General features: G+C 62.5%; 49 protein-coding genes, 1 other RNA gene and 1 pseudogene (2 of these 51 cut by a window edge). 16 read left to right on the top strand and 35 right to left on the bottom strand.

The genetic code is table 11. From position 1 onward, the window contains the following. The 7 genes from nlpI to queA form a co-directional block, all read right to left on the bottom strand. On the bottom strand, nucleotides 1–572 hold the 5' portion of the coding sequence (gene nlpI, locus ACNPAA_RS04010) for a lipoprotein NlpI (RefSeq protein ID WP_280520777.1). 361 nt of this gene lie to the left of the window's left edge; 572 of the gene's 933 nt are visible here — the first part of the coding sequence; the start codon lies at nucleotides 570–572; the stop codon falls past the left edge of the window. A gap of 90 nt (nucleotides 573–662) precedes the next feature. Then, complete coding sequence (locus tag ACNPAA_RS04005; RefSeq protein WP_039038735.1) at nucleotides 663–1031, bottom strand: rhodanese-like domain-containing protein; 369 nt, start codon at nucleotides 1029–1031, stop codon at nucleotides 663–665. A 100-nt stretch (nucleotides 1032–1131) separates the two neighbouring features. Next, complete coding sequence (secF, locus tag ACNPAA_RS04000; protein ID WP_103242989.1) at nucleotides 1132–2079, bottom strand: protein translocase subunit SecF; 948 nt, start codon at nucleotides 2077–2079, stop codon at nucleotides 1132–1134. Between the two features lie 9 nt (nucleotides 2080–2088). After that, on the bottom strand, nucleotides 2089–3942 hold the full coding sequence (gene secD / locus ACNPAA_RS03995) for a protein translocase subunit SecD (protein ID WP_103242988.1): 1854 nt from the start codon (nucleotides 3940–3942) through the stop codon (nucleotides 2089–2091). Between the two features lie 18 nt (nucleotides 3943–3960). Continuing rightward, nucleotides 3961–4296, bottom strand: coding sequence for a preprotein translocase subunit YajC (gene yajC / locus ACNPAA_RS03990; RefSeq protein WP_010675070.1), 336 nt, complete (start codon nucleotides 4294–4296; stop codon nucleotides 3961–3963). A gap of 50 nt (nucleotides 4297–4346) precedes the next feature. After that, on the bottom strand, nucleotides 4347–5483 hold the full coding sequence (gene tgt / locus ACNPAA_RS03985) for a tRNA guanosine(34) transglycosylase Tgt (protein WP_010675071.1): 1137 nt from the start codon (nucleotides 5481–5483) through the stop codon (nucleotides 4347–4349). A 118-nt stretch (nucleotides 5484–5601) separates the two neighbouring features. Next, the gene (gene queA / locus ACNPAA_RS03980; protein ID WP_010675072.1) at nucleotides 5602–6669 is read right to left on the bottom strand and encodes a tRNA preQ1(34) S-adenosylmethionine ribosyltransferase-isomerase QueA; all 1068 of its coding nucleotides are present in this window, start codon (nucleotides 6667–6669) and stop codon (nucleotides 5602–5604) included. A gap of 211 nt (nucleotides 6670–6880) precedes the next feature. Between queA and ACNPAA_RS03975 the strand changes: the two genes are divergently transcribed. From ACNPAA_RS03975 to ahpF, 3 genes are all read left to right on the top strand, one after another. Further along, entirely contained in the window at nucleotides 6881–7327 is a 447-nt protein-coding gene (locus ACNPAA_RS03975) for a CBS domain-containing protein (RefSeq protein ID WP_010675073.1), read from the top strand. Between the two features lie 629 nt (nucleotides 7328–7956). Beyond that, the gene (gene ahpC / locus ACNPAA_RS03970; RefSeq protein ID WP_010675074.1) at nucleotides 7957–8523 is read left to right on the top strand and encodes an alkyl hydroperoxide reductase subunit C; all 567 of its coding nucleotides are present in this window, start codon (nucleotides 7957–7959) and stop codon (nucleotides 8521–8523) included. Between the two features lie 142 nt (nucleotides 8524–8665). Then, nucleotides 8666–10252: an alkyl hydroperoxide reductase subunit F gene (ahpF, locus tag ACNPAA_RS03965; protein WP_045524414.1), complete on the top strand. Its 1587-nt coding sequence runs from the start codon at nucleotides 8666–8668 to the stop codon at nucleotides 10250–10252. A gap of 116 nt (nucleotides 10253–10368) precedes the next feature. Here the strand turns inward: ahpF and ACNPAA_RS03960 are convergent, their stop codons facing one another. Then, nucleotides 10369–11640, bottom strand: coding sequence for an MFS transporter (locus ACNPAA_RS03960; RefSeq protein WP_417891602.1), 1272 nt, complete (start codon nucleotides 11638–11640; stop codon nucleotides 10369–10371). A gap of 116 nt (nucleotides 11641–11756) precedes the next feature. Between ACNPAA_RS03960 and ACNPAA_RS03955 the strand changes: the two genes are divergently transcribed. Next, a complete protein-coding gene (locus tag ACNPAA_RS03955; RefSeq protein ID WP_041201636.1) occupies nucleotides 11757–12002 on the top strand; it encodes a hypothetical protein in 246 nt (81 codons plus the stop codon). Nucleotides 12003–12126: 124 nt separating this feature from the next. Here ACNPAA_RS03955 and ACNPAA_RS03950 read toward each other — a convergent pair whose 3' ends face one another. Beyond that, entirely contained in the window at nucleotides 12127–12876 is a 750-nt protein-coding gene (locus tag ACNPAA_RS03950) for a class I SAM-dependent methyltransferase (RefSeq protein ID WP_201955898.1), read from the bottom strand. Nucleotides 12877–13104: 228 nt separating this feature from the next. On the opposite strand from ACNPAA_RS03950, the gene ACNPAA_RS03945 reads away from it, so the two are divergent. Then, nucleotides 13105–13590, top strand: a complete 486-nt coding sequence (locus ACNPAA_RS03945) for a VOC family protein (protein WP_201955901.1) — start codon at nucleotides 13105–13107, stop codon at nucleotides 13588–13590. An 84-nt stretch (nucleotides 13591–13674) separates the two neighbouring features. Here ACNPAA_RS03945 and gcvP read toward each other — a convergent pair whose 3' ends face one another. The 6 genes from gcvP to ACNPAA_RS03915 form a co-directional block, all read right to left on the bottom strand. Further along, the gene (gene gcvP / locus ACNPAA_RS03940; protein ID WP_171865244.1) at nucleotides 13675–16551 is read right to left on the bottom strand and encodes an aminomethyl-transferring glycine dehydrogenase; all 2877 of its coding nucleotides are present in this window, start codon (nucleotides 16549–16551) and stop codon (nucleotides 13675–13677) included. Between the two features lie 232 nt (nucleotides 16552–16783). After that, a complete protein-coding gene (gene gcvH / locus ACNPAA_RS03935) occupies nucleotides 16784–17173 on the bottom strand; it encodes a glycine cleavage system protein GcvH (RefSeq protein WP_010675081.1) in 390 nt (129 codons plus the stop codon). A 76-nt stretch (nucleotides 17174–17249) separates the two neighbouring features. Next, nucleotides 17250–18347, bottom strand: coding sequence for a glycine cleavage system aminomethyltransferase GcvT (gene gcvT / locus ACNPAA_RS03930; protein ID WP_010675082.1), 1098 nt, complete (start codon nucleotides 18345–18347; stop codon nucleotides 17250–17252). Between the two features lie 381 nt (nucleotides 18348–18728). Continuing rightward, nucleotides 18729–19949 carry an FAD-dependent 2-octaprenylphenol hydroxylase gene (locus ACNPAA_RS03925; protein WP_171865242.1) on the bottom strand — a complete coding sequence of 407 codons (1221 nt, stop codon included), beginning with the start codon at nucleotides 19947–19949 and terminating at the stop codon, nucleotides 18729–18731. A 100-nt stretch (nucleotides 19950–20049) separates the two neighbouring features. Further along, nucleotides 20050–21273 (bottom strand): 2-octaprenyl-6-methoxyphenyl hydroxylase, encoded by a 1224-nt coding sequence (gene ubiH / locus ACNPAA_RS03920; RefSeq protein ID WP_171865240.1) that lies wholly within the window; start codon nucleotides 21271–21273, stop codon nucleotides 20050–20052. 187 nt (nucleotides 21274–21460) lie between these two features. After that, entirely contained in the window at nucleotides 21461–22030 is a 570-nt protein-coding gene (locus ACNPAA_RS03915; RefSeq protein ID WP_042864005.1) for a UPF0149 family protein, read from the bottom strand. A gap of 173 nt (nucleotides 22031–22203) precedes the next feature. On the opposite strand from ACNPAA_RS03915, the gene zapA reads away from it, so the two are divergent. Both zapA and ssrS read left to right on the top strand, forming a co-directional pair. Further along, nucleotides 22204–22536 (top strand): cell division protein ZapA, encoded by a 333-nt coding sequence (gene zapA / locus ACNPAA_RS03910; protein WP_010675086.1) that lies wholly within the window; start codon nucleotides 22204–22206, stop codon nucleotides 22534–22536. Between the two features lie 16 nt (nucleotides 22537–22552). Then, nucleotides 22553–22735: non-coding RNA, 6S RNA (gene ssrS / locus ACNPAA_RS03905), on the top strand. A gap of 133 nt (nucleotides 22736–22868) precedes the next feature. On the opposite strand, the gene emrD is transcribed toward ssrS, so the two are convergent. From emrD to ACNPAA_RS03865, 8 genes are all read right to left on the bottom strand, one after another. Then, entirely contained in the window at nucleotides 22869–24068 is a 1200-nt protein-coding gene (emrD, locus tag ACNPAA_RS03900) for a multidrug efflux MFS transporter EmrD (RefSeq protein ID WP_039038746.1), read from the bottom strand. Between the two features lie 270 nt (nucleotides 24069–24338). Then, the gene (locus tag ACNPAA_RS03895; RefSeq protein ID WP_103242979.1) at nucleotides 24339–25769 is read right to left on the bottom strand and encodes an ABC transporter ATP-binding protein; all 1431 of its coding nucleotides are present in this window, start codon (nucleotides 25767–25769) and stop codon (nucleotides 24339–24341) included. Next, entirely contained in the window at nucleotides 25766–26572 is an 807-nt protein-coding gene (locus ACNPAA_RS03890; RefSeq protein WP_010675089.1) for an ABC transporter permease, read from the bottom strand. Before ACNPAA_RS03890 ends, ACNPAA_RS03895 begins: the two co-directional genes overlap by 4 nt. A gap of 2 nt (nucleotides 26573–26574) precedes the next feature. After that, nucleotides 26575–27537, bottom strand: a complete 963-nt coding sequence (locus tag ACNPAA_RS03885; protein WP_417891601.1) for an ABC transporter permease — start codon at nucleotides 27535–27537, stop codon at nucleotides 26575–26577. Then, nucleotides 27534–29060, bottom strand: coding sequence for an ABC transporter substrate-binding protein (locus tag ACNPAA_RS03880; RefSeq protein ID WP_417891600.1), 1527 nt, complete (start codon nucleotides 29058–29060; stop codon nucleotides 27534–27536). The genes ACNPAA_RS03885 and ACNPAA_RS03880 overlap by 4 nt, the downstream gene beginning before the upstream one ends. 195 nt (nucleotides 29061–29255) lie before the next feature. After that, nucleotides 29256–29918, bottom strand: a complete 663-nt coding sequence (locus ACNPAA_RS03875) for a glutathione S-transferase family protein (protein WP_039038751.1) — start codon at nucleotides 29916–29918, stop codon at nucleotides 29256–29258. A 31-nt stretch (nucleotides 29919–29949) separates the two neighbouring features. Continuing rightward, complete coding sequence (locus tag ACNPAA_RS03870; RefSeq protein ID WP_226044089.1) at nucleotides 29950–30558, bottom strand: glutathione S-transferase family protein; 609 nt, start codon at nucleotides 30556–30558, stop codon at nucleotides 29950–29952. A 120-nt stretch (nucleotides 30559–30678) separates the two neighbouring features. After that, nucleotides 30679–31134: a hypothetical protein gene (locus tag ACNPAA_RS03865; RefSeq protein WP_183149834.1), complete on the bottom strand. Its 456-nt coding sequence runs from the start codon at nucleotides 31132–31134 to the stop codon at nucleotides 30679–30681. Nucleotides 31135–31334: 200 nt separating this feature from the next. Between ACNPAA_RS03865 and suhB the strand changes: the two genes are divergently transcribed. Continuing rightward, entirely contained in the window at nucleotides 31335–32138 is an 804-nt protein-coding gene (gene suhB / locus ACNPAA_RS03860; protein WP_039038754.1) for an inositol-1-monophosphatase, read from the top strand. A 100-nt stretch (nucleotides 32139–32238) separates the two neighbouring features. Here suhB and ACNPAA_RS03855 read toward each other — a convergent pair whose 3' ends face one another. Then, nucleotides 32239–33114, bottom strand: coding sequence for a flagellar protein MotY (locus ACNPAA_RS03855; RefSeq protein WP_039038755.1), 876 nt, complete (start codon nucleotides 33112–33114; stop codon nucleotides 32239–32241). 68 nt (nucleotides 33115–33182) lie between these two features. Beyond that, complete coding sequence (locus ACNPAA_RS03850) at nucleotides 33183–35156, bottom strand: methyl-accepting chemotaxis protein (RefSeq protein ID WP_223930462.1); 1974 nt, start codon at nucleotides 35154–35156, stop codon at nucleotides 33183–33185. Nucleotides 35157–35301: 145 nt separating this feature from the next. Between ACNPAA_RS03850 and rnt the strand changes: the two genes are divergently transcribed. Then, nucleotides 35302–35964 carry a ribonuclease T gene (gene rnt / locus ACNPAA_RS03845; protein WP_010675098.1) on the top strand — a complete coding sequence of 221 codons (663 nt, stop codon included), beginning with the start codon at nucleotides 35302–35304 and terminating at the stop codon, nucleotides 35962–35964. Nucleotides 35965–36190: 226 nt separating this feature from the next. Beyond that, nucleotides 36191–37513: a Na+/H+ antiporter family protein gene (locus tag ACNPAA_RS03840; RefSeq protein WP_039038758.1), complete on the top strand. Its 1323-nt coding sequence runs from the start codon at nucleotides 36191–36193 to the stop codon at nucleotides 37511–37513. 63 nt (nucleotides 37514–37576) lie between these two features. Here ACNPAA_RS03840 and ACNPAA_RS03835 read toward each other — a convergent pair whose 3' ends face one another. From ACNPAA_RS03835 to ACNPAA_RS03800, 8 genes are all read right to left on the bottom strand, one after another. Next, nucleotides 37577–38770 carry an MFS transporter gene (locus ACNPAA_RS03835; RefSeq protein ID WP_171865226.1) on the bottom strand — a complete coding sequence of 398 codons (1194 nt, stop codon included), beginning with the start codon at nucleotides 38768–38770 and terminating at the stop codon, nucleotides 37577–37579. Nucleotides 38771–38874: 104 nt separating this feature from the next. Beyond that, nucleotides 38875–39780 (bottom strand): LysR family transcriptional regulator, encoded by a 906-nt coding sequence (locus ACNPAA_RS03830; protein ID WP_042882841.1) that lies wholly within the window; start codon nucleotides 39778–39780, stop codon nucleotides 38875–38877. Nucleotides 39781–39988: 208 nt separating this feature from the next. Then, the gene (locus ACNPAA_RS03825; protein WP_171865224.1) at nucleotides 39989–41905 is read right to left on the bottom strand and encodes a putative bifunctional diguanylate cyclase/phosphodiesterase; all 1917 of its coding nucleotides are present in this window, start codon (nucleotides 41903–41905) and stop codon (nucleotides 39989–39991) included. 1 nt (nucleotide 41906) lies between these two features. Beyond that, nucleotides 41907–42389 carry a molybdopterin-binding oxidoreductase gene (locus ACNPAA_RS03820; RefSeq protein WP_104453053.1) on the bottom strand — a complete coding sequence of 161 codons (483 nt, stop codon included), beginning with the start codon at nucleotides 42387–42389 and terminating at the stop codon, nucleotides 41907–41909. Between the two features lie 330 nt (nucleotides 42390–42719). Beyond that, nucleotides 42720–44615: a DEAD/DEAH box helicase gene (locus tag ACNPAA_RS03815; RefSeq protein WP_016351112.1), complete on the bottom strand. Its 1896-nt coding sequence runs from the start codon at nucleotides 44613–44615 to the stop codon at nucleotides 42720–42722. Nucleotides 44616–44795: 180 nt separating this feature from the next. Continuing rightward, nucleotides 44796–45257: a hotdog fold thioesterase gene (locus ACNPAA_RS03810; protein WP_104453054.1), complete on the bottom strand. Its 462-nt coding sequence runs from the start codon at nucleotides 45255–45257 to the stop codon at nucleotides 44796–44798. 126 nt (nucleotides 45258–45383) lie between these two features. Continuing rightward, the gene (locus tag ACNPAA_RS03805; RefSeq protein ID WP_017408064.1) at nucleotides 45384–45872 is read right to left on the bottom strand and encodes a hypothetical protein; all 489 of its coding nucleotides are present in this window, start codon (nucleotides 45870–45872) and stop codon (nucleotides 45384–45386) included. Then, entirely contained in the window at nucleotides 45872–48931 is a 3060-nt protein-coding gene (locus tag ACNPAA_RS03800; protein ID WP_171865222.1) for an FAD-binding and (Fe-S)-binding domain-containing protein, read from the bottom strand. The genes ACNPAA_RS03805 and ACNPAA_RS03800 overlap by 1 nt, the downstream gene beginning before the upstream one ends. A 169-nt stretch (nucleotides 48932–49100) precedes the next feature. Here ACNPAA_RS03800 and ACNPAA_RS03795 point away from each other — a divergent pair, with 169 nt between their 5' ends. Further along, complete coding sequence (locus tag ACNPAA_RS03795) at nucleotides 49101–50027, top strand: cation diffusion facilitator family transporter (protein WP_171865220.1); 927 nt, start codon at nucleotides 49101–49103, stop codon at nucleotides 50025–50027. 96 nt (nucleotides 50028–50123) lie between these two features. On the opposite strand, the pseudogene ACNPAA_RS03790 reads toward ACNPAA_RS03795, so the two are convergent. After that, nucleotides 50124–51085, bottom strand: a pseudogene (locus ACNPAA_RS03790) (IS1595 family transposase). Between the two features lie 280 nt (nucleotides 51086–51365). Between ACNPAA_RS03790 and ACNPAA_RS03785 the strand changes: the two are divergent. From ACNPAA_RS03785 to ACNPAA_RS03775, 3 genes are all read left to right on the top strand, one after another. Next, a complete protein-coding gene (locus tag ACNPAA_RS03785; protein WP_171865218.1) occupies nucleotides 51366–52907 on the top strand; it encodes a TerC family protein in 1542 nt (513 codons plus the stop codon). A 175-nt stretch (nucleotides 52908–53082) separates the two neighbouring features. After that, a complete protein-coding gene (locus tag ACNPAA_RS03780) occupies nucleotides 53083–54192 on the top strand; it encodes an alkene reductase (RefSeq protein ID WP_171865216.1) in 1110 nt (369 codons plus the stop codon). A gap of 140 nt (nucleotides 54193–54332) precedes the next feature. Continuing rightward, a complete protein-coding gene (locus ACNPAA_RS03775) occupies nucleotides 54333–55319 on the top strand; it encodes a zinc-binding dehydrogenase (protein WP_417891599.1) in 987 nt (328 codons plus the stop codon). Between the two features lie 74 nt (nucleotides 55320–55393). On the opposite strand, the gene ACNPAA_RS03770 is transcribed toward ACNPAA_RS03775, so the two are convergent. Beyond that, entirely contained in the window at nucleotides 55394–56413 is a 1020-nt protein-coding gene (locus ACNPAA_RS03770) for an adenosine deaminase (RefSeq protein ID WP_323938374.1), read from the bottom strand. 201 nt (nucleotides 56414–56614) lie between these two features. Between ACNPAA_RS03770 and ACNPAA_RS03765 the strand changes: the two genes are divergently transcribed. Both ACNPAA_RS03765 and ACNPAA_RS03760 read left to right on the top strand, forming a co-directional pair. Then, the gene (locus ACNPAA_RS03765) at nucleotides 56615–57364 is read left to right on the top strand and encodes an HAD-IIA family hydrolase (RefSeq protein ID WP_010675115.1); all 750 of its coding nucleotides are present in this window, start codon (nucleotides 56615–56617) and stop codon (nucleotides 57362–57364) included. A 141-nt stretch (nucleotides 57365–57505) separates the two neighbouring features. Next, nucleotides 57506–57671, top strand: partial view of a cupin domain-containing protein gene (locus ACNPAA_RS03760; RefSeq protein ID WP_161469638.1) — the 5' portion only. It continues 203 nt past the right edge of the window; only the first 166 of its 369 coding nucleotides appear in the window; the start codon lies at nucleotides 57506–57508; its stop codon lies beyond the right edge, outside the window.

The raw sequence follows: 57671 nt of genomic DNA, 5'->3' as shown, positions 1-57671 counted from the left end.
TTGAGCTTCTGCTCGGCCAGATAGAGCCAGATCACCCGATAAGGGTCTTCCGGTTGCGCCTCGTAGAAGCGCTTCATATCCGCCGCGGCAAGCTCGGGGCGATTGCCGTAATAGAGCGCGATTCCCCGGTTGAGATAGGCGTAGTCGTAATCCGGGGCAAGCTCCAGGGCGGAGTCGAACGCCTCATAGGCCTCGTCGTAGTTCTGCTGTTGAACCAGATAGACACCGATGAAGTTGTAGGCCTCGGCAAAATCCGGCTTCTCCCGCAGGGCGCGGTTGAAGTCGAGTCGCGCCAGGGAACGCAAGCCCACCCGGTCAAACACCACGGCACGCTCATAGAAGAGTTCTGCCCGCTGTTCGGTCGTCAATTCCATTTCACTGAGCATCTGCCCGAGTCGCGCCAACGCCAACTCGCTCTGGTAGGAGACCTGCAAGGGGGTCGCCAATACCAGTGAAGCGGGTTGCGGCTTGGGAACTTGAGGCGCTTTTACCTGACTGCTACTGCTGCAACCCCACAAGGGGAGCAACAACAGGATACCCGTGAGGTATCCAATCCCTATCCTGACGTTCAATGAACACTCCGACGCTTACGCTTGACCCCGCATATGGTAAAGATCACGGGGCCGTTTGTCATGTGGCGCAGCCCCTCTCCCTCAAATAAATCAGGATTCGACAGGGTATCCGGCATCGCTCCAGCCGCGAAAGCCTCCATCGACGCTGACGACCCGGGAATAACCCATCTTCTGCAGGTTATCCGCCACCAGGATGGAGCGAAATCCCCCACCACAATAGAGGTAGAGTTCGGTGTCGGGATCCGGATACCGGGTCTCGATGTCACGCTCTATCACCCCGCGCCCGAGATAGGTGGCCCCCGGCAGATGGCCCCTGGCCCACTCGCTCTCTTCGCGCACGTCGATCAGATGAAATGCTCGGCCCTCATCCTGCCAGCGCTTGATCTGGTGCACATCGGTTTCCTGCACCTGCGGGCGGATGGCCTCTACCAGGGCCAGAAAACGGGGATTGTGTTGCATGGGCTTGCTCCTTGCTTTGGATAATGGATGCTGGGTTGTGGGGAGCATCATGACTCACCCCGGCCACAAGAGAAAGGGCGCCTTGCGGCGCCCTTTTCTGTTACGGCAGGATCTCTTGCTGATCCGCGCCCTCTTTTTCCACCTGGGTCGGCAGCATGTGCTCCCGCTTGATCCCGAGGAACATGGCTGAGGCGCTCGCCACATAGATGGAGGAGTAGGTCCCGAAGGCCACCCCGATCACCATGGCGATGGAGAAACCGTGGATCAGAGGCCCGCCTTTGAGCAGCAGCGCCACCACCACCACGAAGGTCAACCCCGAGGTGATGATGGTCCGGCTCAGGGTCTCGGTCATGGAGAGATCCATGATCTCCGCGGTGTCCCCACGGCGTACCTTGCGGAAATTCTCCCGCACCCGGTCGAACACGACGATGGTGTCGTTCAGGGAGTACCCCACCAGCGTCATCAGCGCCGCCAGCACGGTCAGGTCGAACTCGAACTGGAAGTAGGCAAAGATGCCGAGGGTGATGATCACGTCGTGAGCCAGGGAGAGGATGCCCCCCGTGGCCAGACGCCACTCGAAGCGCACCGCCACGTAGATCAGGATACAGATGATGGAGGCCAGCATGGCCAGGGCACCGTCGGTGGCCAGCTCGTCACCCACGGAGGGACCGACGAACTCGACACGCTTGAGCACGGCGCTCTCGTCGACCAACTTGGCGGCCGCCAGGACCTCGTTGCCCTGCTGCTCGACCTTGACGCCCTCTTGCGGGGCCATGCGCACCAGCACATCACGGCTGGAGCCGAAGAACTGCAGGGTCGCCCCGTCAATCTTCTGCTGATCCAGCGCCTCGTGCATCTTGTCCAGGCTCACCGACTGCTGGAACCCCACCTCGATGGTGGTACCGCCGGTGAAGTCCAGCCCCCAGTTCAGGCCACGATCGTACAGAACGTAGAGGGCGAGCACCGTTACCAGAGCAGAGAGGACCATACCCAGCTTGGCGAAACGCATGAAGGGGATGGGCTTTTCAAAATGTAGAATTTGAAACATGTCTCTTCCTTAGATCGGCAGCTTGTCGATGCGCCGTCCACCCCAGGCCAGGTTGATGATGGCGCGGGATACCGTGATGGCAGTGAACATGGACGCCGTCAGGCCGATCCCGAGGGTCAGGGCGAAGCCCTTGATGGCACCGGTACCGATACCGAACAGGATCACGCAGGTGATGAGCGAGGTGATGTTGGAGTCGGCGATGGTGGAGAAGGCGCGGTCAAAGCCCAGGTGAATGGCTTGCTGCACCCCGCGACCATTGCGGATCTCTTCACGAATACGCTCGTAGATCAGTACGTTCGCATCCACCGCCATCCCCAGCGTCAACACGATACCGGCGATGCCCGGCAGGGTCATGGTGGCCCCCGGGATCATCGACATGATACCGACGATGAGCACCAGGTTCATGGTCAGCGCCAGATTGGCCACCCAGCCGAAGGCACGGTAGTAGATCCCCATGAAGAGCACGATCACCAGCATGGCCCAGCCGATGGCTTCCATCCCGCTGTCGATGTTCTGCTGACCCAGGCTCGGGCCTATGGTGCGCTCTTCGACGATCTGAATGGGGGCAATCAGGGCACCGGCACGCAGCAGCAGCGCCAGGTTGTGGGCTTCGTTGGCGTTGTCGATCCCGGTGATGCGGAACTGGCTACCCAGGCGAGACTGGATGGTGGCGACGTTGATCACCTCCTCCTGCTTGCGGAACTTGCGCTTGCCGTCCGGACCAGGCTGACCCACCGGCTTGTACTCGATGAAGACGGTCGCCATGCCCTTGCCAACGTTGTCCTTGGTAAAGTTGGCCATCTTGTTGCCACCCTGACCATCGAGCTTGATGTTGACCTGGGGACGGCTGTATTCATCGAAACCGGACTGGGCACCCACGATGTGGTCACCGGTCAGGATCACGCGCTTTTGCAGTACCACGGGACGACCGTTGCGATCGTTGTAGACCTTGGAGCTCGGCGGCACGCGGCCTGCGGCAGCGGCCTGGATATCGGCAGCCTCATCGACCATGTGGAACTCCAGGGTCGCGGTGGCACCCAGGATCTCCTTGGCACGGGCGGTGTCCTGGATCCCCGGCAACTCGACGATGATACGCTCACCGCCCTGCTGCTGGACCAGCGGCTCGGCCACACCCAGTTCGTTCACCCGGTTGCGGATGATGGTGATGTTCTGCTCGAGGGCATACTTCTTCACCTCTTTGACCTTGGCTTCGCTCAGAGTGGCCAGCAGGATGAAGTCATCCCCTTTCTGGTCGGTGGTGAAGACAAGATCCGCATTCTGGCGACGCAGGAAGGAGAGTGCCTTGGCCTGATCGGCCTCGTCACGGAAGACCACCTGCACCTGATCCCCGACCCGGCGTACACCGGAGTAGCGGATCTTCTGGGTGCGCAGCTCGGCGCGGAAATCCTGCACCATCTGTTCCTGCTGCTTGGCCAGCGCTTCGGCCATGTCCACTTCCATCAGGAAGTGCACACCGCCCCGCAGGTCAAGACCGAGCTTCAGGGGCGCCGCGCCGATGGCCTCAAGCCAGGCGGGGGTCGACGGTGCCAGGTTGAGGGCGGTGATGAAATTGTCGCCCAGCTTGTTGGCCACGATGTCGCGCGCCTTGAGCTGGTCTTCGGTGTTGTTGAAACGGATCAGGATGAAGCCGTGCTCGAACGCCGCATGCTTGACCGGGATCTTCGCCTCGTCGAGGGTTTCCTTCACCTGATCGAGGGTTTCTAGTTTGACTTCGGCACCACGGCTGGCAGAGACCTGCAAGGCCGGGTCTTCGCCGTAAAGATTGGGGGCTGCATATAGAAAACCGATGGCGATCACGACGATCACCATCAGGTATTTCCACAGCGGATAGCGATTTAACACGCTGTGCTCCTCGGGAGATTAGAGGGACTGGATAGAACCCTTGGGCAGAACGGCAGAGACGAAGTCACGCTTGATGGTGACCTGGGTCTGATCGTTCAGGGCCAGCACAATGTAGTCGCTGTCGGCGGAAACCTTGGCGATCTTGCCGACCAGGCCACCGGAAGTGAGCACTTCGTCGCCCTTGGAGAGGGAGCTCATCAGATTGCGATGCTCCTTGGCACGCTTGGCCTGGGGACGGTAGATCATGAAGTAGAAGATGAGACCGAACACGGCCAGCATGATGATCATTTCCATGCCACCACCCTGTGCTGCCGGAGCCGCGCCTTCTGCATACGCCTTGGAGATAATGCTCATTTAACAACCTCTTATTGATGTAGATTTGAATACTAACTTATATGTCGTTGTTATTTCACGTCATTTTCAGCCAGTGGAGGCACAGGCTTCCCTTGCCGACGGTAAAACTCAGTTACAAAGTCGTCTAATTTACCCTGCTCGATCGCGTCCCGCAAACCCTGCATCACGCGCTGGTAATAACGCAGGTTGTGGATGGTATTCAGACGGGCACCGAGGATCTCGTTGCACTTGTCCAGATGGTACAGATAGCTGCGGGTGTAGTTCTTGCAGGTGTAGCAATCGCAGTCCGCATCCAGGGTGCTGGTGTCTTCCCGGTACTTGGCGTTGCGGATCTTGACCACGCCATCGGTGGTAAAGAGATGACCGTTGCGGGCGTTGCGGGTCGGCATCACGCAGTCGAACATGTCGATACCGCGGCGCACCCCTTCCACCAGATCCTCCGGCTTGCCCACCCCCATCAGGTAGCGCGGCTTGTCGGCCGGAATTTTCGGGCAGACATGGTCAAGGATGCGATGCATGTCCTCTTTGGGCTCACCCACGGCAAGACCGCCGACCGCGTAACCGTCGAAGCCGATCTCAAGGAGACCGTCCAGCGACACATCCCGCAGCGGTTCGTAGACAGAACCCTGGATGATGCCGAACAGGGCGTTCTTGTTGCCGAGTGCATCGAACTTGTCACGGGAACGCTTGGCCCAGCGCAGGGACATCTCCATGGACTTGCGCGCTTCCTCGTAAGTGGCCGGGTACGGGGTGCACTCGTCGAAGATCATCACGATGTCGGAACCCAGATCGTACTGGATCTCCATGGACTTCTCGGGGTCGAGGAAGATCTTCTCGCCGTTGATGGGATGACGGAAGTGCACCCCCTCCTCGGTGATCTTGCGGATGTGCCCCAGACTGAACACCTGGAAACCACCGGAGTCGGTCAGGATGGGCCCCTGCCAGTTCATGAAGTCGTGCAGATCGCCGTGGGCGCGCATCACTTCCTGACCCGGGCGCAGCCAGAGGTGGAAGGTGTTGCCAAGCAGGATCTGGGCACCGGTCTCACGCACCTCTTCCGGTGTCATCCCCTTGACGGTGCCGTAGGTGCCGACCGGCATGAAGGCCGGGGTCTGGACCACACCACGCTCGAACACCAGTTGACCGCGACGGGCACGCCCATCGGTGGTTTTCAATTCAAATTTCATTGCTACCTCTATTCAGTCAGAGAAACAGTCTGACAACAAAGGGCCCGAGGGGCCCGGTAATATGAAGCCGGCCGGCATACTGACAAGCAGAGCCTGAACGACTTCTGAAGGGCAAGGCTTAACCCTGCACCCGGCGACGGGTGACGAACATGGCGTCCCCGTAGCTGAAGAAACGATACTGTCCCGCCACGGCGGCCTGATAGGCGGCCATCACGTTGTCATAGCCGGCAAAGGCGCTGACCAGCATGATCAGGGTGGATTCGGGCAGGTGGAAGTTGGTGATCATGGCATCGACCACCTGGAACTCGTAACCGGGGAAGATGAAGATGTCGGTGTCATTGAAGAAGGGCGCCAGCGGCTTGCCCTGGGCCAGGGTCGCCTTGGCTGCGCTCTCGAGGGATCGTACCGACGTGGTGCCCACCGCAACCACCCGACCGCCGCGGGCGCGGGTCGCCGCGATGGCATCCACCACCTCCTGGGGCACTTCGGCGTATTCCGAGTGCATGTGGTGATCTTCAATCTTGTCGACGCGCACCGGCTGGAAGGTGCCCGCCCCCACGTGCAGGGTCACGAAGGCCATCTCCACGCCCTTGGCACGGATCTGCTCGAGCAGCGGCTCGTCGAAGTGCAGACCGGCGGTCGGCGCCGCCACGGCACCCGGCTTCTGGTTGTAGACGGTCTGGTAGCGCTCCTTGTCGGCATCCTCGTCGGGGCGGTCGATATAGGGAGGCAACGGCATGTGGCCGATGGCATCCAGAATGGTCAGCACAGGGCGCGGGTCGAGGAAGTGGATCTCGAACAGAGCGTCGTGGCGGGCACGCATCTCGGCCTCGACGGGCACGCCGTCGGCACCGCCATCCAGAAGGAGACGGGTACCTGGCTTGGGGGACTTGGACGAGCGGACGTGCGCCAGCACGCTGTGCTCGTCCAGAATGCGCTCCACCAGCACCTCCAGCTTGCCGCCGCTGGCCTTCTGGCCAAACATGCGGGCCGGAATAACCCGGGTATTGTTGAACACCAGCAGATCGCCGGGGTTGAGCTGGTCAAGCACATCGACAAAATGACCGTGGCGCAGGGCGCCGGTTTGACCATCGAGCTGCAGCAGGCGGCTGGCGGTACGCTCCGCCATGGGGTAGCGGGCAATCAGCTCGTCTGGCAGATCAAAATGAAAATCGGATACTTGCATCTTTCACCTCGGGGGAATCGGCGGCTAGTCTAGTTATCCCCCTCTTCCAAGGCAACCCAAAAGACTAAAAACCCAAGGAAGACAAGGGATAGCGGGCCATTTTGTGAGGTTGGGCCCGTTAAAAAACCTTTAAGGTTTTGTATTGACCCCGATCATGTTCTGGCGACGGGGGCTGGGCTAGGGTGGAAGCAGACACACAAGGAGGCCCACCATGATGACCCTCTCCGAGATCATGACTGAACACCCCTTTACCCTGGGTCCGGAAAACAGCGTCAAGCAGGCGATGGAGCTGATGCAGCAGGAGCGGATCCGTCACGTTCCCATCGTCGATGAACACCAGCATCTGCTCGGTCTGGTCACCCTCTCGGACATCCTGGCCACCCGTGAATCCAAGCTGCTGCTGATCAATCCGGAGCGGGAGGCGGAGTTCACCGACAGCGTCCAGCTCGACGAGATCATGACCCGTCAGGTGGCGAGCGTGGATCCCCACGCCGGCATCAAGGAGGCAGCTCTGTATCTGCAGCGCCACAAATATGGCTGTCTGCCGGTACTCAAGGGGCGCAAGCTGGTTGGCATCGTCACCGAGTCGGACTTCATCGCCGTGGCCATCAATCTGCTGGAGCTGATGGAGGAGCAGGAGCCCCCAACCGACTTTTGATCTTAAAATTATGTAATAAAATTACAATAAAAGCGTTTTCAGCCTAATTAAACGGCTATTCAAGTGAAACACTTTCAATTTGACTGTAAAATTACACCACAAAACTTGCGTTGTGACATTCATCACACTATGATGCCCACCATGCAATGGTTGCCGAAGAGGAGATGAGGATTGTGCACCCGCCATCTTCTCTTCATATGTCTGCAAGTTTGCACACCCCGTAGTTAGTCTTTGCTGTAAAGCATATTTATCGCCATTCCTTGTTTGATGACCCGGCCCTGTCTGTGCGACGGCGCCGGGATTTTTTTATCCCTCTTTTTTCTACTGCGCCGCCTCGTCTGCCCCCTTCTCTGCTCACGCAATGAAAACAAATCCGGCCCAGCCCTTGAAAATGTGACATGCAGGACAGAAATTGAACTTCGACAATGAGTTATCTCCGAAGGCCTGAGATATTCATGTTAGGTACAGTTGTGATGATCTATCTAATAAATAGATTTATGTGATTCAAAATTGTGGCTTTGACCGATTAGAAAAAGTCACTATGATGACTCCATCGAAAGTTAAGCGCCTCGTCTGGCACGACTCTTCAACACCAGACAGGCATATGTACATCACCAAGGAGCAAATACATGTCTACCTACATCAACACTGAAATCAAGCCGTTCAACGCCACCGCCTACCACAATGGCAAATTCGTTCAGGTGTCTGACGCTGACCTGAAAGGCAAGTGGTCCGTGGTGTTCTTCTACCCGGCTGATTTCACCTTCGTCTGCCCGACCGAGCTGGGCGACCTGGCCGACAACTACGCCGAATTCCAGAAGCTGGGCGTCGAGATCTACGCCGTCTCCACCGACACCCACTTCACCCACAAGGCCTGGCACGACACTTCTGACACCATCCAGAAGATCCAGTACCCGATGATCGGCGACCCCACCGGCACCATCACCCGCAACTTCGGCGTGATGATCGAAGAAGCTGGCCTGGCTGACCGCGGTACCTTCGTCATCGACCCGCAAGGCGTCATCCAGATCGTTGAAATCAACGCTGGCGGCATCGGCCGTGACGCACTGGAACTGCTGCGCAAGGTCAAGGCTGCCCAGTACGTTGCTTCCCACCCGGGTGAAGTGTGCCCGGCCAAGTGGAAAGAAGGCGACGCCACCCTGGCCCCGTCCCTGGATCTGGTAGGCAAAATCTAAGCCTCCCCGCTCTGAAGACCGGCCCGTTCAAGGGCCGGTCTTGTTTACGGCCCTCAGAAAATGCGCCGGTCTGCTGTGTGGACCTCTGTTTTCTGTATCCGGTCATCGTGCCGACCCGCATTCAGCAAGAAGGAATTCGACCATGTTAGATACCAACCTCAAACAACAACTCAACGGTTACTTGCAGTACATCGTCAATCCCATCGAGATCAGCGTGTCCGGCAATGACAGCGACAAATCCGCCGAACTCCTGGCATTGGCCAGCGAGATCGCCGAGATGTCCCCCAAAATTTCCCTGACCGATGGTCGTAACGCCCGCAAGCCTTCCATGAGCATCGCGCCCCAGGGCCAGACCCCGCGCGTGCACTTTGCCGGCATTCCCATGGGTCATGAATTCACCTCCCTGGTGCTCGCCCTGCTGCAAAGCGGCGGTCACCCCTCCAAGGCCGATCCGGCCGTGCTGGAGCAGGTGAAGAACCTCAAGGGCGAGTTCCACTTCGAGACCTATATTTCCCTCTCCTGCCACAACTGTCCGGACGTGGTACAGGCCCTGAACCTGATGTCCACCCTGAATCCCGGCATCACCCACACCATGATCGACGGTGCCCTGTTCCAGGATGAGGTGAACGAGCGTCAAATCATGGCGGTCCCGAACGTCTACCTGAACGGTCAGCCGTTCAGCCAGGGCCGCATTTCGCTGGAAGAGATCGTCGCCAAACTCGACACCGGCGCTGCCGAGCGCAAGGCGCAAGAGCTGAGCGAAAAAGCGCCTTATGACGTGCTGGTGGTGGGCGGTGGCCCGGCCGGCGCCGCCGCGGCCATCTATGCCGCCCGCAAAGGCATTCGCACCGCCATTGTCGCCGAGCGTTTCGGTGGCCAGGTGATGGACACCGTCGGCATCGAGAACTTCATCTCCGTGCCCTACACCGAGGGCCCCAAGCTGGCCGCCAGCCTGGAGCAGCACGTCAAGCAGTACGGCGTGGAAGTGATCACCGAGCAGCGTGCCGCCGCCATCAGCAAGGATGGTTACGTCAACGTGGACCTCGCCTCCGGTGCCACCTTGAAGAGCCGCGCCGTGATCCTGGCGACCGGTGCCCGCTGGCGCGACCTGAACGTGCCGGGTGAACTCGAGTACCGTACCAAGGGTGTGGCCTACTGCCCCCACTGTGACGGCCCCTTCTTCAAGGGCAAGCGGGTTGCGGTGATCGGGGGCGGCAACTCCGGCATCGAGGCGGCCATCGATCTGGCTGGCATCGTCGAGCACGTCACCGTGGTGGAGTTCGCCGATACCCTGCGTGCCGACGACGTGCTGCAGAAGAAGGCCCGCTCCATGGGCAACATTGACATCATCATGAGCGCCCGCACCACCGAAGTGATCGGCGACGGCAGCAAGGTGGTGGGCATGGACTACGAAGATCGCACTACCGGCGAGATCAAGCATCTGGCGGTAGCCGGCATCTTCGTCCAGATCGGTCTGGTGCCGAACACCGAGTTCCTCAAGGGGAGCGAAGTGGCCCTGACCCGCTTTGGCGAAATCGAGATCGACACCAAGGGTGCCACCTCCCTGCCCGGCGTCTATGCCGCAGGGGATGCCACCACGGTGCCGTTCAAGCAGATCATCATCTCCATGGGGGCAGGTGCCACCGCCGCCCTGGGTGCGTTTGATTACCTCATTCGCAACCCGGCGCCGGAAGCACAAGCTACCCAGGCCGATGCCGTGACCGCCTGATAACCGCCCAACAAAAAACCGACTCCCTGGAGTCGGTTTTTTTATCCCTGTCGTTGGGTCGCCAGCCTTCAGCGCCCCTGCGGCGCGTCCCTCTCCTGCCCCTCTTCACTCACCGCTCACTCTTCTGCATCAGGCACGGCATAGCTCGCCGGCACTGCCTCCCCTTCCAGATCCGTTCTTGGCTCCAGCTCCGCCGTCATGGGGGTGTTGGGGGGCACCGGCATGAAGACCTGATGCTCCGTCAGCGGAATGGGGGCTCGCTTACGCCTGCGCCAGCCGAGATAGGCCGACAGCAGCAGACCGCACAGGGCAAAGTAGACGAACAGCCCCTGTGGTCCGAACGTTGCCATGGTAAAGGGGGCCAGCAGCGGACCCGTCATGGCTCCCAGGCTGTAGGCAAGCAGCAACCCCTGGTTTGCCCCCAGCACCTGATCCGGGCGCAGTTCATCGCAGGCATGGCTGAGGCTCAAGGGATAGATGGAGAACGCCATGCCCCCCAGCAGGAAGACAAGAGTCCCCTCGATTGGCTCGCGCCAGGGCCCCGGCAGCAGCACCATCAGCAACGCGATCAGGGTCAGCAGGGCGCAGAGCAGCAGGATCACCAACCGTCTGTCGTAACGATCAGATGCACGCCCGATGGGATACTGCAGACACATCCCCCCCAGGATCACCAGCGCCATCATGTCCGCCACCTGGGAGAGGGAGGCGCCGCTGTCGGTGAAATAGAGCGGCAACAGCCCATAGATGGCCCCGAGGATGAGGCCCGAGGTAAAGCTGCTGCCCATCCCCGCCGGAGTGAGGCGCACCAGCTCCAGCATTCCCACCGGCTGGGGTGCCACCATGGCCGGCGTCGCCACTCGGGAGAGAGCCAGAGGCACCACGGAGAGAGTCGCCGCCATGGCGCACAGGGCGAACGGCGTCAGCACCATGGGGTCCACCTGCTTGAGCTGCAGCTGGCCCAGGGCGAGTGAGCCGTACAGCAGGATCATGTAGAGGGACATCAACCGCCCCCGGTTCGCCGGGGTGCTTGAGACCAGCATCCAGGACTCCAGCACCACGAACAGGCCGCCGGTGGCAAACCCCCCGATCAGCCGCAGCGCCGCCCAGGTGACAGGCTCCACCACCATGCCGTGCAGCAGAAACAGAAAACAGAGCAGGGAGGCATAAGCCGCATAGGCCCGGATATGCCCCACCCGGGTGATGAGGCGGGCATTGATGAAGGTCCCCAGCACCAGGCCGCCGAAATAGGCAGCCGACACCAGACCGATGGCCTGGGCGGACACCTGCTCGGCGGAGAGACGCACCGTCAGCAGGGTATTGAACAGACCGTGACCCAGAATGAAGATCACCAGACTGGTCAGGGGGGACAGCAACCTTGTCAGTGCCATGGAGCCTCCTCGCAATAAAAGGGTCATGGTAGCCCCTGCCTCCCGCCCCCTTCAACCCGAATGCCCTCCCCCTGCGGGGCTATGCTTGACGGGAACCCCACATGGAGATCCGAAAGATGAGACTCATGCTGTTGTTGGCCGCCCTGCTCTTTTGCGGCAGCGCCCTCGCCTTCCACTGCCCCATGGACATGAAGAAGATAGACGACGCCCTGGCCGCAGGCCCCGCCCTCAGTGCCGAGCAACTGGCCGAGGTGAAGCAGTTGAGGGCGGACGGAGAGACCCTGCACAACGCGGGCAAGCATCAGGAATCGGTCGATACCCTGGCCAAGGCCATGGCCATTCTCAGCATCGATCAGGGCTGATACCGCCCCTTCGCCGCGCAACGGTCTCATTCGCATCGCCCGGATGCAGACCGCCAAAATGAAACAAGGCCCTCGCCATCACTGGCGGGGGCCTTTTCACTGCGGATGTCAGCGCTGAACGGGGCTACACCCGGCCACTGTAGACCAGGGTGGAATAGTTGAAGGCTATCTTGCCGTCAACGGCATGGCGAGCAAACTCGCGGCGAACGAGCGCCGTCATCTGATCGTGGGCCGGCGTGCCCGCCACAGGCGCATAGGAGGAGGAGTTGAGCCGTCCAAGCACCCCGTCAAGATCGAATAGCTGGCTGTTCTCGAAGCGATCGAGCCGGTACTCCCCGGTGAAGAAGGCGCGAAAATCCGCCTCACCGAGGTTGCGATGATTGACCTCCTCGTAATCCCCCGAGTAGGCGTGCAGCCCCTCTTCATAGGCCTTGAGAAACGGGGTGTTCGTCAGCCTGTCATTCCAGATGAGGGCGACCTGGCCACCGGGCTTGAGCAGCCGCTGGCACTCCTGCCGAAAAGCCGCGCGATCGAACCAGTGAAACGCCTGGGCGACCGTGACCAGATCCATCGCCCCCGTGGGCAGGCCCGTGGCTTCCGCACTGCCGTGCAGCCAGCCGATGTTCCCCACCTGGGCGAGCAGCCGTTTGGCGGCTGCCCGCATATCGTCGTTGGGCTCCACCGCCCAGACCCGCGCGACCCGGGGGGCCAGCAGGGCGGTCAGGATGCCGGTGCCGGCGCCGATGTCGGCCACCTGGGACTCGGGCCCCATGGCCAGCTCCCTTGCCAGAAAATCCAGCATGGCGGCGGGATAACCGGGTCGATATTTCACATAGGCCTCGACCCGGGTCGAGAATCGCTGGGTACTGTCCATGGCAGACTCCTCTCTTGCTGCGGCCTTCATGCCGGCTCCCGGCCTGGTGACCAGGATCCCCATGCCACTACACTTGACCCCATCATGCAAGCCCCAAGCGGGTGGCAAACGGCGTACAGGCTGGCTTGTCACCCAGCGAAGCAGCAGGCGCTGCGGGCGGCAGGATACCCATCGGGGCGCCCGCTCACGGGCGTCGAAGGACAAACACCAGGATGGAGCTGCGACACAATGAGACCAGTCAAGAACAGGATTTGCCTCTGGTATGACGGGGATGCCGAGGAGGCGGCACGGTTTTACGCCAGCCTCTTCCCCGACTCCGCAGTCGGTGCCGTACACCGGGCCCCGGCCGACTATCCCGCTGGCAAGGAAGGAGACGTGCTGACGGTCGAGTTCAGGGTGATGGGGATCCCCTGCCTCGGCCTCAACGGCGGGCCCGGGGTCAGCCACAACTGGGCGTTCTCGTTTCAGGTGGCTACCCAGGACCAGGCCGAGACGGATCGCTACTGGCACGCCATCATCGACCATGGCGGTCAGGCGAGCGAGTGCGGCTGGTGTCAGGACAAGTGGGGCATCTCCTGGCAGATCACCCCTCAGGTCCTCACCGAGGCGATCACCGATCCCGACCCCGAGGCTGCGAGGCGCGCCTTCGAGGCCATGATGCAGATGGACAAGATTGACATTGCCACCATCGAGGCGGCGCGCCGGGGCGAGTAGCCCGTTCGCGCGGGCGCCACACACAACAAGGCCACCCCTGGGGTGGCCTTGTGCGTATTGGCTGTCAGTCCTACAGCGCCGCGATTACTTGGCGTAATCCTCGGTGGGCACGCAGGAGCAGAACAGGTTGCGATCGCCATAGACGTCGTCGATGCGGTTGACCGACGGCCACAGCTTGCTGGCGCGCACGGCGTCGGACGGGAAGACCGCCTCGGCGCGGCTGTAGCCACGGTTCCACTCTGCATCCATCACGTCGTCCTGGGTGTGCGGCGCATGGACCAGGGGGTTGTCGGCGAGGCTCCAGTGACCGTCCTGCACCCGGGCAATCTCGGCGCGGATGGCGGTCATGGCTTCCACGAAGCGATCCAGCTCGCGCTTGGATTCGGATTCGGTCGGCTCGACCATCAGGGTACCCGCTACCGGAAAGCTCATGGTCGGCGCGTGGAAGCCGTAGTCCATCAGGCGCTTGGCCACGTCCATCTCGCTGATGCCACTGGCTTCTTTGAGCGGGCGGATGTCCAGGATGCACTCGTGGGCCACCCGACCGTTGCGACCTGTATAGAGCACGGGGAAGGACTCGCCGAGCTTCTTGGCCAGGTAGTTGGCGTTGAGGATGGCGACCTGGGTGGATTTCTTGAGCCCCTCGTCACCCAGCATGGCGATGTACATCCAGCTGATGGGCAGGATGCTGGCCGAGCCGAACGGGGCGGCAGACACGGCGCCGTTGTCACGGCTCTCCTTGTCGGTCTTGACCACGGCGTGACCGGCCACAAACGGTGCCAGGTGTTTCTTCACGCCGATGGGGCCCATGCCCGGACCACCACCGCCATGAGGAATGGCGAAGGTCTTGTGCAGGTTGAGGTGAGAGACGTCCGCGCCGATAAAGCCTGGCGCCGTCAGCCCGACCTGCGCGTTCATGTTGGCGCCGTCGAGGTACACCTGACCACCATACTGGTGAACGATGTCGCACACCTCCTTGATGGTCTCCTCGTACACCCCGTGGGTGGAGGGGTAGGTCACCATCAGGCAGGAGAGCTGGTCTCCGACCTCGGCGGCCTTGGCCCGCAGGTCGTCCAGATCCACGTTGCCTGCCTTGTCACAGGCGGTGACGATGACCTTGAGGCCCGCCATCTGGGCGGAAGCCGGGTTGGTGCCGTGGGCAGAGGCCGGGATGAGGCAGACATCGCGATGCCCCTCGCCGCGAGACTCGTGGTACTTCTTGATGGCCAAGAGGCCCGCGTATTCGCCCTGAGCGCCGGAGTTGGGCTGCATGCAAACCGCATCGTAGCCGGTCACCTTCACCAGCCAGTCTTCCAGATCTGCCAGCAGCAGCTGGTAACCCTGGGTCTGCTTGAGCGGCGCGAAGGGGTGCAGCTTGCCGAATTCAGGCCAGGTCACCGGGATCATCTCGGCGGTGGCGTTGAGCTTCATGGTGCAGGAGCCCAAGGAGATCATGGCGTAGTTCAGGGCCAGATCTTTCGCTTCGAGACGGTGGATGTAGCGCAGCATCTCGGTCTCGGAGTGGTACTTGTTGAATACCTCGTGGGTCAGCACGGCGTCGGTGCGCAGCAGGTCTTGCGGAATGGCGTGATGAGTCTGGGCGGCCTGGTCGAGGGCCTCCACATCGAGGCCGTGACCCGCCCCAAGGAACAGGTCGAACAGCTCGGCCACATCGCCTCGGGTGGTGGTTTCAGAGAGGGACACACCGAGCGCACCGTCCAGATCCGCACGCAGGTTGATACCGAGCCCTTCGGCCTTGGCAATGAGTGCAGCCTTGTCAGACGTCAGGACTGTGAGGGTATCGAACCAGCTTCCGTGCTTGAGGGCCACGCCCTTGGCGGTGAGGCCGAGCGCCAGGATGGTGGTCAGACGGTGCACGCGGGAGGCGATGGTCTTGAGCCCCACCGGGCCGTGGTAGACGGCGTAGAAGCTCGCCATGTTGGCCAGCAGCACCTGGGCGGTACAGATGTTGGAGTTGGCCTTCTCGCGGCGGATGTGCTGCTCGCGGGTCTGCATGGCCATGCGCAGGGCGCTCTTGCCACGGGCATCCTTGGAGACGCCGATGATCCGGCCCGGCATGGAGCGCTTGTAGGCGTCGCGGGTGGCGAAGAAGGCGGCGTGGGGGCCACCGTAACCCATGGGCACACCGAAGCGCTGGGCACTGCCGAACACCACGTCGGCACCCAGTTCACCTGGGGATTTGAGCAGCAGCAGGGAGAGCATGTCGGTCCCGACGCAGGCCAGCCCCTTCTGGGCCTGGACGGCGGCAATGAGGGAACGCAGATCGGCCACATTGCCGGTGGTGCCCGGGTACTGGAACATGGCACCGAATACCTCTTCGCTCACGGCCTCGCCCGCAGGGCCGACCACCACATCGAAACCGAAGTGGACCGCGCGCTCCTTGACCACGTCGATCACCTGGGGGTGAACGTCGTCGGCCACGAAGAAGAGGTTGGATTTGGATTTGGCCATGCGCTTGGCCAGCGCCATGGCTTCAGCGGCGGCGGTGGCTTCATCGAGCAGGGAGGCGCTCGCCAGATCCATGCCGGTCAAGTCCAGGGTCAGCTGCTGGAAGTTGAGCAGGGCTTCGAGACGGCCCTGGGCCAGCTCGGGCTGATAGGGGGTGTAGGCGGTGTACCAGCCCGGGTTTTCCAGCACGTTGCGCAGGATGACGTGGGGCACGTGGGTGTCGTGGTAGCCCATGCCGATGTAGCTCTTGGCGATCTGGTTCTTGGCCGCATAGCCCTTGAGCTTGGCCAGGGCCTCCACTTCGGTCATGGGGGCGCCGATACCAAGCGGCCCCGGACGACGGATGGCGGCGGGGACCGTCTGCTCAATCAGATCGTCCAGGCTCTCGGCCCCCACGGTGGCGAGCAGGGCCCGCAGTTCTTCCTCACCCGGGCCGATATGACGGCGGATGAAATCGGTTTTTTGCTCGAGTTCAAACAGTGACTGGGTCATTTCCCTATTTCCTGGTAATAGGTCCTGGCATGACATCCTGACAACCAAGACCTGATGTTCCTGTAGCCGGTCGAAACCGGCTCCACTCATGTTCTGTGTCCGCCGCGGGCAGACGGGGAATGCGGCAAGGGCATCCCGAAGGCGCAAAGGCTGCGCCCATTCTGCAACCGCCATGGCCGCAGGATGGCAGTCATACAAGAGGGCCCTGCTGTGTTGGCAGGGCCCGGGGGCATTACTCTTCGTCCACCACGTTCTGGTAGCCTTCGGCATCCAGCAGGTTGGCGAGCTCGCCCGCGTCGTCCAGCTTGATGCGGAACAGCCAGCCGGCGCCGTAGGGGTCGGAGTTGACCAGCTCGGGGCTGCCTTCCAGCTCCTCGTTGACGGCCAGGATCTCGCCGCTCACCGGGCTGTAGATGTCGGAGGCGGCCTTGACGGACTCCGCCACGGCGCAATCTTCACCGGCGCTCACCTGCTTGCCCACTTCCGGCAGATCGACGAACACCATGTCCCCCAGCAGATCCTGGGCGTGCTCGGTGATGCCGACCACGGCTTCGCCGTTGGCTTCAACACGGACCCACTCGTGGGAGGTGGCATATTTCAGTTCGCTCGGGATATGGCTCATTTGTGCTTCCTTTATGCTCTTGGATCGCTTCAACAAAAATGGGGCGGCGAAGGTCAACCCTCGCCGCAATCAATGATTACACCAGCGGCTGGCCGTTGCGCACGAAGGCCGGCTTGGTGACTTTCACGGTGACCTGCTTCTTGCGGATCTCCACCTGGGCCTGTTCACCGATATCACGGGGCACCCGCGCCAGGGCAATGCTGTAACCCAGGGTGGGCGAGAAGGAGCCGGAGGTGATCACCCCTTCCCGTGTCTCGCCGCTCTCGCTGGTGAAGGTGACCGGCATGCCGGCACGCAGCACGCCCTTTTCTTCCATCACCAGACCCACCAGCTTGGGCTGGTTGCCGGCGGCCTTCTGGGCTTCCAGGGCGGCGCGGCCGATGAATTGGCGGGAGGCAGGCTCCCAGGCCAGGGTCCAGGCCATGTTGGCGGCGAGCGGAGAGATTGACTCGTCCATGTCCTGACCGTAGAGGTTCATGCCCGCTTCCAGGCGCAGGGTATCACGGGCACCCAGGCCACAAGGGGCCACGCCGTTGTCCAGCAGGGCCTGCCACAGATCGCACGCCTTCTCTTGGGGGACCACGATCTCGTAGCCATCTTCGCCGGTGTAGCCGGTGGTGGCGATGAAGAGATCCCCGGCCTGCACACCGAAGAAGGGCTTCATCCCTTCGACCGCCGCATTCTGCTCGGGGGTGAACACCTTGGCCGCCTTGGCCTTGGCGTGGGGGCCCTGCACCGCGATCATGGCAAGCTCGGGGCGCTCGGTCACGCTCACGGCAAAGTCGATGGCGTGATGGCGGATCCAGGCCAGATCCTTCTCGCGGGTGGCGGAGTTCACCACCAGGCGGTAGAAGGTATCGGTCAGGAAATAGGTGATGAGGTCATCGATGACGCCGCCTTCCGGATTGAGCATGCCACTGTAGAGGGCCTTGCCGGGGACGGTGAGTTTGGCCACGTCGTTGGCCAGCAGGTGTTGCAGGAAGGCTTTGACCCGCTCGCCGGTCAAATCGACGATGGTCATGTGGGAGACATCGAACATGCCTGCATCGGTGCGCACCACATGGTGCTCTTCCAACTGGGAACCGTAGTTGATGGGCATCTCCCAACCGTGGAAGTCCACCATCTTGGCACCCGCTTCCAGGTGTTTCGGATGCAATACAGTAGTCTGGATCATCGCTGTGTTTCCTTAAGCGTTCGCGACAACACTCGCAATCCGCCCCGGCTCGTCGGGAACTACGGACCACAAGCTCTGTGCTCGTTCCCGCCCGGGCGGGCAGGAGTGATTCCTTGAACGGAGCGGATTATATGACAAGCGTGCCAGGGCACCGCTCAAAAAAAACTAATCCTCACCCAACTCACTGACACCAGACACTAAGGCAAAAACAGTGATAAAAACAGCCAAAACCGCGCCATTACGGGATTTAATGTTGATTTTTACCGTCCCGTCACAATTTACAGAAAAACGTTTCGCTTCTCGCCAACATTAAAGGCTGACACCCCGAAGGGGCATCTCGCCCTGTCAGATTAGTTTTTTTGTTAAAACCCCGGGGTAATATTAGATTTTTTCACCTTTGGCCAGGGTGGGCAGCTCCCCATCCAGCCCCATGGCGGCCCGGATCATGCCCTGCTTGAGGGGACCAAGACCGTCGACGGCGCGAAGCCCCACCCCGCGCACCAGCTTCTTGAGGGGGTTGCTGCCCGCAAACAGTCGCTTGAGCCCCTCCATGGCCGCCAGCATGCGCGCCGCCTCGCTCTTGCGCCAGCGCTCGTAGCCCCGCAGGTTGGCGAGCAGGCCGATGTCCGCGCCCTTGCCGTGATGAATGAGGATCTGCTCCGCCAGGGCGGCGGCATCCAGCAAGCCCAGATTCACCCCCTGCCCCGCCAGCGGGTGGATGGTGTGGGCCGCATCCCCCACCAGCACCAGGCGCTCGCGGGCAAAGTCGCGGGCGTAGCGGGCGGTGAGCGGAATGGCGCTGCGAGCCCCCTCCACCTTGCACAGCCCGAGGCGCCCATCAAAGGCGGCGGTGAGCTGGCGGTTGAAGCCGTCGTCATCCAGGGCGCAGAGCGCCTCGGCGCGGGCCGCGGGCACAGACCACACGATGGAGCAGAGGTCGGGCTGCCACAGGGGCAGGAAGGCGAGCGGCCCCTGGGGGGTGAAGATCTGGCGCGCCACCGCCTCATGGGGCTCGGCACAACGCACCGTCGCCACCAGGGCGTGATGACCGTAATCCCAGCTGGTGAGGGGAATGTCTGCCTGACGGCGCACCCAGGAGTGGGCGCCGTCGGCGGCCACCAGCAGCTTGGCCGAGAGGGCCCGGCCATCTTCCAGCAGCAGCAGGGCGCCCGCTGGCCCGCACTGCAGGCTGGTGGCCCGGGCCGGGGTCAGCATCTGGATATTGCTGGCCCCCGCGATGGCGTCCAGCAGCGCAAGCTGGATCACCCGGTTCTCGACGATGTGGCCAAGGGCCCCCTGACGCAGGCTGGCGGCATCGAAATCGATGTGGCCGAAACTGTCCTGCTCCCACACCTGCATCTTCTCGTAGGGCTGCAGGCGGCGCGCCACTATGCCGTCCCAGGCGCCGACCCCTTGCAGGATGTGCTGACTCGCGAGGCTCAGGGCACTGACCCTGTTGTCCGGCGTCTCACCGAGCGTTGCATCGGGCAGCCGGCCTTCCACGATGGCCACCTTGATCGCCCGGTTCTTGAGGGCGGCAGCGAGCCCCAGGCCCACCATGCCCCCCCCCACGATCACCACATCCACATCTTGCATCTGCATTCTCTTGTGTCCTTTCCGGGCGAGTCGCCAGGATCTGCGAGGCGACGCCCACAGGCGTGCCTCTTGCTCGAAATCGTCTTTGCCGCCGGTGCGACAGCGCTTATTGGCCGCACACCTCGCCCACGAATCCCAGGGTGCGGGAGGCGAGCGGTGCCTTGATCCAGGGCACTCTGCCCATCAGGGAGAGCGCCAGATTGCGGCCCACCACCAGGGGAGCGTGATGGTTTGAGAAGAGCTGGGCCAGGGAGGACGTGAGCCAGACGGTCTGGGCCTGATCGTCACGCCGCTGCTGCCAGTAGCCGCTTAGCACCTCAAAGCCGCCGATGTCTTCCCCCGCCGCGAGCGCACGGGCCAGGGTCCGGGTCAGCACGTCCAGATCCCGCATGCCGAGGTTGAACCCCTGACCGGCGATGGGATGCAGCAGGTGAGCGGCGTTGCCCACCAGCACGGTACGCTGGGCCAGGGGATAGTCGGCCACCGTCAGCACCAGGGGGTAGAGGTTGCGCGCCCCTGTGCGCACGAAGCGCCCGAGTCGCCAGCCAAAGGCCTGCTGCAGACGGGCGAGAAAGGCGGCATCATCCAGCGCCATCAGGGCCTGTGCCTCGTCCCGCGGGACGCTCCACACCAGAGAGGAGAGGCCGTCCTGCATGGGCAGCAGGGCCAACGGCCCTCCGTCGGTGAAGCGCTCGAAGGCCCGCCCGGCGGGATCCTCGGCGGTCTTGACGGTGGCGATGATGGCGCTCTGGCCATAATCGTGGCGACTGACCGGCATCTTGAAATGCTGGCGCACGAAGGAGTGGCCCCCGTCGGCCGCCACCAGCAGCCGGGTGCGGTAGCGCGCGCCCCCCTCCAGGGCGAGCGTCACTCCCCCCTCGTCGGGGTCGATGGCCTCAAGCCTGGCCGGGCACAACATACGGATCTGCGGGCAGGCGGCGATCGCCTCTTGCAGCACGATGCCCGCCGCCGACAGCTCGATCACCTGACCGAGGGCGGGCAAGCCATACTCCGCCGCCGACAGCCGGGTCTGGCCACAGTGGCCCCGATCCGACACATGGATATGGTTGATGGGGGAGCAGTGGGGTACCAGGTGCGGCCAGAGGCCGTGACGGGCCAGCGCCTCGCAGGTACCGGCGGAAAGCGCGATGGCACGGGCATCGAAACCGGGATGAGCATTGAGCTCGGGCGCACTCGCCTCCAGCAGCAGGATCTGCAGGGGGGCGCCATCCTGTCCTTTCAGGGCGGCAAGGGAGAGGGCCAGCACGGCACCGCTCATACCACCGCCGACGATAGCCACGTCGACGTGAACCAGATCAGATTGAGACATGAGAAGAGGGCATAGGCGAAAAAACGTGGGCCAATCCTACCACAAAGGTGGCGGACGGGATGCGAAGCCACGGGCAAAAAACCGCTTTGGCACCATGGGTTAGCAGAGTGCCTCCCCTGCTCTCACCCCTTGTAAAACAGAAAGAGCGCCGTGATGCGCTCTTTCATTGACCCGCTGGGCGGGCAGATCAGTGCAGGGTCGGCGGCGTACTCGGCGCGGCCGGGCGCTTGCCAAACTCCTCGAACGCCATCATGACCCCGAGGCGCACGTGTTCGTAGAGCACCAGGAAGGAGGCTTCGTTCTCTTCATCTTCCTGATCGAACTCGGCAGAGACCTGGGTGATGCTGGCGATGTCCTGAATCATCTCCTGCAGCTCTTCGGATGCCTTGGAGAGCTCCTGTTGGACCACGCCAAAGCCGGCCAGGAAGGCCTGGGACCAGTCCACCAGCGAGTCGATGCGCTCATCGAGCGGCGCCTCGTCGCTTGGCAGCAGCAGCTCGACGCCCTTTTGTGCCATCAGGCTCTCGATCACCTCGTGATAGAGGTCGGTCATCACCTGGCGCACCGGTGCCGGCAGACCGAAACCGTCGTTGATCAGATCATTGAAATGGGGCTGCCAGCTTTTGTCGTCCAGGGCCACGCCACCGCACACCAGGCCGCAGATCACGCCATGGGCCTCGACGGCCGTCGCCATGAGGTCGTGCTGTGCCATCAGGTCCGCCACGGCGGCGTATTTCAGGGGGTTTGTTTTGCTCATCTAGGATCCGCTCAAAGTTCAGGCAAATATGCAGAATTTATGGCCGAGATCCTAGCATTCTCCCCCTGCCAGAGCCAGCAAGGCCTTGAAACTTCTGCATCTGCGCTATATAGTCCCGCCCAGTTGTCCACGTGGATATAGGCGGAAATCAGCCCCGCCGTATTGAGGAAGGCATGAGCATAGAGGCCGTAGAAATCGTCATTCTGGGACGTCCCTACAAGGTGTCCTGTCCCCTGGGACAACAAGATGCCCTGCGCCAGGCCGCCGACCAGCTGACCGACAAGCTCATCGAGCTTCGTCAACGTTCCAAGGTCTCCAGCAACGAACAGCTGGCCGTCATGGCAGCGCTCAATTTCTGTCATGAGCTCTGCCTTGAAAAAGAGAAAAACCACCAATACTCTGAGACCATGGACAAGCGGATCAAGATGCTGCAACGCACCATCGAAGCCGCCTTGATCGAGCACGGACAATACGGTGAATCCAGCGAAGAGGCGCAACAGCCCTAATCGCACCGAGTTTTGAAATTCCCTGGAGTGTTTGTCAGCCGGTTCAAGTCCCCGAGCCGATATTCATACCAAACAGGGGGTCTGCCTTCTGGCTATTGAGCATGCTCGGCCCGACCGAGAAGCCTGCGGCCAGATTAGATCTCCGCCTTGAACCGACGGTTCAAGGGCCCAAACCGGCAACGGCATCTCCGGGGTACCTATCCAAAAAAGCCCGTCATCACGACGGGCTTTTTCTTTGCCTGCGCGGCAACCCCCTTCCACTCCCCTGCGGCGTCTCGCCACCCGGCAGGAGGCAGTAAAAAGCCCGCCAACGGGGCGGGCTCTTGGCCGTGTCAGACGGCCATCTGCTCGTGGGGCGCGCCGTGGTGGCGCAGCCACACAAAGCTCAAGGCCACGATCAGCACCATCACCGTCATGATGGCCCCCAGGGTCACCTGCCCCGTCATCGGGAAGCTGGCGGCCAGCAGGGTTACCACGCCAGCCCCCAGATTCTGCATGCCCCCGAGCACGGCTCCCGCAGTGCCGGCCTGGCCCGGGAAGGGCTCGATGGCACAGGAGGTGGCGGTCGGATAGAGAATGCCGCTGCCAATGAAGTAGACCGCAGCCCCGCCCACGAGGGAGGCAGCGCTCACCATACCGAGCAGCCCGGGTACCAGGATGATGAGCGACCCCAGGGCCAGGAAGGCGATGCCAAGGCGCATCAGCTTGCCCTGGCTCAGGCGAAAACTCAGTCTGGCGGAGAGCCAGGCGCCGAACAGATAACCGGGCAGCGGCAGCACGAACAGCACGCTGACGGTGCGGGCACTCAGCTTGAGCACGTCCCCCAGCAACACCCCGGCCGCCGCCTCGAACACCGCGAGGCCGGCAAAGGTGGCCATCAGACAGAGCAGGTTGCCCTGAAAGCGCGGGTTGCCGAGCACATGACGATAGGCGGCGCCCACCCGCAGCGAATGCTGGCGGGCGGATGCTGGCAGCGTCTCCCCAAACCAGGCCAGCAGCGCCAGGGTGGTCAGGGCACCAAAACCGAACAGGAACCAGTAGCCGGCACGCCAGTTGAACAGCTCGGTGAGCCAGCCGCCCAGCACAGGTGCCAGCAGAGGGGAGAAGATGACCCCCATGCTCACCAGGCTGTTGGCACGGTTGAGCTCGGCGCCACTGTAACGGTCGCGCATCACGGTCCGGCTCATGGCGCCCCCTGCCCCGGTGCCCAGCCCCTGGATCAGGCTGCCCGCCAGCAAGGCGGTGAAGCTCGGGATCAGCTGGATGGTGAGGGTGCCGACCAGGAAGATCATCATGCCGATGATGAGCACAGGGCGACGACCGATGCGATCCGACAAGGGGCCATAAACGAACTGGGAGAGGCCGTAGGGAATGAGGTAGCAGGCCATCACTGCCTGCAGCTGGCCGGAGGCCACATGGAAGTCCCCCGCCATCATGGGAATGGAGGGCACATAGAGGGTCTGGGTCATCTGACCCACAGCGACCATCAGAATGGTCAGGAAAAACAGGGGATAGAAGCTGTGCCGATACATATCTCGTCCGAAAAAGATCAAAAAGCCGCCACCCTCCGGGCAGGGGTCTGCAGGAGGTGTCTGACAAAGGTCGTTGAAGAGGAACAAGGCGGAGGACCCGCACCCGCCAGCAGCAGGACGCTCTCTGGCTTGCGACAATCTTAGTGATTCATATCACAAAAAACGAACGAAACTTTATAATCTGCTTACCCAAGTTTTTCTAATGCGACGGGGCCCAAGGCCCCGTCACTGTCATCTCATCATGGGAGAAGGATTCATTCTGTCCCCTCTTTACCCCACTCTACTCACCTCGGCCGACGCGCCTTCGAACATGGGGTTACCCGCCTCCCCCAGTCTCAGACAACGAGGGGCAACCTTGCCGGCCAGCCCCTCGTCATGGGTCACCAGCAGCAGGGCGCAGCCTATCTCTTCCAGTTCCTCCAGCAGACAGGCGATGGTCTGTTGCTGGCTCAGGGGGTCGAGCCGGGACGTGGGCTCATCGGCGAACAGCAGCACGGGGCGCAGCAGCAGGGCCCGGATAAGCGACAGCCGCTGCAGCTCCCCTCCCGAGACCTGGTTTGGCAGGCGCGTCAGCAGCCGTTCATCCAGCCCCAACCGGGCCAGATAGTCGACAAGCCGATGGCGAGGCAGCCTGTGCAGACGCAGCACATCATCGAACTGGGTGGCGAGGCGCACCCGGCTGGCAAAGGCCTGCACCGGATCCTGATAGAGCTTCTGCCAGCGGCAGGGGGCTATCCCTTCCCGGCGCAGCACCTCCCCTTGCAGGGGGCGTTGCAGACCAAGCAGCACGTTGCCGAGGGTGCTCTTGCCCGCGCCGCTCGGCGCCATGATGGCCATTCGCTCCCCTTGCGCCAGGGCAAGGTCGAGCCCCGTGAACAGGGGTTGATCCCCATATCCCATGGCAAGCCCCTTCCCGCGGATGAGCCAGTCACCGGTGGGAGGGACGGCCGCCTCGGGCCAGGCGGAGGGCTCCGCCGCCAGCAGGGCCCGGGTATAGGCATGGGATGGCGTGTGCAGCACACGCTCGGCGGGCCCCTGCTCCACGATCTCTCCTCCCTTGACCACCAGCACCCAGCCCCCCAATGCGCGAGCCAGGGAGAGATCATGGGTGATGGTCAGCAGATGGCGTCCACGGGCCAGGTAGCCCAGCAACAAGGCACCCAGCCTGGCTGCGGCCCGGCTGTCGAGCCCCTTGGTGGGCTCGTCGGCCACCAGCAGACGGGCCTCCCCCAGGGTGGCGGCGGCAAAGGCCGCGCGCTGGGCCATGCCTCCCGAGAGCTGGTGTACAAAGGCGCCCTCCCGCCCGGCCAGTCCAAGCCGCTCGAGGGCGGCGCGGGCCCGCGATCGGGCCTCCTTGCCGCCTGGCAGCCACCCTTCCTCCACCTGGGCAAGCAACCCCATGGTGGGATCCAGCGCCAGCACCGGCTCCTGGGGCAGCATCGCCAGCTCCCGCCCCCAGAGAGTGCGCAGGCGAGGCGTGTCGGCCAGGTTGTGATGGCGGCCACCCGACACCATCTCGCCCCGGCCTGTCAGGGGGGCTGGCAACGTCCCCATCAGGGCATGAGCCAACAGGGATTTGCCCGAACCGCTCTCCCCGATCAGGGTCAGGGCGGTGCCGGGATGAATGGTGAAATCCAGCGCCTGCAGCAGGGTTTTCTGGCCATCATCGACCTGCAACCCCTTGATATGAATGGCCGTCATGAGGTGGCTCCTTGTGAAGATGGCATGTCAAGGCCGCGCGTCTGATGAAGCAGCACCAGGGCCAGCAACATCAGCCCCATGACAAGAATGGGGGCCAGTAGCAGACGGGGAGCCTCCTGATAGTGGGGCAGCGCCTCCGTCATCATCAGCCCCAGCTCCGGCGTTGGCGGCTGAATGCCCACTCCGACAAAGCCCAGGGTTGAGAGGGTTAGAATGGCACCCGCTAGGCCGAAGGCCATCATGGTGAGCAACTGGGGAGCGAGCTCGGGCCAGAGATGGCGCCGCACCACATGGGCATGGCCGAATCCCAGCAGACGGGACGCCTCCACCTGGGGCGAGGCGAGCAGCCCCCGGCTGCGGGCACGCACCACCCGGTAATACTCCACCCACTGGGCCATGGCCAACCCGAGATAGAGGATGGCAAAGCCACCCTGGGCCATGGCGGAGAAGAGCAGCACCAGCAACAGGCCTGGCAGGGCCAGCACGCCGTCGGCCAGGCTGCGCAGCAGACCGTCGACCCAGCCGCCGCGCCAGGCCGAGAGCCAGCCCAGCAATGACCCCAGCAGCGCCGCCGTGATGACGCACAGCAGTCCCAGCAGCAGGGAGAGCCGGGTCGCCGCCGCGAGGCGCGCCATCAGGCTGCGCCCCATCTGATCCCGCCCGAGGGGCTCCTGCCAGGAGGGATCAGCCAGAAACTGTGCCAGATCCTGAGCCGCCGGATCGGGCCAGAGCACGGGGCCCAGCAGGGCAAACAGCACCACCAGCAGGAGCAGGCCCAGCCCCGTTTTGACAGACAACGACATGATCAGGACTCCTTGGGACCACGGGGGTCAATGGCAAGACAAAGCAGGTCGGTGAGGGTATTGAGCAGCACGAAGAGCACCGCCAGCACCAGCACGGTCCCCTGAACCATGGAGATGTCGCGCCAGAAGATGGCGTGCACCAGCGCATGGCCGATCCCGGGCCAGGCAAACAGGCTCTCGACCACCACGACCCCCTCGATGAGCAGCACCAGTTGCACGCTGGTGTAGGCGATGATGCTGACCCCGGTGTTGCGCAGACCGTGACGCCAGAAAACCCGGGCCGGCGAAAGCCCCTTGGTGAGGGCAAATCGGTAATAACCGGACTGCACCACGGTGAGCACGCTTTCACGCACCACCCGGGAGAGCACGCCGGAGAGCCCCAATCCCAGGGTCAGGGCGGGCAGCAGCAGGTTGCTCCCCTCCCCGTGCCCTGCCGCACTGACCCAGCCCAGCTCCACCGAGAGCATCACCATGAGCACCAGGCCGAGCAAGAAGGGGGGCAACGCACGCATCAGCACGCTCCAGCCCAGGGTCAGGCGATCACACCATCCCCCCGGACGCAGCGCACTCAGGCTGCCAAGCGGCAGCGCCACCACCAGCGCCAGCACCACGGAGGCGCTCGCGAGCGTCAGGGTGGCGCCCAGGTGATGACCCACGTCGGTGGCGACCGGTGCGCCCGTCACCAGGGAGCTGCCGAGATCCCCTTGCAGCAAGGCCCACAGCCAGTCGCCAAAACGGGCAAGGGCCGAGCCGGCCAGCCCCAGCTCGCTGCGCACCGCGTTGGCCGTCTCGGCGATGACATAGTCATAGCCATAACGACCCGCCGCGATACGAAAGGCGATGTCTCCGGGCAGAGACTGCACCATCAGAAAACAGAGTCCGGCCACCAGCAGGGCAACCACCAGCGCCTGCACCAGACGCTGACCCAGTATCCCCATGACGCGAGACAAGGGTGTCGCTGTCATCGTGCGCTCCATGTCAACCTGTCCAGGCCATAGCTGCGCTCCTGGGGATCGAGTTCAAACCCCTCCAGCCCCCGACTGACCGCCGCGCTCTGGCGGTACCAGGCGATGGGCAGGAGCGGCAACTCCTGTTGCAGTGTCGTGGCTATCTCCCGGCGAGCCGCAGCGGCGTCTGTGGGCGACAAGGCTTGCGTGGCAAGGCGGGTCAGCGTTTGCGTCATGGCCGGGGAATGCCAGTTCATCACCCCCCAGTCCGCACCGGCAGGGGCCAAATCCCCCAGCAAAGTGACCAAGGGATCCGGTACCAGGGCATAATTGCGGGCGTAGAGACCAAGCTGGAGCGAGCCGTCCTGATGGCCCGCCGGGATCTCGCTCGAGTTGCCCACCGCCACCTTGAGATCCACCCCCACCGCCTTCCACTGCGCCTGCAGTGCCGTGGCGAGGAGCGGCAGCTCCGGACGGTCAGGGAAGGTACGCAAGGTCAGGGCGAAGCGCTCTTCCCCCTTGCGCAGCACACCGTCCTCCCCCGGCTGCCAGCCTGCCGCCGCGAAGGCCGCCCGGGCCGCCTTGACGTCATAGGCAAGCGGCGTCAACCCGAGCTGGTGCCACTCCCCCAGAGTGGGGGGAAAGAGCTGGGTTGCCGCCATCTCCGGATCCCGCAGCAGGGCGGCTGCCATACCACGACGATCGATGGCGAGACTCAAGGCACGGCGCACCACCGGATCGCTCAGACGGGGATCGGCGCCATTGAGCTTGAGCTGGATGGTCCGTGGCAGGGTAACCGAGGCGATGGAGACCCGTGACGCCTGCTGCAAGCGGCGGATGCTGACCGGATCCAGCCCCCAGGCGATGTCGGCCTGACTGCTCTCGGCCATCAGGGTGCGGCTCTCTGCACGCCCCACCGTCAGGTAGCTGACCTCCTCGATTGCGGGCTTGGCCCCCTGCCAGGCGTCGAAACGCACAGTCTCTATCCGCTGGGGTTGTTGCAGGCGGGTGATGCGGTAGGGGCCAGAGCCTATCACCTGGGTTACCTCCCCCTTGGCATCGTAGGCGGCCTTCGCCAGGATCTGGGTGCTGGGGTGGGCCAGCACGGCCGGCAGGGAGGCGAAGGGTTCGCTCAGGGTGACCTTCAAGACGCCATCTCCAGATTCGATGGACACAATGGGAGCGCTGGTCATCACGCCGGGCTTGCGCCAGGCCTGTTGCAGGGCAAAAGCGGCCTGCTCGGCGCTCACCTCGCTGCCATCGTGAAAACGGGCCCCGGGGCGCAGCGTGAATCGCCACTGCAGACCGTCATCGCTACGCGACCACTCACTGGCAAGCCCGGGTTGCAGATTGCCTTTCCCATCGACATCCACCAGGGTCTCCGCCACCTGCATGCGAGTAAAGAAGACCCCGTTGCTGGCAGGGTCGACACTGTGGATCTCCCAGGGCCCCACCATGGCAAGCGGTTTGCCGTCGGCTGCAGTCGTTCCTGCCATCAGAGCCAGGGCGAACCACCCGGCTGCGGTGCATTTTTTTGTCATCCTTTCCATCCAAGCTTCATGTTCATCAACCAAAGAAGTTGCGTTATAACATAACAATTAATCAGGAAGAATGACTTTTGATTTTTGATAAATGGCTTATTTGAAAGACAAAAAGCGACTGCGATGCAGATCGTCAAACAACGGGGAGTCAAAGGGGAATAAAAAAGATGGCCCGTCAGGGCCATCATGATGGTGTCAGCGAGTCACCATCTGCTGCGCCCGCTTGACCTGATCCTCGGGGCTCTCATTGCGCGGTGGAATGGTGATGCCCTTCTGGCAGGCGGGCCTGGCTTCCATGCGTGCCATCCAGGCCTGCAAATGCACCAACCCCTCGATGGAGATACCACTCCAGTCGTGGATGCGCACCCAGGGCCAGGTAGCGATGTCGGCGATGCTGTACTCGTCCGCAAGATACTCATGGTGTGCCAGATGACCGTCGAGCACCTCGAACAGGCGTCGCCCCTCCTTCTGGTAACGCTCGATGGCGGCCGGGATCTTCTCGGGGAAATAGCGATAGAAGACGTTGGCCTGCCCCATCATGGGACCGACGCCCCCCATCTGGAACATCAGCCACTGGATGGCCTGGGAGCGGCGCTTGGGATCCTGTGGCAGCAACTTGCCGGTTTTTTCCGCCAGATAGATAAGGATGGCGCCGGACTCGAACACTGCGAAGTCACCATTGTCCCGATCGACGATGGCCGGGATGCGGCCATTGGGGTTGATGGCCAGGAACTCGGGCTTCTTCTGCTCCATGGTCGCGAAATCAAGGGGAATGACCTTGTAGGGCAGTCCCAGCTCTTCGAGGGCAATCGACACCTTGAACCCGTTGGGCGTGGCGGCTGTGTACAACTCTATCATCTTGGACTCCTTGAACGTTCAGGGGAAAGGATCAGGCCTGGGCGCTGGACCGGGCACTCACCCGTTCATGCCAGTCCTGCAAATGGGGCTGTTCGGGGGTGATACGCAGGCCGACCACCTTGCCAAAATCAATGGTACAGAGGGCAAGAATGTCGGCGATGGTGAAGCGTTCCCCCGCAATATAGGGCACCTCGGCAAGACGGGCATCAAGCTTGTCAAACCAGATCTGAGCCTGTTGCTTGCACTCCTCCCCCCATTCGGGGAAGACCCGCTCCCGGTCTTTGTAAAAACCGGTGATATGACGAAACGCCATACCGGTCGGCAGCCAGAGGTTGAACTCGATGAAGCGACTCCACATCTCTATGGTGGCGCGCTCCAGCGCGGTGCTGCCAAACAGGTTCGGCTCTGGGTGGAGCTCTTCAAAATAGCGGCAGATGGCCAGGGTTTCACTCAGACAGGTTCCGTCATCGAGTTCCAGCACAGGAATGCGCCCGGCCGGGTTCTTGGTCAAAAAGGTGGGCGCCAGGTTTTCCCCCGCCCCCAGATCGACCTGCTGATATTCCATCTCGATCCCCTTCTCCGCCAGAAACATTCTGACCCGACGGGCATTGGGGGCTCGTCTCAGCTCATAAACCTTCATGTCACCTCCGTCGACGAACACACAGTGAGCCGCTGCGCAGGCCATAGCAAAGCGGCACAATATCGGTCAGTTATGACAAATATTGTGCCCCTTGAACAGCCCGCATCGAGGGGGAGATGATTAGCTGCTCAGTACCCCTGGTTGGCGCTGGCGCAGCAAGATAAGACGGGAAAGCAGCGGGAAATAGGATTCAAACTTGCTTTGCAGCACCAGGCTGCAGGCAGGATCCGCCAGTTCGGCCTCATCCAGCAGAATACCGTTGGAGACGAAATAAAAATGCGGATCCCTGACATCCGGCCCCTGTGGAGGATGTTCATACTGTCGATGCACCAACAGGGGAAGCACCGGCAATCCCAGTGTACTGCCTCCTGCAGGCCAGAGCGGAACAGGCCAGGCAGCGCCCTCTTCTTCCAGCAGCAGGATCGCCGCTTCATCCTTCAACGGCTGCCACTGCTGGGGCTGCGCCACCCGGACCTCGGTGACATAATCGCTCTCTTCGCTGGCGGCACGCAGTGCGGCCAACACACCCAGAGTCGTCGGCGACGACGGTTTCTGACTGATTAATGACAGATTCATGGCTCATATCCCTATGCTCACCACAGCCTGTTATCCGGCTGTCGCGATAAGACTAGTTGATTACAGGTCTTTATTGGAGCCGTCAGATCTGTCAGTCACCACCCTGACCGAATGAGGGCATAGCAGTTGCTATTCCCGAATATCTTGGTAAGATGTCGCGTCCTTTTATCCCCCGTTCTTTAACATCCAGTGGTGAACCTATGCATCCGATGCTGAATATCGCCGTGCGCGCTGCGCGCAACGCCGGTCAAGTAGTAGTAAAAGCCTTTTCTCAACCCGAGAACATCGAGGTTATCCAGAAAGGCAGCAATGACTTCGTGACCAACGTTGACCGTGACGCCGAAGCGGCCATCATTCACACCATCAAAAAATCTTACCCGGAACACAGCATCGTTGCTGAAGAGTCTGGTGAGATTGCCGGTACCAATCCGGACTACCAATGGATCATCGACCCACTGGATGGCACGACCAACCTGGTCAAGGGCATTCCGCACTTTGCCGTTTCCATCGCTCTGCGCGTCAAGGGCAAGACCGAACAAGCCGTTGTCTACGATCCCATCCGTGACGAGCTGTTCACTGCCACCCGTGGCAGCGGCGCCCAGCTGAACGGCTACCGTATTCGTGTCGGCAAGGCCAAAGAGCTCTCCGGCACTATCCTGGCCACCGGGTTCCCGTTCAAGCAGAAGCACCACATCGAACCCTACCTGAAGATGTTCCAGAGCATGTTCATCGAGTGTGCCGATATCCGCCGTGCTGGCTCCGCCGCGCTGGATCTCGCCTATGTGGCCGCTGGCCGCGTCGACGGTTTCTGGGAAATCGGCCTGAAACCCTGGGACACCGCCGCCGGTGAGCTGCTGGCCAAAGAAGCCGGCGCCATCGTCACCGACTTCGTCGGTGGTCACAACTACGAAAACTCCGGCAACATCGTGGTAGCCAACCCCCGCGTGCTGAAAGAGATGCTCGGCAAGATCCGTGAAAACCTGCCGGAATCCCTGGCCAAGTAATCCCGGATACCCGTGAAAAAAATGCCAGTCGGTTCGCCGACTGGCATTTTTTATTCCTGACTACAGCGAAAATCCCGCCCCTCTCGATGACTCATCGGGATCAGATAGTGCCGTTGCGTCCCATGTTGATCACCACCCGGCGGTTCTTGGCTCGGCCAGCTTCCGTTTCGTTGGAGGCCACGTGCTGTTTCTCACCGTGCCCTTCCACCGAGATCTTGCCCTCCTCGATGCCGAGATCCACAAACACCTGCTTGATGGCATCCGCCCGCTTCTCGGAGAGCTTCTGGTTTGGCCAGCGGCCGCCATAGCTGTCGCTGTAGGCGTCGATCACCACCACATCGATGCTCTTGTCTGCCTTCACATAGTCACCGATCATCGCCAGCCGCCGCTTGGAGGCCGGTGACAACTGATCGCTGTTCTTGTCATAGGAGAGCACGCTGAAGGCGATGTCGTTGAAGCTGTAGGGCAGCAAGCCACTCAGGCAGTCCATGAACGCCTGGTACTTCACCCTGAAATTGACCGACGAGAGCGATACCCGCACCGGCCTGTCCTGACGATACCAGTCGCGATACTGGAAAGTCGGCATACGCCCTCCTTCCAGCTCGTCCAGCATGGTCCAGGCGGTCTGCCCCGCCACCAGGCCGTCAAACTGCTGATAGAACTGCAACTGGCTGATCTGTCGCCCGGCCACCCCGGGACGCCAGCTGGGGGGCATGATCCCGAGGCTCACTGTCTGGGTACGCGCCTGGGGTCGCTGCCCCTTGAGCTCGAAATCCAGATTGATCTTGCGCCCGGCCCGGCTGACAAAGGCCCCGGTTCCCCAGCGGGGAATAGGATGCTCCAGCCTGCACTCCACCTGGGTATCAGAGGTCAGGCGCCAGACGGATTGATCCAGACCGGCGCCAAATTCGGTCACGCCCGCCTGCAACTGCATACTCACTGATATGCTGATCAACCCCAACACCCAAGCATTCAACGGCTTGTCCTCCACACTATCTCGAATTATCTATCGGCAGCGGCAGGACAAGCTTTAGGTCAAAACGCTCAGTGGGGGGAAGAAGGGGCCATCAGCTTGAAGCTGGCGATGCGTCCCGCCAGATCCCGGGCCAGGGCATCCAGTTCGGCACTGTGTTGTTGCAGGGTATGGGAGTGCTGGCGATGGGCCTCATACACGTCACGGATGGTCATCACGTTTTGCTGGATGTCGTCGGTCACGTAACGCTGCTCCTCGGTGGCGGTGGCCACCTGGGCCGTCATGTCGCTCACCTTGCGCACCTCGTTGACGATGTCGGTCAGCTCGCTCCCCGCCCGTTTGGCCTCCGTCACGCTCAGACCCGCCTGTTCGGTCCCCGTGTGCATGGCAGCCACCGCCTCGTTGGCCCCCTGGCGCAAGCGGCCCAGCATCCGCTCTATGTCATCCGCCGCCTGCTGGGTACGGGAGGCAAGTGCTCTCACCTCGTCGGCCACCACTGCAAAGCCGCGCCCGGATTCACCGGCACGGGCCGCCTCGATGGCGGCATTGAGGGCCAGCAGGTTGGTTCTGTCCGAGATCTGCTTGATGAGGTTGAGCGCTTCGCCCACCGACTCGGTATCCCGATGCAGGCTGTCCACCAGTTGCTGGGTATCACTCAGGGTACCCGCGACCTGCTGGATAGTGTGGATGGTCTGATCCACCTCCTTGTCACCCTGCTTCGCCCGGCCGATGGCCTGCTGAGTCGCCTGGGAGGTCTGGGTGGCGTTGCGGGCAATCTCCGCCACAGTCGATGCCATCTCGGTGGCGGCAGTCGCCACCAGATCCACCTGCCCGCATCCCCTGACTACGCCGGCATTCACCTCGGCAATGACCTCGGCCGAGCTGGCGGCGCTGCGTATCAGCACGTCACAGGAGTGGCGCACAGCCAGCAGCAAACTCTCCAGGTGCCCGAGGAAATGGTTCAGATCCCGCGCCAGGGCCCCCAGCTCATCCCCGGATCGCCAGTCGACCCGCACGGTCAGGTCGTTCTCCTGCACCAGGCGCTTGAAGGTCTGGTGCAGGGCCATGAAGCCCAGATGCAGATCCCGCACTACCCGCCAGCAGACGAAGGTGGTCAGGACGATGCACAGCAACACGCCAGCCGCCCCCCACCAGAAGTCACTGGCACTCCCGACCCGCATCTGTTCAACCCGCTCGAAGAGCTGCTGATAGAGGCTGTCTTCTATCTCCTTGAGCAGGCCTATCTTGTCGGTACTCAAGGCAAACCAGGCCTCGGCATCCACCCCGAAGCCGCCGCTGGCCGCCTTGTCGAGCGCCAGCTTCTCCATGGCGGCTACCTTGCTCACCACTGGCGAGGCCAGGCTGTCGGCCAGCAACTGGCGCTGGGCGGGACTCGCCACCGCCTGGAAACGTTCGAGATAGGTATTCTGGGCCGCCAGCAGGGAGATGAACTGCTGCAACAGCGCTGGCGTGAAGCTGTCACGGCCAAAGACGTTGCTGAGCGTCGCCCGCTCCAGCCCCGCACGCTCCTTGCTCTGCAGGAAGGCGGCGTAGGCATTGGTCTGCAGGGCGATGGTGGCATCCATGCTGTCGACGCTTATCTTGTCCACCACCGCCAGCAAGGCGGTCACGAGGCGGGTATAGAAGCCGACCTGTTCCGCCACCTCGACCCCCAGGGCGCTGACCCGCTCACGCATGGCAGTGAGTCCGGCCACTCCCTGCTGCACCTCGGTCAGCGCCAGCAAGGCAGGATCCTGATGAAAACGCTGCAACAGGCTGTCCACCACCTTGCGCTGGGCAGGCAGCGCATCGCGAAACTTGTTGCCGCCAGAGCCGAGGAAGCCGGCCGACATGCCGCGCTCCCGTTGCAGCTCATGGGCCAGCTGCGCCGCCTCCTTCACCACCGCCAGCGCGACCAGGGCGCCGCTCATCTCCTGTTCGACCCGATAACGTTCATAGACGTACCGGCCGGAGAAAAACAGCAGGGCCAACAGCGGCAGACAGACCACCAACATCATCTTGTGTGCCAATCCCAGCTTCTTCATCGTCCTCTCCCTCCATGGTTGACGTCGCCCATTATAAGCACAGGTGTTTCAAAATGGCCCTCTTGCCGTCCCATGGCGGCAGATAAGGGACAAGGGCACGCTTTTTTGCCATAATGCCGCCTCCTTTCACGCCGACCGAGATACCATGACCGACGCCGTTCACACCCTCAAGGGCCGTTTTCGCGGCTTTTACCCCGTCGTCATCGATGTTGAAACCGCCGGATTCAATGCCAAGACCGATGCCCTGCTGGAAATAGCCGCCCACACCCTCAAGATGGATGAGCAGGGCTGGCTCGTCCCTGACCAGATCTTCCATTTTCATGTCCAGCCCTTTGAGGGCGCCAATCTGGAGAAAGCGGCGCTGGAGTTCACCGGCATCGACCCCTTCAACCCGCTGCGGGGCGCGGTGGACGAGAAGGAAGCACTCACCGAGATCTTCAAGGGGGTGCGCAAGGGCATGAAGGAGCAGGATTGTGGTCGCGCCATCATAGTGGCCCACAACGCCACCTTCGACCACGGCTTCGTGATGGCCGCCGCCGAGCGGGCCGGCCTCAAGCGCAATCCGTTCCACCCCTTCGCCACCTTCGACACCGCCGCCCTCTCGGGTCTTGCCCTGGGGCAGACGGTGCTGGCCAAGGCCTGTCAGAGCGCCAATATCCCCTTTGACAACAAAGAGGCCCACTCGGCCCTCTACGACACCGAGCGCACCACAGAGCTCTTCTGCCACATCGTCAATCGCTGGAAGAGCCTGGGAGGCTGGCCTCTGGCCAACCCGGATGAAACGACGGACACCGAAGACGAGGGCTGAACACTCCCAGCCCCTGCCCAGACAGGCTGCCCATGGCAGCCTGTCTGCATGAGGGGACCTGTCTGGGCAAGGAATAAGGGCCATTTTCCCGGTTCCCGTTCACCGCCAGCAGAAGATGCGTCCCTTGGCCGGGATCTGCCGATTTTTTTCTCGACATTTAGCCTGTTTTTCGCAAACTAGCTGGCTTTCACACGACTGACAGCAACACAATCCATAAGGAAATCAAATGAATCCTGTTGTTATCGCGGTGGCGCTGATGCTGGTGCTCAGCCTGCTGCGGATCAATGTGGTGGTCTCCCTCGCCATCGGTGCCATCGTGGGTGGCCTGCTCGGCGGACTCTCCCTCGAGCAGACCCTCAGCACCTTCACCGGCGGCCTGGGCGGCGGTGCAGAAATCGCCCTCTCCTACGCCATGCTGGGGGCGTTCGCGGTAGCCATCTCCCGCTCCGGCATCACCGATCTGCTGGCCCGCAAGGTCATCAACCAGCTCGGCAAGGATGCCAGCAGCACCCGCATTCTCTGGGTCAAGAGCCTGCTGCTCACCTCGGTGCTCGCGGTCTCCATCTCCTCCCAGAACCTGATCCCGGTGCACATCGCCTTCATTCCCATCCTAATCCCGCCGCTGCTGCATGTCATGGCCCAGATGCAGATCGACCGCCGTCAGGTGGCCTGCGTCATCACCTTCGGCCTGACCGCTACCTACATGCTGCTGCCGGTGGGCTTTGGCGGCATCTTCCTGAACAACATCCTGGCCAAGAATCTCGTCGACAACGGCGTACCGGTGGAATTCAGCCAGTTGCCCCTGGCGATGGCCATCCCGGTATTCGGCATGTTCCTCGGCCTGCTCATCGCCGTCTTCTTCAGCTACCGCAAGCCGCGTCAGTATGATCTGGAGAAGATCCTGGCCGCCGAACCCGAGACGGTCGAGCTCAATCTCAACCACATCTGGGTCGCCCTGCTGGCCATCGCCGTGGCACTCGGTCTGCAACTGATGACCAACAGCATCGTGCTGGGGGCGCTCGCAGGCTTCATCATCTTCACCTGCGGCGGCGTCATCAAATTCCGCGAGAGCCAGGATGCCTTCACCCAGGGTGTGCGCATGATGTCCCTCATCGGCTTTATCATGATCTCGGCCGCAGGCTTCGCCGCCGTCATGAAGGAGACCCACGGGGTGGAGAGTCTGGTGCAGTCCGTCTCCAGCATGATGGCAGGTCACAAAGGACTGGCGGCCTTCCTGATGCTGCTGGTGGGCCTGCTCATCACCATGGGGATCGGCTCCTCCTTCTCCACCGTGCCCATCATCGCCACCATCTATGTGCCCCTGTGCATCCACCTCGGCTTCTCGCCCATGGCGACCATCGCCCTGGTGGGCACCGCGGGCGCGCTGGGGGACGCGGGTTCCCCCGCCTCCGACTCGACGCTCGGCCCCACATCGGGCCTCAATGCCGACGGTCAGCACGACCACATCTGGGACAGCGTGGTGCCAACCTTCATCCACTACAACATCCCCCTGGTGATCTTCGGCTGGATTGCCGCCATGGTGCTCTGAGACCATCCCGAGCAGACAGACAAAAGGCGACCCCGAGGTCGCCTTTCTTGTCTTGCACATGCCTCAGATGGCCGGTTGCAGCCCCCGCCTGCTGGCCAGGGCGCAGAGACAGGCCACCAGGGCCAACCCCATGCCGGCTGCTCCCACCCCGATCCAGTGTCCCTGTTGCCAGACCAGCATCCCCAGGCTGGAGCCGAGGGTTCCCCCCAGGAACATGCCGGTCATGAAGAGGGTATTGATGCGCCCCCTGGCCTCAGGTCTCAGACCATAGATGCGCTGCTGATGGGCGATGAGTGCGCTCTGCACTCCGAGATCCAGCAAGATGACCCCGCACGCCAGCCCGGCCAGAGAGAGCCACAGCTCGAAGCAGATCCAGGCAAGCACCACCAACACGGCACCGGCCAATACCACTGGTCTGGCCCCCAACCGATCCGCCATCCGGCCTGCCAAAGGAGCCGCCACCACCCCAGCCACCCCGATGACGCCGAACAGACCCGCCATGTCGGCCCCCAACCCATAGGCAGGTTCGGCCAGGTAGAACGCCAGCACGGTCCAGAAGGCGCTGAAGGAGGCAAACAGCAAGGCCTGGGTCAGGGTCGCGCGGCGTAGGGCTGGCTCCTCGCGCCACAGACCGACCAGAGAGTGAAGCAGACGGCCATAACCGAGGGGAGAGCGCGGCAATCCGGACGGTATCATCCTGGCCATCAGCAGGGCCCCCGACAGGGCCAGGGGAATGGCCAGCCAGAACATGGCGCGCCAACTGCCATAGGCGGTGACCAGGCCGGCGACGGTGCGGCTGAGCAGTATCCCGGCCAGCAGGCCGCTCATCACGCTGCCGACCACGGCACCACGGCGGGCAGGATCTGCCAGGGTCGCCGCCACCGGAACTATCTGCTGGGCCGCCGTGGCCCCGATGCCGAGCAGGACGGAGGCCAGCATCAAGGTGGTGGCACTCGTGGCCGTGGCCGCCAGCAGGGAAGCCAGCGCGATCAATGCAAACTGCCCCGGAATGAGCCAGCGGCGCTCGACCACATCGCCAAGCGGCACCAGCAAAAGCAGACCCATGGCATAGCCGAGCTGGGTCAGCATGGCGATCAATGGCATGCCCGAGTGCCCGGGAAAGTCCTGCGCCATCACCGCCAGCATGGGCTGGTTGTAGTAGATGTTGGCAACTGCCAGGCCGCATGACAGGGCCATGGCGAAGAGCAGGGAGGGGCCGGGGGTTGCGGCCCCTCCGGCAGAAGGCGATGTACTCATGATCTTCTCCTCGTGTTAGAAGGGCTCCCGCCAGGATACGGGCCCCATGCGCACAGCCTACCCGGGGAGCGTCGCCACCAGTAGAGCGGTGGGGACCATAACAGTTATTCCGCTGGCGTATGCCCCACGCCGGGCAGGCCGGTCACGAATGCCAGAAAGGCGCTCGCCTTGGCACCAGGCTGGCGACCTGCCGGGAGCAGGGTCCAGAGCTCCTGCATGGGCAGTTGCCACTCCGGCAGCACCGCCACCACCTCGCCGCGGGCAAGCTCGGGGGCAAACATCCACTCCGAGGCGATACCGAGCCCCAGTCCTGCCAGCACGGCGGCGCGCATGCCTTCGGCCGCCGAGACCGTCAGCCTGCCTTCTCCGGAAACCACCTTCTCTTCGACGCCGCGGCGAAATCGCCACTGTTGCCCCACTCCGGGCCGTGGACTGTAAAGCACCAGATCATGCTGTTGCAGAGCCTGAGGGGTCTCAGGCTCTCCTTTGGCGGCCAGATAGGCCGGCGTCGCCAACACCCGCATGTCGCTTCGGGCGAGACAGCGGGCGACCAGCGACGAGTCGGCCTGTTTGCCGATCCGCAGAGCCACCTCGATGCCCGCCGAAATGAGATCCACATTGCCGTCATCCAGCAGGATCTCCAGATCCAGTCCCGGGTGAGCCGCCAGAAAACCGGCAAGATGGGGAATGATATGCAGGCGGGCGAAGGTGACGGGAGCGCTCACCCGCAGGCGTCCGCTCAGGCCCGCCCGGCATTGCTGCACCATGGCATCGGCCTCGTTGACCTGGGCCAGGATCTCTCTCGCCCGCAGATAGTAGGCCTCTCCGGCCTCGGTAGGCGCCAGCCCCCGGGTCGAGCGCAGCAACAGGCGGCTGCCAAGGTGCGCCTCAAGCTGGGCAATCAATCTGGAAACCGTGGGTTGCCCCATCCCCAGTCGGCGGGCCACCGCCGAAAACGAGCCGGTCTCCACCGCCAGCACGAACACCTCCATCACTCCCAAGCGATCCATCTATGGCTCCTCTGCCCTGTGGCACTGTTCGTGGCACAAGGTAGCACCGGGCCTGCCCTCTCGCACCCTCGTTCTGGCAGGAGGCACAAGAAAACCGCGTAATGGGCGGTCCTGCCATGGGAGAAAGGTGTCGGGATGAAATATCAACCAGGAACAATCGAACAGAGGGACTCGAAGACAAGGCTACAGGAGCTCGATTGCCCCAAGGCTACCCCAGTGCCACTTCCTGAATGGCGGCGCTGTGGGCGAAATAGCGGTGACAGAACTGCATGAACTCCGGCAGCGGCAAGGGACGCGAGTAGAAATAACCCTGGATCTCATCCACCCCTATGGTGAGCACCGCCTTGAGCTCATCGCTGTTTTCCACCCCTTCTGCCACGACACGCACCCCCAACTGATGAGAGAGGGTGGTGATGGTCTCGACGAAGAGCGCCTGCCGGGTGTCACTGTCGATCGCGGTGATAAAGGATCTGTCTATCTTGAGCTTGTCGAAATAGAGTTCACGCAGGTAAGAGAGCGAGGACCAGCCGGTCCCGAAGTCATCGAGGGCCACCCGCACCCCAATCTGGCGCAGGGAGTGAATGATCTGCTTGCTGAGGGCGATGTCATCGAGGGCGATGGTTTCGGTCAGCTCCACTATTAACTGGTGCAATCCCAACGGACCATCACCCATCTTCTCTTCAATCTCCCTGGCCAACCCCATGTTGAACATGGAGTTGGAGAGGTTGATGGAGATCTCGAGCGGTGCTAGCACCTCCTTCGGGAAGCCGGACAGATCGAGCTGCATGCGCCGGATGATCCAGCCCCCGAGCGCCTCGCCCAACCCGTTCTCTTCTGCCAGCGAGATGATGTCGAGGGGGGCAATAAAGCCATATTCAGGATGATGCCAGCGGATCAGCGCCTCGGCCCCCAGCCTCACCACAATCTGGCCGCGCACGATGGGCTGATAGTAAAGGGCCAGTTGCGGGCATTGCGGGCAGTGGATAAGCTCCCGCAGCTCGGTCGACAGCCGGCGTTTGCGCTGATAGTGCTGATACATGCTGCTGGAGAAGAGCACATTGCGATTCAGCCGTTTGCGCTTGGCGCTGTCGAGGGCGATATCGGCAAACAGCAGCATCTCTTCCGGTGAATGATCCGGTTTCACGTACTGGCTGGTGCCCATGAAGACCCGGACCCGGTGCGCCGGATCGGCAGCAAACACCAGATCCGCCAGCTCGCTGCGCAGTTGCTCCAGAAACGGGAAGCGCAGATAGGTGGGCATGGTGCCGGTGATGATGAGGGTGAACTCGTCACTGCCGGTTCGGGCAACGAAGATCCCCTGGCCAGAGGCGGCCTTGATCCGCGCCGCAAGCCGTTTGAGCAAGGCGTCCCCCACTTCGTAACCCAGACTGTCATTGACCTCCCTGAAATGCCCCAGATCCATGAGGCAGACGGTGATGCTGCTGCGCCGACCGGGATGGCTGGTCCACTGCTGGAGGTGCTTGATGAGCGCCGCCCGGTTGGGGAGACGGGTGAGAGGGTCGTTCCACGCCAGAAAATGCTGGCGACGCACTTCGCGAAACAGCACCATCAACATCACCATGGTCGCCAACATCAGAAAACCCAGGATGAAGAAGTTCTGGGTTTTCGACTCGTTGAGCAGCTCGCGCTGGGCGATGGCAGAGGGCCCGGTGAAGTTTTTCACCATCACGTCCCGCACCCCGCGCATCTCGTCATCGAGCGCGGCCGTGAACATCTTGAGTGCGGGGGAATCCGGCTCCCCATGCACCACATCCTGCTCATAATGTTCGAAGAGAGCGAGGATCTTGCCGACCGCCTTGTCCGCACCGAATCGGGCCCTGACCGACTTTGCCTCCTCCCCGTGCAGGAAGACATCGAGCCGGTTCCAGGCAATGTCAAAGCGCTTGTTCATCTCCTCCCGGCTGGCGGCACCGGCACGATAGAGCTGCAAGCCCTCCTCGAAGGCGTGGATCTCCAGCTCGAGCTGGGCCAGTGCCCAAGCGGAGAGCTGGGTGTAGCGCGTCACCGCATTGAACGCGCGGTCATAGTTCCAGACCGACCAGAGGGTCACCCCCAAAAAGGTGGTCACCATCAGGATCAGGCTCAAGAACTTGCCGCACAGCATCTTATTTGCTCTCCAGCGCCGCCAGCTGCCACACCATCCGGCTGTGATAGAGCTCCTTGTTGAGTTCGGGATGGTCGGTGAGGGGATAAATGACCCAGAGCGGCCCCTTGTTGCGCAAAGTCAGCGCCTTGCCATCCTGCTTCTCGGCCACCAGCACCGGGTACTTCTCCCCGTCTTCCAGCGGCAGTGCGGCCCAGTATTCATTGACCGCGAGGGCCTTGACCTCCTGGCTCTTGAGACCGTAGATCCTGACCAGGTCCCGCAGCAACACCCCGCGATAGAGGTGCTCCCCCTCGGTCCAGGGCGTCCCTGTCTTAACCTCCGTCTGCGGCAAGGCCTCAAACTCTGCACGGGTCAGCACCACCTCCCCCTTGCCATTGCAGCACCCCGCCCCCGCAATTCTGAAGAAGGGCTCCTCCGCCAACACCATACCCGACACGAGCCATCCAGATATCAGCAACACCTTGCCAAGCCACTTGCCCATCACGCACCTCCCTGTCATACGGTTTATTTATTCATCTCACTCTGCTGACTCATATGCAAACAACAGAATGCACCTTCAGACCAAAGTCGCAGTCGTTTGCAACCAGCAACTATCTCTACGCCTTCCAAAAGTACCCAATCGCTTCCCAAAGAATGACACCAGGCGCCACCCCCAGGCAAATGGATTGCACCATTTTTCTTTCACTGGCTCCTCATAAAACCGGGTGCCCGCCCCGGCCGGAAAAAGGTGACAATCTTTGCTACGCATCTGAAAAACAGACACAAAAAAGGCCGCTCCATGGAGCGGCCTTCTCATCAGTGCAGTCAGGGTTTAGCTGTCGCGGCGCTTGCCACCGAATTTGCGACCCTTGTCGAAACCGCCTTCACGGCGATCCTTGTTGAAGGGACGGTCACCCTGTGGACGGCGATCCTTGTTGAAAGGACGGTCGCCACGGAACGGGCGATCACCGCGGGGCGGACGGGGAGCAGTGTTGCTGCCGGCCGGCACTTCGGTGTAGCGGCTGATCTGCAGCGGACGCTGGCAGACACGGGCCTTCTTGATCACTTCCAGCACTTCGGCGCTCATGCCCTTGGGCAGATCGACGGTGGAGAAGTCATCGGCGATGTCGATGTTGCCGATGAAGCGGCTCTCGATGTTCGCTTCGTTGGCGATGGCACCCACGATCTGGCCCGGCTTGACGCCGTGATGGGCACCCACGTCGACGCGGTAGCGCTCCATCTCCACGTCCGGGTTGTCTTTGAGCGGACGCGGTTCGAGGGACGGCATGCGACGGGCCGGACGATCGCCACGGTCGGCGAAATCACGGCCACCACGGTCATTGAAGTCACGACGCTCGAAACCACCGCGATCGTTGCCGGCGTTGAACACCGGATCCGGAATGGAGTCATCCAGCAGCAGCGGTTGGTCGCCCTGTACCAGCTTGGCCAGTGCGGCAGCCAGCTCCAGCGGATCGGCAGAGTCTTCTTCGATCAGCTCGTTCACCAGGTTCACGTAGATCTCGAGCTCTTCACCCATCATGGTTTCGCGGATGCGCTCCTTGAACTTGGCCAGACGGTGCTGGTTGATGTCCTCGGTGCTCGGCATCTTCATCGGCTCGATGGCCTGACGGGTTGCGTGCTCGATGGCGCGCAGCATGCGACGCTCGCGCGGTGCCACGAACAGGATGGCTTCGCCCTTGCGACCGGCACGGCCGGTACGGCCGATACGGTGAACGTAGGATTCGGTGTCGTAGGGGATGTCGTAGTTCACCACGTGGGTGATGCGCTCAACGTCCAGACCACGGGCAACCACGTCGGTGGCGATCAGGATGTCCAGCTGGCCTTGGCGCAGCTTGTCGACGGTACGTTCACGCAGCTTCTGCGGGATGTCACCGTGCAGCGCTTCACAGGCGTGACCACGGGCAGCCAGCTTGCCGGCCAGCTCTTCGGCGGCGTTCTTGGTACGCACGAACACCAGCAGGGCTTCGTAGGGCTCGACTTCCAGCAGACGGGTCATGGCGTCCAGCTTGTGCAGACCGGTCACCTGCCAGTAACGCTGGCGGATGGTGGTAGCGGTCGCGGTCTTGGAAGCGATCTTGATCTCTTTGGGCTGCTTCAGGTGCTTCTGGGCCACACGGCGGATCTGCTCCGGCATGGTGGCGGAGAACAGGGCAACCTGACGACCGGCCGGGCACTGTTCCATGATCCAGTCCACGTCGTCGATGAAGCCCATGCGCAGCATCTCGTCCGCTTCGTCCAGCACCAGGGCTTTCAGGCCGGAGAGGTCCAGGTTCTTGCGACGGATCAGGTCCATCACGCGGCCCGGGGTACCCACGACAACCTGAGCACCGCGGCGCAGGGCGCGGGTCTGGGTTTCGTAGGAGGCGCCACCGTAGATGGGCAGCACGTGGAAATCAGGCATGTGGTGGGCATAGCGTTGGCACGCTTCAGCCACCTGCAGGGCCAGTTCACGAGTCGGTGCCAGCACCAGGATCTGGGTGTTGCGGTTACCAGCTTCCAGACGAGACAACAGAGGCAAGGCAAAAGCAGCGGTCTTCCCTGTACCGGTTTGCGCCTGCCCCAGCAGATCGTGGCCCGCCATCAGGTGGGGAATTGCTGCGGCCTGGATGGGGGACGGGCGCTCATAGCCCACGTCCTGCAGCGCTTTCAGTACAGGCGCGGCCAGTCCAAGCTCACTAAAAAGGGGCAGTTGTTCGGTATCAGACATAGATTCTTCCAGATTAAGGCAGGCGGCTAACACCGCGGAATAGCAAAAAGGCGGCGATTATAGCGCCACTTTGTTCTGCTGTCTTGAAAAATGTGATAAGCCTCTCAAGACGTTGGCAATTATAGAGGGATCTTGCGACTATGGCTTGCTTATTTTTCACTCATGGTGCGTTATTGCAGATCACGCTTCGCCAGAGTCCTTGTCCCGCTTGTGTTTGAGCACCGCCATGGTCAACCGGCTGGTGCACAATAAACGACCACGTTCATCGCGAATTTCTATCTGCCACACCTGAGTCGTCGCCCCCAGATGCAGTGGCGTGCAGCGCCCCGTCACCACCCCTTCCCGCTTGGCTCTCAGGTGGTTGGCATTGACCTCCAGCCCGACACAATAACTGTCAGACCCGACCGCCATGTTGGCCGCCAAGGAACCCAGCGTCTCCGCCAGCACCACGGAGGCGCCGCCGTGCAACATGCCGAGCGGCTGATGGGTGCGGTGATCCACCGGCATGGTGGCCTCCAGCCAGTCGAGACCAAAGGCGGTATAGACGATGTCGAGGTGGGCCATCAGGGTATTGCGAGAGCTGGCGTTGAGCCCTTCGAGGCTCATGGGCTTGCGCCAGATGGGGCTGCTTTCTTGACTCATGGTGAGCGGACTCCTTGCGTGATCAACGGGTTATCGCTGCGCCGTAGCGGCAAACCAGCAGTGTCGGCGAAAAAGGAGCAAAAAAAAAGATGCCCACGCCGGGGCATCTTGCATCGAGGTTGACTCTCACCAGGGATAGGTCACCCCTGGCCACTCGGCCCATGGCTGATCCCGCCCCGGCAGGCGCGGCGCGGGCCACTGCCATACCTTGCCGAGCCAGGCGCGCAGTTCGGCCTCCAGTTCGGCATCGGTGAGCGGCGCCTCGGCCACCTTCCAGAAGAAGAGCTCCACCGCCACCTCCGGCAACACCGAGGGATAGAGGTAAACCCCGCCCCAGAACTCGGGCTCCCGCGCCGGGCTCCAGAGGCCATAGGCAAAGGAGCGTTTGGCCAGAAACTCGGAGTGCTGCCACTCCAGATCGGCCTCGTGCTGGCTCAGGCTGAAATTGGCGGAGGGCCACACATCGTCCGGGCGAAACAGCTGATGAAGCTGCTCGCGCTCGCGCAGCATGGCGACGAACTCCACCACCGCCTGGGTCGGATTGACCGGCAGCAGCAGGAAGTGCGGGTGCCGATAGGCTTGCGGCACCCGAAACCGCTTGGGCAGGGTCAGCATCAGAGCAGTTCCAGCAGGGCCTGCAGCGGGTGCTTGAGTTTCTCCCCCTCCATCCGCTTCACCTGGCTGCGGCAAGAGTAACCGGTGGCCAGACAGCGAGCTTGCGGCAGGCGAGCCAAGGGCTCGGCCCAGCTCAGGCCATAGATGCCCTTGGAGTTCTCCACCTGTTTGGCGTCGTGACCATAGGTACCCGCCATGCCGCAGCAGCCCACCGACACCGGTTGCAGGGTGGCACCGAAGCGGCGGAACAGGGTGCTCCAGTCACCGTGGGTCGACGGCTTGGCGGTCTTCTCGGTGCAGTGGGCGAACAGATACCAGGGCTCGGCGCCGGCGTCCGCTTCTCGCACAGGCAGCGCCTCGGCCGGCAAGGAGAGCAGCCACTCCTGGGGCAGCAGCACCTGGAAGTCGCCACGGGCGGGGCCGAGCGCCTTCACGTATTCGTCCCGATAGCAGAGCACCAGGGAGGGATCGACCCCCACCATGGGGATGCCGAGCGCCGCCACCTTGTTGAGGAACTGGGCGCTGCTGGCCGCGGTACGGGCAAAGGCGCGCAGGAAACCCTTCACGTGCTGGGGCTTGCCGTTGGGCTTGAACGGCAGCAGATAGGGCTGCAGGCCGAGCTTGCTGGCGAGCTTCACTAGGTCACGCACCACGGGGGCATCGTAATAGCTGGTGAAGGGATCCTGCACGATGAGCACCACTTTTTGACGCTGCTCGGGGCTCATGGCCTCCAGCCCCGGCAGGTCAAAATAGCGGGCGCGATGGTCACGCAGCTCCTCGGCCAGGGTCGGCACGCTCAATAGCGGCACGTCCACCATGCCGATGCTCTTCTCGGTCGCCTTCTGGGCCCACTCCTTCTCGAGGAAGAAGTTGACCAGTTTCGGCGCCTTGGCCAGCAAGGGGGCATAGCTTTCCACCGTGCCGACGAAGTAATCCTTGGGTCCACGCAGATAGCGGCTGTGATAGAGCTGCATGAAGCGAGCGCGGAAGGTGGGCACATCCACCTTGATGGGGCACTGGCTAGTGCAGGCTTTACACGCCAGGCACCCCTCCATCGCCTCCATCACCTCGTGGGAGAAGTCATACTCGCCGCGGGCGCGGGCCACCGTGTTGCGAAACTTGTCGACAATCTGCTTGAAGCGCAGACCACCGCTTTGCAGCGCCACCTCCTCACTCAGCGGATCGAAGCCCTGCTGTGCCAGCTGGCGCAGCCATTCGCGCATCAGGCCGGCCCGCCCCTTGGGAGAGTGACGGCGGTCGCGGCTGATCTTGACCGAGGGACACATGGGGGAGTCGGTCTCGAAGGTGAAACACAGACCGTTGCCGTTGCAATCCAGCGCCCGGGTATAGCTCTCGCGCACGGCAATCGGGATCTGGCGGTCGAACTTGCCGCGCTTGGGCCCGTCCACCGAGACAAGCGAAGCGCCGCTGCCATAAGGCATGCAGATCTTGCCCGGGTTGATGCGATTGGCCGGGTCGAACGCCCCTTTGACCCGTTGCAGCTCCTCCCACAGCTCGCCGAAAAAGGCGGGGCTGTATTCGGAGCGGAAGCCCTTGCCGTGCTCCCCCCACATCAGGCCGCCGTATTTGGCGGTGAGCGCCACCACCTGATCGGAGATGCGCCGCAGCAGCACCTCCTGCTCGGGATCGCACAAGTCCAGCGCCGGGCGCACGTGCAGCACCCCGGCATCGACGTGGCCGAACATGCCGTAATCAAGGCCGTGAGCGTCCAGCAGGGTACGAAACTCCATGATGAAGTCCGCCAGGGATTCCGGCGGCACGGCGGTGTCTTCGGTGAAGGCCACCGGCTTCTTGCGCCCCTCGGCGTTGCCGAGCAGCCCCACCGACTTCTTGCGCATGCCATAGATGGTCTCGATGCTCGGCAGGTGGTCGCACACCTGATAGCCAATGACCCCGGCCTCACCACGCGCCAGCAGACCGTCGATGCGCCGGCACAGCTCCGCCACCTTGGCCTTGTGCTCATTCTCGTCGGTGTCGGCAAACTCGACGATGTTGAGCCCCTGCAGATCCTTGCCCGGCACATCCTGGATGAGATCCTTTACCGAGTGCCAGATGATGTCGGCGCGGGCCAGTCCCAGCACCCGGGAGTCCACCGTTTCCACCGACAGGGCGTGGGCCTGTACCATAAAGGGGGCGTTTCTGAGCGCGGAGGGGAAGCTGTCGTACTTGACGTTGACGAGCGTGCGATAGCGCGGGATGGGGGTGATGTTGAGCCTGGCTTCGGTGATAAAACCCAAGGAACCTTCCGAACCGCACAGCACCCGGCTGACGTCCAGGGTGTCGCTCTCGGGCTGATAGAGGTGCTTGAGATCGTAACCGGTCAGAAAGCGGTTGAGCTTGGGGAAGGTGGCTTCGATGTCGGCGCGCCGCTCGCGGCCGATGCGATAGAGGGTGCGATAGATCTCCCCTTCACGGGTCTCGAGGGCCAGCTTGTCCGCCAGACGCTGACCGGTCACCGGCTCGGTGGCCATGAGATCGCCGTTTTCCAGCACGGCCTTGAGGCCGAGCACATGATCCGAGGTCTTGCCGTACACCAAGGAGCCCTGCCCCGAGGCATCGGTGTTGACCATGCCCCCTAAGGTGGCCCGGTTGGAAGTGGAGAGATCCGGCGAGAAGAAGTAGCCGTGGGGCTTCAAAAAGGCGTTGAGCTGGTCTTTGACCACTCCGGCCTGGGCCCGCACCCAACCCTCTTCCAGATTAATTTCCATGATCTGGTTCATATGGCGCGAGAGATCGACGATAATGCCGCCGCCCAAGGATTGGCCATTGGTGCCGGTACCGCCGCCGCGAGGGAAGAAACTCAAGGTCGCGTACTCAGGCCCCTGGGCCAGCTTGAGCATCACCGCTATGTCATCCGCGCTGCGCGGATAGAGAACCGCCTGAGGTACGACCTGATAGACGCTGTTATCCGTCGCCATCGCCAACCGGCTTGCATAAGACTTTTCGATATCACCACGAAATGCTGATCGCGCCAGCAACTCAAGAAACTGCAGGGTTGTAGGTGACAAACTGTCCTGGTAATCGAGTCTCGGGATCATGAATCCTTGTTCCCATCCTTTGCTTGATGCCGGCATTCCGGCGACAACGACCGTTCGGACCTGCCTCTTTGCGGGTGTCCGAACCAGTCCGCTCACATGTGAGCGGGCAGTATATCAGCTAGAAAACCGCTTGCGCGCGCAATCTTCACCATTTGAAAGGAGGACTTTTATGGCTCACTACAGCCATGTTATCAGTACGCTTATTCGCACCGAAAAACAGGCGCTGACCCTGTCGCTGTTTGGTTGCATCACCTTTGCCATTTTCGGGATCGGCTATGGTCTGTTCGTCGGTTCCAACGCCATCATGCTGGACGGCATCTTCACCCTGTTCAGCATGGGCATGACGGGCCTTGGGCTCATCACCGCCTACCTGGTTACCCGCCCCTCCGACGCCCGTTTCCAATACGGCTACGCCCACTTCGAACCCATCGCCAACGTCATCAACGGCGCCATCATTCTGCTGCTCTGCCTCGGTGCCCTCTATGGCGGCATCACCTCCCTGCTGGCGGGCGGACGGGAGATCGATCTCGGCCACGCCCTCATCTATGCCGTCGTCTCCACCTTCTTCTGCAGCATCCTCTATCTCATCGAGGCCGACGTGGCCGAGCGGGTCAACTCCGAGCTGGTGCGGGTGGACTCCAAGGAGTGGCTGGTGGATACCCTGCTCAGCGCCACCCTGCTCATCGGCTTTCTGGTCGCCATCGGGCTCGATACCCTGGGTTACGGCCACTACAACCGCTACATAGACCCGATGCTGGTCTCCCTGCTGGCTCTGTGCGCCACCCTCATCCCCATCAAGGTGCTCGGTCGAAACCTGCGGGAAGTGCTGAAGATTGCCCCCAAGGGGGATGTCTCCCGGCTGGTGGCCAGCGAAGTCGAAGCCCTGCGCCTGCGCCATGGGGTCGAGTGCTACAGCCACCTGGCAAAAAGCGGCCGCCGCTTCGATCTCGAGCTCAACATCCTGGTGGCCCCCGGCCAGGAGTGGCCCGTCGAACGCCAGGATGCCCTGCGCCAGGAGCTCTGGTCCCGCCTCGGCGACACCCTGGGAGACGCTTGGCTCTCGGTCTGCTTCACCCGGGAAAAACGCTGGTTGTAAGCCGCAAGGCGGGGCTTGCCTGGCAAGCTCCGCCTGTCCCTGTTGCCCTGTTGGGCGAGCGCCTCCCCCTGCGCGTCCAGACCCCCTTGCCAAAGGCTATGTCCCAATTACGTGTTGCATGGGGCGCCCCAGCGCCTCATGCAAGCAACGTGGTACATTCACTTCCCGCCCGTAGCGCTCCAACATCCTTCGCCAACCCAGATAATTTCTCAGATAGTGGGTCGCTACCCCATGGAACCGCTCCATCCACTCTTTCAACCGACGGTGATATCCGTTTACATGCTGGATATGGTACGCGTCAACCACACGCTCGCCTTGGCGATTGCGCACGACCTGATGGGTCACTCCCTGCGCTTTGCTGAAACTGGCATACACCCCGGCGCCGTCGCTACACAACACCGCATCTGACGAGACAAGGGGTGTCAAAACAGCTATCACCGTCTCGGCATTCATTTTCTCCAACTGAAAATCCGCATGGTGACCAGCCCGGTCCTGAACCACCATCACCGGGATGTAATCCGGCCCTGTGCCTCGGGTACGGCCTTTGCCCCCACGGTGGCGGGCCGGGCGGGGCAAACCACGTTGCCCTTTAAACGACTCCAAGAAGAAGGTCTCATCAACCTCGACGATACCCCCTTCCCGTGCCGCCTGGTGACTCGCCATGGCTTTCAGGAAGCGGTGACGCCACAAGAAGGCGGTGTTTTTACAGACTCCGCAGCGGACGGCAGCCTGTCGGACGGTCAGACCGTCGATGAGGGCCTGGGCGTAGTCTTCCCAGCATTGTGCCTTGCGAAGTCGAGCCAGAGGCGTCTTGGTGAGAACGGAACTGGTGCGCAGACACTGCTTGCAGCGATAACGACGCAGCCCTCGACTCCAACCCCAGGGAGCCAACTGCGTAGCCTCGGCATGACAGTGAGGGCAACATCGACAAGCGGGAGTTGAGCGGCCAGCGAGGTGATTGGGTGAGGGGTAGTGAGTTCATGTTGCGCGAGGCGACGCTGGCGCATGGTGAGCTGTGGAAAGAGAGACAGTAGATGTTGAAAGGCTTGGGTATCCATGATGGAGGCCCTCAGGGTGATGACCTACTTCAAGGTTAGCCTTTCAACATGTAATTGGGACAGCGCCTTGCCAAATGGCGGCGAGTCGTTATCATCAGGGCTCACTTTTGACCCGAGGTTTTATTGCCCATCATGGACAATCCCCGAAGTAGCCCTTCGTCTTTTCCCATCAAAGCCTATCTGTACCTGCTCAACCAACGCCTCTGAAGCGATCGTCTCCGTCACCACGGCCACGCCGTGACCACGATTCACTGCATCTGTCTTCATTGAGGTCAATCACATGGAATTCTTGCTGGACCCGTCAATCTGGGTCGGTCTGCTTACCCTGATCATCCTGGAAATCGTTCTCGGGATAGACAACCTGGTCTTCATCGCCATCCTGGTGAAAAAACTGCCCCCCGCCCAGCGGGACAAGGCGCGCATCATCGGTCTCTCCCTGGCCCTGCTGATGCGCCTGGGACTGCTCACCATCATGTCATGGCTGGTCACCCTCACGGCTCCTCTGCTGCACATCTGGGATCACCCCTTCTCCGGTCGGGATCTCATCCTGATGGGGGGCGGCCTCTTCCTGCTGTTCAAGGCCACCTCCGAGCTGCATGAGCGACTCGAGGCCAAGCCCGAGGAGCAAGGCGGCACCGGCGTCTATGCCGGGTTCGGGGTGGTGATCGCCCAGATCCTGGTGCTGGATGCGGTCTTCTCCCTGGACTCCATCATCACCGCCGTCGGCATGGTGGATCACCTCGGCGTCATGATGGCGGCCGTGACCATCGCCATGGTGGTGATGGTGCTCGCCTCCAAGCCCCTGACCCGCTTCGTCAACGCCCACCCCACTGTGGTGGTGCTCTGCCTGAGCTTCCTCTTGATGATCGGCTTCAGCCTGGTGGCGGAGGGCTTCGGCTTCCACATTCCGAAGGGCTACCTCTACGCGGCCATCGGCTTCTCGGTGCTCATCGAGTTCTTCAACCAGCTCGCCCAGCGCAGTGCCCTGCGCCATGAGGCGCGCCAGCCCCTGCGCGAGCGCACCACCGCCGCCATCTTCAAGCTGATGGGGGGGAACAAACGCTCAGCCCACCCGCAGGAGGACGAAGAAGAGGTGCAGGCTCAGCCCCTGCCCCCCGGTTTCGGTGAAGAGGAGCGTTACATGGTGAGCGGCGTGCTGTCGCTGGCCGAGCGTTCCATTCGCACCATCATGACCCCGCGCTCCGAGATGGAGTGGATCGACGTGAGCGACAGCGAGGACGAGATCCGCGCCCTGCTGCAACGGGCCCCCCACAGCCTGTTCCCGGTCTGTGACGGGGAGCTGGACGAGATCATCGGGGTGGTCAAGGCTCGGGATCTGCTGTTTGCCCTCAACGAGGGGCAATCCCTGGCAGCACTTGCCAGACAGAACGAGCCTGCCATCGTGCCCCAGACCATCAACGTGATCCGGCTGCTGGCGGAGCTGCGTCAGGCCAGGGGCAGCCTCATTCTGGTGGCGGACGAGTTTGGCGTCATCCAGGGGCTGGTCACCAACCACGATCTGCTGGAGGCCATCGTCGGCGAGCTGCCGGACGAGGACGAGACCCCCGATGTGGTGCGCGAGGGCGAGCATTGGCTCATCCACGGCACCACCAACATCCATCAGGTGGAGCAGGCCCTGAACTGCGACGGTCTGGTGAGCGAGAGCGACGAGTACGTGACCCTGGCGGGCATGCTGCTCTCCCACTTCGGCAGTCTGCCCGACGTCGGTCAGCAGTTGCACCTCGGCCAGTTCTGCTTCGAGGTCATGGCCGTGAGCGAGCGGCGCATCGAGCGAGTACGGGTTACCCCACTCTCCCCCTGATCATCGGTGGCAATGCAGCAAAAGAGGGCCTTTGGCCCTCTTTTTTCTGGCGCGAGCCCGGCCCCTCCCGCGCCATTGCTGCGATAACGGCAATTCTCTTCTGCAATACCCCCTCTTTTTCACAATAACAATCCCCTTTAGAGTCACCTCACTCCCAAAGATTGAGGAATCCATCATGCACCACGATCCCCTGTTCTGCCCCCTTCGCCTCGGCCAGCTGCACCTTGCCAACCGCATCGTCATGCCCCCCATGACTCGCTCCCGCGCCAGCCAGCCCGGGGACGTGGCCAACGCCATGATGGCGACCTACTACGCCCAGCGTGCCGGGGCCGGCCTCATCATCAGCGAAGGCACCCAGATAGACCCCCTGGGCAAGGGCTACGCCTGGACGCCGGGCATCCACAGCGCCGAGCAGGTGGCAGGCTGGAAGCAGGTAACAGACGCGGTCCACGCCGAGGGGGGCATCATGTTCGCCCAGCTCTGGCACGTGGGCCGGGTCACCCATCCTGACAACATCGGCGGCGCCCAGCCCCTCTCCTCCTCCGCCATCCAGGCCAAGGGAGTGAAGGTGTTCGTCGACAACGGCAGCGATGCCCCGGGGTTTGTGGAGACCGTCACCCCGCGCGCCATGACCCAGGCCGACATCGACGCCGTGGTGGGGCAGTTTCGCCAGGCCGCCCGCAACGCCATGGAGGCGGGCTTTGACGGCATCGAGTTGCACGCCGCCAACGGCTACCTCATCAACCAGTTCCTCGACTCCGAGTCCAATACCCGCACCGACGGCTATGGCGGTTCGCTCGAAAACCGGCTGCGTTTCCTCAAAGAGGTGACCGAGGCGGTCTGTGACGAGATCGGTCCCGACCGGGTCGGGGTACGCCTTGCGCCGCTCACCACCCTCAACGGCACCGTGGATGCCAACCCCCAGGAGACCTATCTGGCCGCCGCGCACCTGCTGGGCCAGCTCGGCGTGGTCTATCTGCACGTCGCCGAAGCGGACTGGGACGACGCCCCCCTGATGGCGGAGAGCTTCAAGCAGGGGCTGCGCGATGCCTTCCCCAACACCCTCATCTACGCCGGCAAGTACGATGGGGAACGCGCCCGCGCCGCCATTGAGGCAGGCTGGGCCGACATGATTGGCTTCGGTCGCCCCTTCGTGGCAAACCCCGACTTGCCGAACCGCCTGCGCCACGGCCATCCGTTCGCTCCCCATGATCCCGCCACCCTGTTTGGCGGCGGCGAGAAAGGGCTGACCGATTACCCCGTCTATGGGGCAGAGCGGGCATAAGGCGGCTCGCGCCGAACGCCTTACCGGGCGGGCCCCACCAGCGTGGGGTCCGCCTTGTTGTCTCGCCAGTGCAACAACAACTCAAGACATTGTTACGCCATATAACTCAATCTGCGCCACCTCTCTTTCAAGGAGTCACCATGACCCACACCCAGGCCTGGTGCTGGCACGCCCCCGGCGAACCTGACCAGCTCACCCTCACCCGGCAAGCGCTCCCCACCCCCGGCCCCGATGAGGTTCTCGTCGCCAACCGGATCATCGCCTTCAATCCGGTGGACTGGAAACTCATCGAACAGGGTCATCCCCACTGGCAGCCAGGCCATGTGCCTGGCGTCGATGGCATGGGCACCCTGGTGGCGCTGGGGGCCAACGTCACCCACCTGCGCCCCGGCACCCGGGTCGCCTATCACACCGACCTGCGCCATGGCGGCAGCTTTGCCCGCCACACCCTGGTGCCGGCTCGCGCCCTGATGCCGGTGCCCGATGCCCTGAGCGACGAGGCGGCCGCCGCGCTCCCCTGCCCCGGCCTCACCGCCTGGCAGGCGCTGGCCAAGCTGCCGCACCTGCACGGGGAGGCCCTGCTCATCTCGGGGGCTGGCAGCAGTGTCGGCCGCTTCGCGGTGCAACTTGCCCTCCAGAAGGGTGCCCGCGTCTTTGCCAGCGCCAGCCCGCGCCACCACCAGTGGCTCAAACAGCTAGGCGTGCAGGGGGTGGCGGACTATCGGGATCCCGACTGGCTGGTCCAGTTGCAGGCCGCCAACGGCGGTGAACCCTTCGAGGGGATCATCGATCTGGTCTCCAGCCAGCAGGCAGAAGCCTTGCTGCCTGCCCTTGGCTATTACGGCCACATGGTGACGGTGCTCGGGCGCATCGCGCGCAACCCGCTGCCCGCCTTTAGCCATTGCCACTCGTTGCACGAGATTGCCCTCGGCGCCCAGCACGCCTTTGGCTCGGACAAACAGTGGAGCCGTCTGGTGGCGGCCGGTGTCGCCATGATGGCGCAGATGGCGAGCGGCGAGCTGACCCCGCCGCCGCTGGTGGTGGGCAACTTCGACGCCCTGCCTGCCCTGCTCACCCGCGTCAAGCAGGAGGGCCAAGGGGAAAAATATCTGGTGAGGGTGGGTTGATACCCGCCCAACGATGGCACAAAGTGGCCCGCCATGGCGGGCATCCTGCATTCAAGGTGTGCAAGACGGCCTGCTCAATGCAGGCTCACCCCGTGCAGGGCGGCATGGAGGCGAATGTCACGGGTCAGGCGCACCTTGTCCGCAAGGCTCAGCCAGCTCGCCTCCACGGCATTGAGACTGAGGCGGCACAGCTGCTCCTGACTGGCGCCAAGCCCGTCGGCCAGGGCCTGAAAGTTGGCCCCCAGGTATCCCCCGAAATAGGCGGGATCGTCGGAGTTCACGGTGACGCAGAGCCCCTGCTCCAGCAACCTCAGCACATTGTGGTGGGCCATCTGGTCAAACACCCTGAGCCGCACGTTGGAGAGGGGGCAGACGGTGAGGGGCAGCCGGGTATCCGCCAGATAGCTCAGCAGCGAGGGATCCTCGACGCAGCGCACCCCGTGATCGATGCGTTGCACCCCGAGCTCCCGGATCGCCTGCCAGATGTAGTCAGCCGGCCCCTCCTCGCCGGCATGGGCCACCAGCGGCAGCCCCAGCTCGCGGCAGCGAGCGAAGACCCGGGCAAACTTGCTGGGCGGGTTGCCCCGCTCCCCCGAGTCGAGGCCGACCCCGTGCAGGCGCGCCAGGTGCGGCGTGGCCTCTGCCAGGGTGGCGAATGCCGCCTCTTCACTCAGGTGGCGCAGGAAGCTCATGATAAGACGCCAGCTGATGCTAAAGGCTGCTTCGCCAGCCTGCAGCGCCCGCTCGATGCCCCCCAGCACGGTGGCAAAGTACACGCCGCGGGCGGTGTGGGTCTGGGGGTCGAAGAAGATCTCCACGTGCACCACGTGATCGGCAACGCAGCGCTCGAGATAGGCCCAGGTGAGGTCGAAGAAATCCTGTTCGTGGATGAGCACGCTGGCGCCGAGGTAGTAGAGATCGAGGAAGGATTGCAGGCCGTCGAACTCATAGGCGGCGCGCAGGCTGTCGACATCAGGCCAGGGCAGCGCCACCCCGTTGCGCTGGCCGAGGGCGAACATCAGCTCGGGTTCGAGGGTCCCCTCGATATGCAGGTGCAGTTCCAGCTTGGGCAAGCCGGCAATAAAGTGCTCCATGATGACGGCTCCATAATCAGACTTCGTGCGGACACCACCGGGGCGGCGCCCTCCCTTCGCCTTCATTGTGCACCCATCTGGCCCGCCGGAGGAGACTTGTCATCAAAGGGCCTTATAATGGCGGCACAAAAACCATAACCGATTGAAGAGACGAACAGAGGGAGGCCCTGTCCCCGCTCTTGCGCCCTACAAGGAGAATTCATGAAGAAAAACGTCATCTGTGACATTGACGGCGTCATCCTGCACAACAACGATCTCATTCCCGGCGCCGACCGCTTCGTCCACCGCCTGCTGGAACAGGGCAGCAAGCTCCTGTTCCTCACCAACTACCCGGCCCAGACCCAGAAAGATCTGCAAAACCGCTTCCGATCCGCCGGAATAGAGGTGCCCGAGGAGTGCTTCTACACCTCCGCCATGGGCACCGCCGACTTTCTCAAGCGCCAGGATGGCAAGAAGGCCTATGTGATTGGCGAAGGGGCCCTGACCCACGAGCTCTACAAGGCCGGCTTCACCATCACCGATATCGACCCGGACTTCGTGGTGGTGGGGGAGACCCGCAACTACAACTGGACCATGATGCAGCAGGGCGCCAAGTTCGTGGATCAGGGGGCCCGCTTCATCGCCACCAACCCCGATACCCACGGCCCCCTGATGTACCCGGCCTGCGGCGCCCTGTGTGCCCCCATCGAGCGGATGACCGGCAAGAAGCCCTTCTACGTCGGCAAGCCGAGCGCCTGGATCATTCGCGCGGCCCTCAACCGGATGGAGGCTCACTCCGACGACACCATCATCATCGGCGACAACCTGCGCACCGACATCCTGGCTGGCTTCCAGGCCGGTCTCGAGACGGTGCTGGTGCTCTCCGGGGTGAGCAAGGTGGCGGACATCGACCGCATGCCGTTTCGACCGAACCACATCTTCGACTCCGTGGTGGACATCGACATCGTCTGATCCCGGGTGCCGCCCTTCCGGTAGCCTTCAGCCTGCACGGGCCCCCTTGGCAAAGGGGGCCCGTTTCGTTTAACGTAAGCGCAACATCGTTAAACAAACTAAACGGGAGCAGGATGCTCCTTCGCCACTCAAGGACGCACCATGAAGAGCCTGAACGACTGGATCCTGCTGGACAAGCACACTGTCTCCCCCACCCCGCTGATGCCTCCCCCCGAGCGCATCAGGGCCGGAACGCCGAGCCAGACGGCATGGAACCACTACTCCGACCCGAGCCAGCAGTTTCACGTGGGCTTCTGGGCTTGCGAGC

Source organism: Aeromonas sp. PS2Canimalfood6 (assembly GCF_048276795.1).
Taxonomy (GTDB): Bacteria; Pseudomonadota; Gammaproteobacteria; order Enterobacterales; family Aeromonadaceae; genus Aeromonas; species Aeromonas caviae.
The sequence above is the reverse complement of the archived record's forward strand: the minus strand, read 5'-3'. Positions and strand labels throughout refer to the sequence as shown.

Bases quoted from the DNA above. Each gene is read 5' to 3' on its own strand.
- ACNPAA_RS03870 (WP_226044089.1), bottom strand. From the start codon at position 30,558: ATGAAGGTTTATGAGCTGAGACGAGCCCCCAATGCCCGTCGGGTCAGA.
- ACNPAA_RS03895 (WP_103242979.1), bottom strand. From the start codon at position 25,769: ATGACGGCCATTCATATCAAGGGGTTGCAGGTCGATGATGGCCAGAAA.
- gcvH (WP_010675081.1), bottom strand. From the start codon at position 17,173: ATGAGCCATATCCCGAGCGAACTGAAATATGCCACCTCCCACGAGTGG.
- ACNPAA_RS03955 (WP_041201636.1), top strand. From the start codon at position 11,757: ATGAGACTCATGCTGTTGTTGGCCGCCCTGCTCTTTTGCGGCAGCGCC.
- ACNPAA_RS03765 (WP_010675115.1), top strand. From the start codon at position 56,615: ATGAAGAAAAACGTCATCTGTGACATTGACGGCGTCATCCTGCACAAC.
- ACNPAA_RS03770 (WP_323938374.1), bottom strand. From the start codon at position 56,413: ATGGAGCACTTTATTGCCGGCTTGCCCAAGCTGGAACTGCACCTGCAT.
- ubiH (WP_171865240.1), bottom strand. From the start codon at position 21,273: ATGTCTCAATCTGATCTGGTTCACGTCGACGTGGCTATCGTCGGCGGT.
- ACNPAA_RS03945 (WP_201955901.1), top strand. From the start codon at position 13,105: ATGAGACCAGTCAAGAACAGGATTTGCCTCTGGTATGACGGGGATGCC.
- tgt (WP_010675071.1), bottom strand. From the start codon at position 5,483: ATGAAATTTGAATTGAAAACCACCGATGGGCGTGCCCGTCGCGGTCAA.
- ACNPAA_RS03835 (WP_171865226.1), bottom strand. From the start codon at position 38,770: ATGAGTACATCGCCTTCTGCCGGAGGGGCCGCAACCCCCGGCCCCTCC.
- ahpF (WP_045524414.1), top strand. From the start codon at position 8,666: ATGTTAGATACCAACCTCAAACAACAACTCAACGGTTACTTGCAGTAC.
- secF (WP_103242989.1), bottom strand. From the start codon at position 2,079: ATGTTTCAAATTCTACATTTTGAAAAGCCCATCCCCTTCATGCGTTTC.
- ACNPAA_RS04005 (WP_039038735.1), bottom strand. From the start codon at position 1,031: ATGCAACACAATCCCCGTTTTCTGGCCCTGGTAGAGGCCATCCGCCCG.
- gcvP (WP_171865244.1), bottom strand. From the start codon at position 16,551: ATGACCCAGTCACTGTTTGAACTCGAGCAAAAAACCGATTTCATCCGC.
- ACNPAA_RS03850 (WP_223930462.1), bottom strand. From the start codon at position 35,156: ATGAAGAAGCTGGGATTGGCACACAAGATGATGTTGGTGGTCTGTCTG.
- queA (WP_010675072.1), bottom strand. From the start codon at position 6,669: ATGCAAGTATCCGATTTTCATTTTGATCTGCCAGACGAGCTGATTGCC.
- ACNPAA_RS03805 (WP_017408064.1), bottom strand. From the start codon at position 45,872: ATGCTGACCCTGCCCAAGCGGTTTCGGGTGCCGCAAGCCTATCGGCAC.
- ahpC (WP_010675074.1), top strand. From the start codon at position 7,957: ATGTCTACCTACATCAACACTGAAATCAAGCCGTTCAACGCCACCGCC.
- zapA (WP_010675086.1), top strand. From the start codon at position 22,204: ATGAGCATAGAGGCCGTAGAAATCGTCATTCTGGGACGTCCCTACAAG.
- ACNPAA_RS03875 (WP_039038751.1), bottom strand. From the start codon at position 29,918: ATGATAGAGTTGTACACAGCCGCCACGCCCAACGGGTTCAAGGTGTCG.
- ACNPAA_RS03885 (WP_417891601.1), bottom strand. From the start codon at position 27,537: ATGACAGCGACACCCTTGTCTCGCGTCATGGGGATACTGGGTCAGCGT.
- emrD (WP_039038746.1), bottom strand. From the start codon at position 24,068: ATGTATCGGCACAGCTTCTATCCCCTGTTTTTCCTGACCATTCTGATG.
- ACNPAA_RS03820 (WP_104453053.1), bottom strand. From the start codon at position 42,389: ATGGGCAAGTGGCTTGGCAAGGTGTTGCTGATATCTGGATGGCTCGTG.
- ACNPAA_RS03830 (WP_042882841.1), bottom strand. From the start codon at position 39,780: ATGGATCGCTTGGGAGTGATGGAGGTGTTCGTGCTGGCGGTGGAGACC.
- yajC (WP_010675070.1), bottom strand. From the start codon at position 4,296: ATGAGCATTATCTCCAAGGCGTATGCAGAAGGCGCGGCTCCGGCAGCA.
- ACNPAA_RS03925 (WP_171865242.1), bottom strand. From the start codon at position 19,949: ATGCAGATGCAAGATGTGGATGTGGTGATCGTGGGGGGGGGCATGGTG.
- ACNPAA_RS03775 (WP_417891599.1), top strand. From the start codon at position 54,333: ATGACCCACACCCAGGCCTGGTGCTGGCACGCCCCCGGCGAACCTGAC.
- suhB (WP_039038754.1), top strand. From the start codon at position 31,335: ATGCATCCGATGCTGAATATCGCCGTGCGCGCTGCGCGCAACGCCGGT.
- ACNPAA_RS03960 (WP_417891602.1), bottom strand. From the start codon at position 11,640: ATGGCACTGACAAGGTTGCTGTCCCCCCTGACCAGTCTGGTGATCTTC.
- ACNPAA_RS03890 (WP_010675089.1), bottom strand. From the start codon at position 26,572: ATGTCGTTGTCTGTCAAAACGGGGCTGGGCCTGCTCCTGCTGGTGGTG.
- ACNPAA_RS03785 (WP_171865218.1), top strand. From the start codon at position 51,366: ATGGAATTCTTGCTGGACCCGTCAATCTGGGTCGGTCTGCTTACCCTG.
- rnt (WP_010675098.1), top strand. From the start codon at position 35,302: ATGACCGACGCCGTTCACACCCTCAAGGGCCGTTTTCGCGGCTTTTAC.
- ACNPAA_RS03975 (WP_010675073.1), top strand. From the start codon at position 6,881: ATGATGACCCTCTCCGAGATCATGACTGAACACCCCTTTACCCTGGGT.
- ACNPAA_RS03815 (WP_016351112.1), bottom strand. From the start codon at position 44,615: ATGTCTGATACCGAACAACTGCCCCTTTTTAGTGAGCTTGGACTGGCC.
- ACNPAA_RS03780 (WP_171865216.1), top strand. From the start codon at position 53,083: ATGCACCACGATCCCCTGTTCTGCCCCCTTCGCCTCGGCCAGCTGCAC.
- ACNPAA_RS03800 (WP_171865222.1), bottom strand. From the start codon at position 48,931: ATGATCCCGAGACTCGATTACCAGGACAGTTTGTCACCTACAACCCTG.
- ACNPAA_RS03810 (WP_104453054.1), bottom strand. From the start codon at position 45,257: ATGAGTCAAGAAAGCAGCCCCATCTGGCGCAAGCCCATGAGCCTCGAA.
- ACNPAA_RS03880 (WP_417891600.1), bottom strand. From the start codon at position 29,060: ATGACAAAAAAATGCACCGCAGCCGGGTGGTTCGCCCTGGCTCTGATG.
- ACNPAA_RS03795 (WP_171865220.1), top strand. From the start codon at position 49,101: ATGGCTCACTACAGCCATGTTATCAGTACGCTTATTCGCACCGAAAAA.
- ACNPAA_RS03950 (WP_201955898.1), bottom strand. From the start codon at position 12,876: ATGGACAGTACCCAGCGATTCTCGACCCGGGTCGAGGCCTATGTGAAA.
- ACNPAA_RS03865 (WP_183149834.1), bottom strand. From the start codon at position 31,134: ATGAATCTGTCATTAATCAGTCAGAAACCGTCGTCGCCGACGACTCTG.
- ACNPAA_RS03825 (WP_171865224.1), bottom strand. From the start codon at position 41,905: ATGCTGTGCGGCAAGTTCTTGAGCCTGATCCTGATGGTGACCACCTTT.
- ACNPAA_RS03840 (WP_039038758.1), top strand. From the start codon at position 36,191: ATGAATCCTGTTGTTATCGCGGTGGCGCTGATGCTGGTGCTCAGCCTG.
- gcvT (WP_010675082.1), bottom strand. From the start codon at position 18,347: ATGATCCAGACTACTGTATTGCATCCGAAACACCTGGAAGCGGGTGCC.
- ACNPAA_RS03915 (WP_042864005.1), bottom strand. From the start codon at position 22,030: ATGAGCAAAACAAACCCCCTGAAATACGCCGCCGTGGCGGACCTGATG.